The sequence below is a fragment of the Arthrobacter sp. FW306-07-I genome (assembly GCF_021800405.1).
Classification (GTDB): domain Bacteria; phylum Actinomycetota; class Actinomycetes; order Actinomycetales; family Micrococcaceae; genus Arthrobacter.
This window is the reverse complement of sequence record NZ_CP084550.1, coordinates 4153329-4210131: the sequence shown is the minus strand read 5'-3', so window position 1 is coordinate 4210131 and position 56803 is coordinate 4153329. Positions and strand designations below refer to the sequence as shown.

Here is a 56803-nt window from a genome sequence, read left to right as displayed (position 1 = left end):
CCTGGGCGGGCGTGGCGGACAATGGAATGGTGTCTTCTGCCGCAAAACCACGTTCCACCCCTCCCCAGACCGATCCCGGCAAGGGAGCTGCGGTCCGGGATGCCGGAACCCGGGGGATTACGCTGCCCTGGCAGCTTGCGGGCCTGGCGGCGCTCTTCCTTGGCCTCGCAGCAGCCCTGATCTTCTCCGGCGCCGCAGCGGCCCGCAGCGTTGCCGATCCCGGTGCACTGGTCCGGTGGGGCCTGCCGATCAGCAAGGCCATCCATAACGTTTCGTTGGCGACCGTCGTCGGGGGCCTGGTCTTCGCCGTCGGCATCCTTCCGAAGAACCTCAACGCCCGGCACCACACCCCGCGAGGCCGGGGAACGGCAGCTTCAGGAGGCAGTGAAGTACCGGAGCACCCCGCCTTCACCCGCGCGCTGGCGATAGCAGCTGTCGCCGGTGCCGTGTGGGCCTTGTCCGCCATCGCAGTCCTGGTACTCACGTACGGCGACGTAGCAGGGCAGGGGCTGTCCGGTGATCCCGCCTTCACCCAGGCGCTGGTCTACTTCATGACCGATATTGAAACCGGCCGCGCATGGCTCGCCGTCATCATCATTGCCGCAGTGGTCACCACCGCGCTGTTCGGCGTCCGGTCCCTGGGCGGCCTGGCCCTCACCCTCATTCTGGCCCTGATCGGCCTGGTACCGACAGCCCTGATCGGCCACTCGTCAAGCTCTTCCGACCACGAAGGCGCAATCAACTCGCTCGGCCTGCACCTTGTGGGCGTGACCACCTGGGTGGGCGGCATCATCACCCTGGCCCTGCTCTCCGGCATCCTGACCGACGCGAAGCCCGGCGCGGCAACTGACATCACCGAACCCACCCTCCGGCGCTTCTCCAGCCTGGCCGGGTTCGCTTTCGTACTGGTCTTCGCCTCAGGCATCATCAACGCCAGCATCCGCGTCACCAGCTGGTCCGATCTCTTCGGTTCCGCCTACGGACAGCTGATCCTGGCCAAGACCGCAGCCGCAGTGGTGTTGGGCGGCATCGGCTTCATGCACCGGCAGTGGGTCATTCCGCAGCTGGGACGCAAAGGCTCCACCCTGTCCTCCAGGCGCGTCCTGTGGCAGCTCATTGTCGCAGAATTGCTGATCATGGGCGCCACGTCCGGCATCGCCGTGGCCCTGGGCCGCTCAGCCCCGCCACAGCCCACCGAGCCGGCCCCCAACGCGTCACCCGCCTTCATCCTCAGCGGCTACGAGCTGCCGCCCGAACTCACACCGGAACGCTGGCTCACCGAGTGGCGGCTGGACTGGATCTGGGTGGGCGTTGCCCTGTTCGGGCTGGTGACCTACTTCATGGGCGTCGCCAGGATCCTCAGGCGAGGCGACTCCTGGCCCTGGTTCCGGTCGCTGAACTGGGTCATTGGCCTGGTGGTGCTGACCTACATCACGTCCGGGCCGCCGTCGGTCTATGGCCGCATCCTGTTCTCCGCGCACATGGTGGACCACATGGCGCTGACCATGGTGGCGCCGATCTTCCTGGTGCTGGGGGCTCCGGTGACCCTGGCACTGCGTGCGCTGCCTGCCCGTGGCGACGGCTCCCGCGGCATGCGGGAGTGGCTCCTGGTCTTCGTGCACTCCAAGTTCTCGCAGCTGGTCACGCACCCGCTGTTCGCGGCGGCCAACTTTGCCGGCTCCATCGTGCTGTTCTACTACTCGGACCTGTTCGGCTTCGCCATGCGGGAGCACGTGGGCCATGAACTGATGAACCTGCACTTCCTGCTGACGGGGTACATCTTCGTGCTGACCATGATCGGTACGGACCCGCTTCCCCGCCGCGCCCCGTACCCCATGCGGCTGCTCCTGCTCCTGGCCACCATGGGCTTCCACGCCTTCTTCGGGGTCTCCATCATGGGCGGGACCGGGCTCCTGGCCGCGGACTACTTCGGCAACCTGGGCCGTGCCTGGGGCCCCTCGGCACTGGCGGACCAGCAGGCCGGCGGCGCCGTGGCCTGGGGCATCGGTGAGGTGCCCACGCTGCTGGTGGCGATCGGCGTCGCCATTATGTGGTCCGGGTCGAGCCAGCGGGAGGCGACACGCGTGGACCGCGCGGCGGACAGGAATAATGACGCCGATCTAACCGCTTACAACGATATGTTTGCCAAATTGGCCGAACGCGATGCCAGGCTGGCTGAACGCAACAAGCTGGAAGGACGCTGATGAGCGAAACCGTACGCACGCATGCCCGGGTCCGGGCCTCCGAACTGGTGGGCCGCAACTGGTTGAACACCGGTGGCAAGACCCTTGACCTGGAGGCCCTGCGCGGCAAGATCGTGCTGCTCGATTTCTGGACCTTCTGCTGCATCAACTGCCTGCACGTCCTGGATGAGCTGCGCCCGCTGGAGCAGCAGTATTCCGATGTGCTGGTCACCGTGGGCGTCCACTCGCCCAAGTTCGAGCACGAGGCGGACCCGGTGGCGCTGGCCGCGGCCGTGGAGCGCTACGAGATCCACCACCCCGTGCTGGATGACCCCGAGCTGGACACCTGGAAGGCCTACACGGCCCGCGCCTGGCCCACCCTGGTGGTCATCGACCCGGAGGGCTACATCGTGGCCCACCTCTCCGGTGAGGGCCACGCGGACGGGTTGGCCGTCCTGATCCCCGAACTGATCGCCGAGCACGAAGCCAAGGGCACGCTGCACCGCGGCTCAGGCCCCTACGTGGCGCCCGAGGCGACCTCCGGCACCCTGCGCTTCCCCGGCAAGGCGCTCTTCCTGCCGCCGGGCCGCGGATCCACGGCCTTGGCTGGAACGTCCGACGACGGCACGCCAGCAGGTGCCGCAGCCGCCGTTGCTGCCGACAAGGGCTCCTGGCTGGTCACCGACACCGGGCACCACCGCCTGGTGGAACTAGGCACCGACTTCGAAACCGTCCTGGCCACCTTCGGCTCGGGCACCAAGGGCTACGCCGACGGTCCCGCCGCGGGGGACACCGCCAGCGCCCAGTTCAACGAACCCCAGGGCCTGGTCCTGCTGCCGGAAGACGTGGCAGCCAAGGCGGGCTACGACGTCGTCATTGCCGACTCGGTCAACCACCGCCTGCGCGGACTCTCGCTCACGGACGGCAAGGCCTCCACCCTGGCAGGCAACGGCATCCAGCGGCTGCTGGAAACCGGGCCTGCGCGCGTGGACGAGGAAGGCGCCGGCTTCAGCGGCTCACTGGGCAACGACCCGCTGGACGTTGCGCTGAGCTCGCCCTGGGACGTTGTGTGGTCGCGCAAGCTGAACGCGGTGGTAGTGGCTATGGCCGGCACGCACCAGATCTTCAGCTTTGACCCCGTCACCGGTGCCGTGTCGATCATCGCCGGCAATGGTCTGGAAGGCCTCCTGGACGGACCGGCGCACGAATCCTGGTTCGCCCAGTCCTCCGGCCTGGCCGAAGACGCCGACGGCAACATCTGGGTTGCGGATTCCGAAACCTCCGCCCTCCGGAAACTGGTCATCGCCGACGGCGGCACCATCACCGTGGAGACCGCTGTGGGCAAGGGCCTGTTCGATTTCGGCTTCCGCGACGGCCCCGCCTCCGAAGCCCGGCTTCAGCACCCGCTCGGCGTCACGGTCCTGCCCGACGGCTCCGTGGCGATTGCCGACACCTACAACGGAGCCGTGCGCCGCTACGACCCCGCGTCCGGCACCGTGTCCACCCTGGCCCGCGGCCTCGCCGAGCCCTCCGACGTGATCGTGGACCACACGCAGTCCGCGGGATCGGAACCCCTGCTGGTGGTGGTTGAGGCCAACAAGCACCAGCTGGTGTACGTACCGATCCCCAAGGAAGCGCAGCAGGTGGACGAGGGCGCGTCCCAGACCCAGCGGCCCAAGAGCCCCGTGGCGCCCGGCACGCTGGACCTGACCGTCCGCTTCACGGCGCCCACCGGACAGAAGCTCGATGACCGCTGGGGCGACCCCACCCAGCTGAAGATCTCCTCCACCCCGCCCGAGCTGCTGGTATCCGGCGGCGGAACCTCGGTGGGACTGCTGCGCACCCTGGAGCTGTCCGCGGACGTGCCCGAGGGCGTGCTGCACATCACCGCCCGCGCCGCCGCCTGCGACGGCCCCGAGACCGAGGACGGCGAGATCCCGGACCACGCCGCCTGCCACCTTTACCAGCAGGACTGGGGCATCCCGGTGGTCCTGCAGGCCGACGGTGATACCGAGCTGGTGCTGGACCTGCGCGGCATGGACTGACCGCGTTCTTTCCTGCTGAACTGGCCCAGTTTTCAAGCTTTGAAAGCCTGAAGACGGGCCAGTTCCGTTTCTGCGGCCCCAAAACCGGGCCAGTGCGCACAGCCCCTTGTCCACATAGCGCCCGTGACACCTGCCGACAGCCACTGGGGACAGACATTGTGGCGTCATGGACCCATCGGAAATCCTCAAATCCGCCGGAGGAGTGCTGCTGCGGCGCGACGTGGCTGCCGCCGGGGCGACGGAAACAGAGATCAGCCGCGCAGTTCGTGGCGGGCAGTTGGTGCGGTTGGAGCGCGGGCTGCTGGCCGTTCCGGGTGCTGATGCCGAGCTGGTGGGCGCAGGACTGGCCCGCAGCCTGCTGACGTGCGCATCTGCCGCCCCGCATTACGGTCTCTGGCAGCTTCAACCGGCTGCCCGGCCGCACTACTGGCAAAGCAACGGAAGACGTGCCGTCCGTTGTGTCAGCCACCGCCTTCCCCTGACGCAGAGGCCCCGTCATCGGACCCTTGCAGCACTTCCCGACGTCCTGCTTCACGCACTGCTGTGCCTGCCGGAACTCGAGTCGCTGGTCATGGTGGAATGCGCCTACAACAGAGGGGACATTGAGCCGTCCCTGCTGTTGCGCCATCTGAAGGGTAACCGGTCAGGCAAAGCACGCAATGTTGTGTCCAAGGTTGAACGCGGCGCAGACTCCCTCCTGGAAACCTTGGCCCGGGTGCTGTTCCGGGAGGCGGGCATAGCCACCGAGACCCAGGTGTGGATCGAGGGGATTGGCCGCGTGGACTTCCTGCTGGAAGGGTTCCTCGTCGTGGAAATTGACGGGCTCGCCTTCCATCTTGATGCCCGTCAATTCAAAAAGGACCGCCGCAGGGACAACATGGCTGTCCGTCACGGACTACCCGTACTCAGGTTCTTCTATGACGACGTGGTCTTCGCCCCGGGATCCGTCCTGGCGCAGGTCCGGGAGGTCCTGGCTCGCGGGTCACTGCGGTGGCCGCAGCCGAACCAGCCCGGTTTTCGGGGCGGTTGGGTCTAGGACACTGAAGAACACGGAAGTCAGGGCTTCAAAACTGGGCCAGTCTGGCGCAGCACCCTGAAGCAGGGCTAGAAGCTCAGCTGCGGAGTGACCTTGACCGTGTCACCCGTGACATCCAGGCGGGTGGTGAAGCTGAAGTCCACCTCTGCGTCCAGCGGGTACCAGGCCCCCGTGAACGAGTTCTGCTGCAGCGCTTCCACCTTGGCCTTGCCGTCCAGGGGCGCCACCACCCAGCGGCCGTCGAACGGCTCCACGGAGACGCCGGGGTATTCGGTCACGGTCCACCGGATGCTGCCGTCCTGGACCCTGTTGTTGCTGGCGTAATAGAAGGGACAGTCCGGCTGGAGTTTCTGTTCCTTGACCGCCTCCGCCGCACAGCCGTCCAGGAACTCCCGGATCTTGGCGGCAACGTCGCTTTTCAGCTTGTCCGTGGCCTGGGTCAGCAGGTTGAGCGGGGCCACGGGCGCATCCTTGGAGGTGACCGTGGCGCGGGTGGCGGCAGCGGAGAAGTACTGTCCGTCCAGGGAGGCCTCGTACTGGCCGGGGTAGAACACGGCGAAGGAGTTGCGGCCGTTGGGCATGTTCACGGGAACACCGTTGACCTGGGCCTCGTTGCCGTTGACCACGGTGATGTCCACAGTGGGCAGCCGCGACGGCACGAACGCCCACGTGTTGAAGAACAGCCACTCGGTGCCGGTCTTTTGGAGCAGGAATTCCGTGTGCAGCCGGCTGCCATCGATCGTGTAGTCCATGGGCACCATCACCTGGTTGTCCGGGCGTTCCTGGGGGTCCCCGATGCTGATGTTGGAGAGCCGGGAAGCGGACGACTGCAGCCCCGGGCCGTCCAGCATCGCGGCGTTGCTGGGTGGAACGGTGGCCTTGAGGAGCCCCAGGGCACGCCCGCCGTCACCGCTCTTCAGCGCGTCCAGGTACTCCCGGACCGGCTGCTGGGGGCTGGCCACCGTGTTGTTCACAACGTTGATGGCCACGATGGCTCCGGCGACGGCAAGCATGAGGCCCAACAGCCATCCGGCCGCGATCCTCACCAACGCTTGACTCATCTGCACGTTCTACACAGTAACGTCAGTGCGGACGCACTCTAAAGTTGGTGTCCCCCTAATCAGACAGGCAACACCTACGTAACGCCCGACGGCGGGGCGCCGGGACGGCGGCAACAGGAGCCCTGGGCATCGGCCAGGGACAGCAGTTGCCGCCTGGGAAACGCGGGTCAGCGACGGCGGCGGCGGGATGACGTGCCGAACACTCCGCGAAACAATTCGCGGCCCAGCTGCGTACCCATGGACCGTGCCATGCTCTTCAGCCCGCCGCCCAGGGCACCACCGAGGACCCCGCCCAGATCATCCATCATGCCGCCCGGCTCCGGCCGTGGGGACGACGGCTTCCTGGAGCGGGGCGCCTTGGCGCGGGGCTTGGACTCACGTGGCTCGCTGTAATCAGGGGTGCCGTACTGCACGTCGGAATCCTCTGGCGCCGGAACCGGGGCCTGCGGTGGCCTGCTGCTGGGCCGGCCCAGGATTTCCTCCTCGATCCTCCGTGCTTCAGCGTCCACGTCATAAGCGCCAGGAGCAGTTGGGGCACCGGCCGAAGCGCCGCCAGCAGGCTCAGAAGCCGCCGGACCCGTGGGCGCGGCCGCCTTGCCGTTCAGCTTCTCGTATGCGGAAGGGTTGTCCACCGCAGTTCCGTACTTGCCCAGCAGCGCCGAACCGGCCACGGTGCTGCGGACCAGGGCTTCGTCGCTGGGACCCATGACGGATTCGGGGGCGCGCAGCCGGGTGAGGGCCACCGGGGTGGGGGCGCCTTTTTCGTTCATGACGGTGATGACGGCCTCACCGATGCCGGCGGAGGTCAGGGTCTCTTCGAGGTCGTAGTCGCTCACCGGGAACGTGGACACCGTGGCCTTCAGCGCCTTGGCGTCCTCGGGGGTGAACGCGCGCAGGGCGTGCTGCACCCGGTTGGCCAGCTGGCCCAGGACGTCGGCGGGCACGTCCTTGGGCGTCTGGGTGACGAAGAAGATGCCCACGCCCTTGGACCGGATCAGCCGGACGGTGGTGGTGATGGCTTCCAGGAAAGCCTTCGTGGCGCCGTTGAAGAGCAGGTGCGCCTCGTCCAGGAAGAACACGAGCTTGGGCTTGTCCAGGTCGCCGGCCTCGGGGAGGTCCTCGAACAGGTCTGCAAGAAGCCACATCAGGAAGGTGGAGAACAGCATGGGCTTGGTCTGCAGGGTGGGAAGCTCCAGGCACGTGACCACCCCGCGGCCATCCGGGGCGGTGCGCAGCAGCTCCGCGGTGTCGAATTCCGGCTCGCCGAAGAATTTCTCCAGGCCCTGGGCCTCCAGGTTCACGAGCTCCCGCAGGATCACACCGGCCGTCGCCTTGGACAGGCCGCCGAGTTCCTCCAGCTTGTCCTTGCCCTCGTCCGAGGTGAGGAACTGGATGACGGCGCGCAGGTCCTTGAGGTCGATCAGCTCCAGGCCGTTCTTGTCCGCGAAGTAGAACACCAGCTGCAGGCTGGATTCCTGTGTGTCGTTCAGTTCCATGATCCTGGAGAGCAGGATGGGCCCGAATGAGGTCACCGTGGCGCGGACCGGGACGCCGTTGCCGTCGCCGCCCAGCGCCAGGAACTCCACCGGGAACGTCTTGCCCTCCCACGGCTGGCCGATGCTGTCCGTGCGGGCCTTGAGTTTGTCGCTCCCGACGGCGGCCGTCGCCAGGCCGGAGAGGTCACCCTTGATGTCGGCCAGGAACACGGGGACCCCGGCGGTGGAGAGCTGTTCGGCCATCATGTGCAGCGTGACGGTCTTGCCGGTTCCGGTGGCGCCGGCCACCAGCCCGTGCCGGTTCATCATGGCCAGCGGCAGCCGCACCGGCGCGTCCTTGTGCAGTTCGCCGTCGATGATGGCGGCTCCCAGTTCGATGGTGGCGCCTTCCAGGGTGTAGCCCTTCTGGAGGGTGGCAAGCTTCTCTGCTGTGGTTTTGGTGGCCATGGCGCTAGCTTAGCGGCGGCTGCCCTGCCTGCCGGGAGACACCGCCGTTCAATTCTGAGGCGCCAGGTCCTTGGTGAACGCCAGCGGCCCGATGGTCTCCGGATCAGCGTCCACGTCGAACTGCGCCCGGTAGCCGGTGTTCAGGTAGAGGTGCTTGGCCTCGGGCTGCCGCGGACCCGTGGTGAGGTACAGCCGGGTGTAGCCGCGGGCGGCGGCCAGGGCCTCGAGTTCGTCCAGCACCAGACGGCCCAAACCACGACGCCGGTGGGCTGAGTGGGTCCAGATCCGTTTCAGTTCCGCGGTGGTGTCGTCGTACCGGCGGAACGCCCCGCCGGCGATCGACTCGCCGTCCTCCTGGATCACCAGGAGCGCGCCGTTCGGCTCCTCGAATTCCTCCGCCGGGTAGCGGTTCAGTTCCTCTGCGGCAGCGCTACGCCCGAACAGGTCCCCGTAGCGGGTGTCATATTCGACGGCGAGCTCGTCCAGCAGCGGCCGGACCCGCGGGTCGTGCATGGGCAGGCTGAGGACCGTAAGGCTGGCGGGATCGAGGGACCTGGGTTTGAGGTCGGGTTCTGCGGTCACGGATTCACTTCTTTCCAACAGCGGCTGGTTCTGGAGATATTGTCCCGGACGGCGGGGCGGCGGCATCCCGGGCAACGCCGAGGATGGTCCGGGCCAGGGCGTCGTTTTCCCGGAAGGGCGCGGCGTTGGTGTTGGGCCGGGCGAAGGCGCCCGCGCCCCAGCCGGACGTTCCCGGGCCAATGCCGAAGAGGCTGGGTTGGGGTTTGCCGTCGGCTCCCATCAGTCGATGCTCAGGGGAAACCAGCAGCTTTCCGGTGGAGTGGATGCCGTCCGAAGTCAGCAGCTGCTGCTCGCTGCCCAGTCCGCTTTCATACAGCGAGGCAAGCACGGGATTAAGCGACCGGGCCACGGAGGTGGACGGAAGCCGCGCTTCGATCACCGCTTGGGCAGAAACGGAGACGCCTGAATGCGGCGAGGTGGCACGGAAAGTTCCACCCTCCTCGTCAAGAGTGACCTCCAGGCTGGGGCCTAAGAACTGCAGCAGACTGGCCCGGTGCAGCGCCAGCATCTCGCGCAGCCGGTGAGGCGGTGGCCCGGAATCAACAAAGCTGAAGAAGCCATGCCACCAGCCGTGGATGAGCTGCTGCGAGCGTGCGTTCAGCCGCTCCGCCGGAACCACCCGCCCCACCTCCATGTAGACGTGCAGCAGGGCCAGGAACAGGGCAAGGGTTTCCGGATGGTCCGGGCCGTCCCGCAGGGCCAGGTCATTTTCGATGTACTCGGCCACTGCATCCTGGACGGCCTGGTGCCCGTCGAAGCGAAGCCCGGCAAAGGGGCGGTCCAGCCCTTCCAGGTCCAGGTGCAGGCCCGCGTCCGGGACGGCGGCGGCCACCAGGTCCGCGCGCTCGCCGCTGTACCAATCGAGGCCGGCGTACCGCGCGGCGAAGGAATCCCAGCCCATGGTTGCCCGCTCGGGGCTGCCGGTCAGGAGTTCGCGGTAGTAGTAATAGCCGGCTTCCTTGGCGATCAGCGGCCAGAGGTGCTCCCGGAAGTCCAGTTCGCCGTGCTGCTCCAGCAGGGCCTCCACCGCCGCCGCCGTAAAGAACTGCAACGGCCCGGGTGCCTGTCCCCGCAGGACTGCGGAGATCTTCGAGTGGTACGGCACCCCGCGGCGGGACCCGGCCCACAGCCGTGGTTCCCTCCCGGACGGAAGGTAGCGCAGCCCGCCGTCGTCCGTTTCCTGGAACCTGCCGCCGCGGCCTTCCATCAGGAGGACCAGCAGGTCCACGAACGCCAGGCCCATCCCGGCAACGATCACGTCCTGCCCGGGGGCAATGGGTGAGTAGTCGACGTCGGTGGTGTAGGCGGGTGCCGCGTGGTAGCCGCCGTGCCGGGCGGCGAAGTCCGCGAAGCCGGCGGAGACGGCGTCCGGCTTTGAGTCGGTGTGGCCGAGGGCGGTGACCACGATGTCGGCGTGCAGGGTCCGGCCGTTGGCCAGCGCAACGTCGTGCCCGCCGCCCTCCAGCGCCGTGATGCCGACGGCGGTGGTGCGGTGGACGGACACGCTGCGGCCCAGGGACCGGGCGGCGCGGCGGAAGAACCATTCGAGGTACTGGCTCTGCAGTTGCCGCGTGGGGAAGGTGGTGCCGGTCAGGGTCCGCAGCTGCTTCCACAGCGGCTGCGGGAAGTCCGGAACGTCGATGATGGAGGCGTCCAGCACGCCGGCGGCCCACTCGGCCAACCCGGGACCGGGGGCGGCGGGGCCGGCGCAGTCCACTGACTCGTCGGTGAACATGGTGATGTCCGCCGCCATCGAGTTGAGCAGGAGGCCGGGGTCCTGGTCGTAGCGCCAGATCCGGCCCGAGCCAGGGATGTGCGGCTCCACCACGTGGATCTGCAGCGGGCCGGCGAAGACGTCCGGCCGGTTGGCTGCGATCCGTTCCAGGACGCCCGCCGTGCGCGGTCCGCCGCCGATGAAGACGATGGCCGGGATGGTGGCTGGCATGGGCGCTCCTGACGGCGGGGGTGGATTGGATGCCCATGCTAGGCAGCCGTGACGACGGCGGTCGAGGGCCTGGTCATGCCCGTTAACTCCGCGTCACAGCCGGTTAAAAGACGCAAGAAAACGACTCATGACGCCGTGCGAACCCCGGTGAAGATATGCAACCTGCCGCCTTGCTGGCCCGTTCCGCGCGGTCCTAGATTTGCAGCCAGCAGCGGGCCGCAAGGGCTCCACATCAGAGGCAACAGCCAGGGCAACCGCCCGCACAAGGAATTCACGACAAGAATCGAGGTGGCGCATGAGTTCAGCAGCAACCAAGGTGGCGCAGTCACAACAACCGCAGCCCGCGGCGGAAGCGCCGCCAACCGGGCCTGGTGCCCCCGTCCGGCAGGCCACCGACTATTCGTCCTACCGGGTGGTGGCAGCAAAGCATCCGGGGCGCTGGGTGGGGACTGCCGTCGTCGCGCTTGGCGTCCTTGCCGTGGCCTGGTCCCTGGCCACCAACCCGCGCTGGGAGTGGGGCGTGGTGGCGCAGTGGTTCACCGCGCAGTCCGTGGTCAACGGGCTGGTGGAAACCCTGAAGCTGACCGCAATCTCCGGGGTCCTGGGCTTCGTGCTGGGCTTCATCCTGGCGCTGATGCGGCTATCTGCGTCGCCGCTGCTGGTCTCGGTGTCCTGGACATTCTCCTGGATCTTCCGGTCCACGCCGCTGCTGGTTCAGATGCTGCTTTGGTACAACCTGGGCTACCTGTACGAAAAGATCAGCCTTGGCATCCCGTTCACCGATGTCCGGTTCTTCGAGGTGCAGACCACCACGCTGATCAGCCAGTTCGCGGCAGCGGTGCTGGGCCTGACCCTGAACCAGGCGGCGTACTCGGCCGAGATCATCCGCGGCGGCATCCTCTCGGTGGACCAGGGCCAGCTGGAAGCCGCGGCAGCGCTGGGCATCCCGGGCTGGCGCCGCTCCACCCGGATCGTGCTCCCGCAGGCCATGCGGGCCATCCTGCCCACGGCGTTCAACGAGATCATCGGCCTGGTCAAGGGCACCTCGATCGTCTACGTCCTGGCCTACTCGGAACTGTTCTACACGGTGCAGGTCATCTACAACCGCACCCAGCAGGTCCTGCCGCTGCTTTTGGTGGCCACGCTCTGGTACATCGTCATCACGTCCGTGCTGAGCGTCTTCCAGTACTACATCGAACGGCACTACTCCAAGGGTGCGGTGCGGAACCTGCCGCTGACGCCCCTGCAGAAGGCCCGCAAATTCTTCGCCACCCACGCGGTGCCCAACCGGAGGAACTTCTGATGACTGAGACCCTTCCCGCCCCCACCGCCACCCGCGGCCTGGTGGAGATCACCGGCGTGCGCAAATCCTTCGGGCCCACCGAAGTCCTCAAGGGCGTCAGCCTCACCGTAGAACCGGGCGGCGTGGCAGTGATCGTGGGCCCGTCCGGCTCCGGCAAGTCCACCCTGCTGCGCACCATCAACCACCTGGAGAAGGTGGACGGCGGGTACATCGCCATCGACGGGCAGCTGGTGGGCTACGAGGTCCGCGGCGACCGGCTGCACGAGCTGCGCGAGAAGGACATCCTCAAGCAGCGCACCGAAATCGGCATGGTGTTCCAGAACTTCAACCTGTTCCCGCACCTCACCGCCTTGGAGAACGTGGCGGAAGCCCCGGTCGTCGCGCAGGGACGATCCAAGGAGGAGGCCCGCCGCCGCGGCCTGGAACTGCTGGACCGGGTGGGCCTCAGGGACCGCGCCGGTGCCTACCCGCGGCAGCTTTCCGGCGGCCAGCAGCAGCGCGTGGCCATCGCCCGCGCCCTGGCCCTGGACCCCAAAATCCTGCTGTTCGACGAGCCCACCTCCGCCCTTGACCCGGAACTGGTCAACGAGGTGCTGGACGTGATCCGCGAACTGGCCAAGTCCGGCACCACCCTGATCATCGTCACCCACGAAATGGGCTTCGCCCACGACGTGGCGGACACCGTGGTGTTCATGGACGAGGGCCAGATCGTGGAACAGGGCACCCCGCAGGACATTTTCAGCAACCCCCAGGAACCGCGCACCCGGAGCTTCTTCTCCAAGGTGCTGGAACCGGCCTTCAACATCTAAAGGACTTCACCCATGGCTTTCCCAACCAGCGGCCCACGCCGCAGCCGCGCACTCGCGGTGCTTCCCGCCGTCGTCCTTCTTGGCACCGGACTCCTTGGTACTGCCGCGCTCGCCGGCTGCGCCGACCCGGGCGCATCGGCCGCCGGCAATGCCAGCGGTGCAGCACAGACGACGGCGGCGCGCAACGGCGTGGTCTACAACACTTCGCCGGACCAGCAGCGGATCCGGGCAGAAAAGGACGCCGCGCTCGCCGCCAAGGTCCCCGGGCTGATCAGCAAGGACGGCAAGCTCACCATTGCCACCACGGCCGGCTCCATCCCGCTGTCCTTCCACGCCACGGACGACAAGACGCCCATCGGCTCGGAGCTGGATATCGCCCAGCTGGTGGCGGACAAACTTGGACTGGAGCTGGACGTCCAGGTCACGTCGTGGGAGAACTGGCCGCTGAAGACCCAGTCCGGCGATTTTGAGGCCGTGTTCTCCAACGTGGGCGTGAACAAGGACCGGGTGAAGCTGTTCGACTTCGCCAGCTACCGGGCCGCGTACATGGGCTTCGAGGCCAAGAAGTCCTCCACCTACGACATCAAGGGCGCGGACGACATCTCCGGCCTGAAGATCTCCGTGGGGTCCGGCACCAACCAGGAGAAGATCCTGCTGGCCTGGAACAAGGAACTTGAGGGCAAGGGCAAGGCGCCGGCTGTGCTGCAGTACTACTCGTCCGACGCCGACACCATCCTGGCGCTGTCCTCCGGCCGGACCGACCTGAACATCGCACCCTACCCGTCCACGGTGTACCGGGAGAACACCCGCGACGACCTGAAGGTGGTGGGCAAGATGAACGCCGGCTGGCCGTCCGAAACCCCGGTGGCCGCCACCACCCTGCGCGGCAACGGGCTGGCTCCGGTGATTTCCGAGGCACTGAATTCGGTGATCAAGGACGGCTCCTACGGCAAGGTGCTGGAGCGCTGGGGCCTGTCCGAGGAAGCGCTGCCCGAATCCAAGACCATTACGGCGGAAAACTTCGCGGCAACGCAGCCCGCTGCAACTCCCTCAGGGAAGGCATCATGACCGCATCATCCACTGGCACCGCCCTTGAGTCCTTCGACGCCGACTGGCAGGAATGGCATGCAGCTCACGAGCAGCACCGGGCTCACCCGCACGGTTTCCTGGCCGTGACCCACCTGCATTGGCTGGGCGACGAACCCACGCCGCTGGAAGGTGCCCCCGGCACCTGGAGCGTGGAGGCCAACGTCGTCCGCGTGGTTTTGGCGCCGGGTGACATTTTGCAGCAGGACGGCAGGGAGCTGAACACGCCGTCCGGCGCGACCCTGGAGTTCGGGCCGATCGAGGAGCGCGGCGGCATCAACCTGGTTTCCGGCGATTCAGTCATCGAGCTGGCCAAGCGCGGCGGTGAGTACATCGTGCGGCCGCGTCATCCGGAAAACCCGCGCCTGCAGGAGTACCAAGGAACGCCCGCCTACTCGCCCGATGCGGCGTACGCGGTCCGCGGAACGTTCGTGCCGTTCGAGGCGCCGCGGCCCACCACCGTGGGTGCCGCCGTCGAAGGCATCCAGCATGTGTACGAGGCCCCGGGCGAGATCCGCTTCAAGCTGGCCGGCCAGGAGCTGGTGCTCACCGCGTTCAACGGCCATGCCCCGGGCTCCCTGTCCGTCCTGTTCACGGACCAGACCTCCGGCAAGACCACCTATGCGGCGAACCGCTCGCTTTCGGTGGTGCCCGGCGCGGACGGCTCCGTGCTGCTGGACTTCAACCGGGCCGTGAACCTGCCCTGCGCCTACACGGACCTGGCCACCTGCCCGCTGCCGCCGGCCGAAAACCGGCTGCCCGTGGCCATCGAGGCCGGCGAGAAGATTCCCTACGAACGTCAGGACCAGCAGTGAGTACTTTTCCCAGGCCGGGTTTCCTGGCCATCGAGCTCGACGGCGCCGGCCGGGACGGTGCGGACCTCACCCGGGCGGTTCTGGCGGCCGAGTCGGCGGGCTTCCACGTCGCCACGTTCAGCGATGCGCCTGCTCCGGGCCGGACGAACGCTTTGCAGCGCGCCGCGTTCGCCGGGCCCGTGACACGGACCATCGCACTGGTTCCCGAGGTGGACACTGTCTACACCGAGCCGTTCCACGTCTCCACCCAGCTGGCCAGCCTGGACTATGTCTCCCTGGGCCGGGCCGGGTGGATCGTGGCTGCGGCCGAATCGCCCGAGGCGGCTGCCGCCGTCGGACGCTCCTCCGTAACCGGTGCCGCGCTGGGACAGGAAGCCGCTGCCTCCATCGAGGTGTCCCGGCGGCTGTGGGACTCGTGGGAGGACGACGCCGTGATCCGCGACGTCCCCACCGGCCGGTACATCGACGTGGACAAGCTCCACTATGCCGACTTCGAAACGCCTGCCGGTTTTGCCGGAGCCGGGTACTCCGTGAAAGGGCCGTCCATCATCCCGCGCCCGCTCCAGGGGCAGCTGCCGGTGCTGGTGCCGGCGTCCCTGCTGGGGGAAGTTTCAGCTGAAGCCGTGGATGCGGTGCTGGTCTCCGCGCCCAGTGCTGAACTTCTGGCGGCCGAGGTCCGGGATGTGCGGGCGCGGGTAGGTGCAGGCGTCGCCACTATTGCCGAGCTCGACGTCGTCCTGGACGCGCGTGGGCAGGCTGCGGGTTCACGGGTCGCAACGTTCGACGGCGGCCGGGCGGCTTTTGCGGGTTCCGCGGCGGGACTCGCGGACTTCCTGGCGTCCCTGCTGGCGGAGGCCGACGGCGTTCGGCTCCACCCGGCGTCGCTCTTTATCGACTTGGAGGAACTCAGCCGGCTGGTACTGCCGGAGCTGCGCCGCCGCGGGTTGCTCCGTCCGGTGGTCCAGGACGGGACCTTCCGCGACGTGCTGGGCCTGGAGCGCCCGGCCAGCCGTTACGCATCTGCCACCGCTGCGCCTTATGGCGCGGGAAAGTAAGGGGAAAACACCATGACGCAGCACAACCGTGCTAAATCCGATGTTTTTGTGCCGAGCGGCCAGATCCAGTTCGGCGTCTTCTTCCAGGGCGTCAACTCCGGCACCATCTGGAAGGCGCCGGAATCCGGATCACAGACAGACTTCGAGTCCTTCCGCCGCATCGCACAGACCGCCGAGCGGGGGCTGTTCGCCGCGTTCTTCCTGGGGGAGGGGCTGCGCCTGCGCGAGCACCTGGGCCGCCCGCACGCCCTGGACGTGGTGGGCCGGCCGGACGCGCAGACCATGCTTGCCGCCCTTGCGTCCGTCACGGAGAACATCGGCCTGGTGGCCACGCAGAACACCACCTACAACGATCCCGCGGACCTGGCGCACCGGCTCGCGTCGCTGGACCTGATCTCCGGCGGCCGCGCGGCGTGGAACATCGTGACCACGGACAACGCGTGGACCGGCGCGAACTTCCGCCGCGGCGGCTACCTGGACCACGCCGACCGGTACAAGCACGCCGAAGCGTTCGTGGAGACCGCCAAACGGATCTGGGACTCGTGGGAGACTCCGGACGGTCCTGCCCGGCGTGTGCTGCACGAGGGCCAGCACTACACGGTGGACGTGACGCCGCTGCTGCCGCGCAGCGCCCAGTACCGGCCGGTGCTCTTCCAGGCCGGCGATTCGCCCGAGGGACGCAACTTCGCCGCCCGGCAGGCGGACGTGATCTTCTCTGCCCACCCCAAGTTCGACGCCGCCGTGGAGTTCCGGAAGGACCTCGTGGAGCGGTCCATCGGCGCCGGCCGTGGGGCGAACGCGGTGCAGATCATGCCCGCGAGTGAATTCATCCTCGCCGCCACTGCCGAGGAAGCGTTGGAGAAGAAGGACTGGGTGCGCAACCTGCAGATCGGACCGCAGCAGGCCGTCGCCTACCTTGAGCAGTTCTGGGGACGCGAGCTGTCCGTATACGATCCGGACGGGCCGCTGCCGGAGATCGATCCCGTGGTGGAGGAAACCTCGGAGACCCGTGGCAGCGGTTTCCACGGCGCCAAGGCCCGGCAGTTGGCGGACCAGTGGCGGGCCGAGGCCAAGGACAAGGGGCTGTCCATCCGCCGGTTTGTCACCTCGAAGACGGCGCGGATTGATTCCACCTTCACCGGTTCCTACACCGCGGTGGCGGACCAGCTGGCCGAGTATGCCCGCGTTGGCGCGGTGGACGGGTTCAACATCTCCCCGTGGCTGATTCCCACCGGCCTGGATGACATCGTGAACCACCTGGTGCCGGAACTGCAGGAACGCGGCGTGTACCCCACCGAATACCGCGGCAGCACGCTCCGCGAGCACCTCGGGCTGGAGACGCCGGAGCGTACGGCGGCTGAGGCTGCCGAGGCGGTTCGCGCCTGATGCACTGGGCTGGGTTCGCTGCCTGTGCCGGGTTTGCTGGAAGGGACGACGACGGCGCTAAAGTGGGCGCCGCCGTCGACCCTTCCGTGGGTGCGTCCTCCCACACCGTCAGGCTGCAGCTGACGGTGTGGGAGCAGTGGCTGTAGGGCTCTGGGTAGTCAGGGGTGTGGCCGGCTACAGGATGCCTGTGGGCACAAGGAGCGCCCATGCCATGGCCGGGGCAGCCAGGACAACCGCCCCGGCATAGAACATGAGCTGGCGGTAGACCCGCTGCCGGTCGTCCTCCCGGGCGTTGGCCACCACCAGGGCGCCATCGGTGGAGAAGGGCGAAACGTCCACAACCGTCGCCGCGACGGCCAGGGACGCGACGGTTCCGGAGGCGCTGAGGCTGCTGGCGGCCAGGAGCGGGCCCGCCATCGGGATGAACGCGGTGAGCAGCGCGGTGGACGACGCGAAAGCCGAGCCGACGCCGATGACGTAGCACAGGACAAGTGCGATGAGCAGGGGTGCGCCGAGTGCCAGCGCCTGCTGGGCCAGCGTGTCGATGACGCCGACGCGCTGGAGCAGCGAGACGTAGGTGATCATCCCTGCCACCAGCAGGACCGTGGACCAGGAAATGCCGCCAATAAACGTGCGGTGCTCCTTGATGTTGACCAGCGCCAGCAGGAGGCCGGCGGAGAGGGCCACGAACCCAATCGGCAGGTGAAAACCCAATGTGCACACCAGCAGCCCCAATATCAGTACCAGGGTGAGGACCTGCTGGCCGTGGGGCCGGATGGCTGTGGCGGGGCCTTGCAGCATGGCGGCGCCGCTGCGGGAATCATGCAGCCGCCGCATGAGGACGAACGCGATGATGGTCAGCACGGACAGGATGAGGTTGAGCGCGAAGCTGGCGGCGAACAGCGCCATCGGGGAAACGGGGAAGCCGTTTTTCACCGAAATGTTGTGGACCAGCACGCCGGCCACGGACAGCGGGGAAAAGCCGCCTGCGTGCGCGCCATTGATGATGAACGCCCCCATGAGCACGGGGTGGAGGCGCGACTCGTAGGCGAAGCCCATGGCCGCCGGGGCGAGGAGCGCGACGGCGGCGGGAGAGAACGTGCCAAGGGACGTCAACACAGCGGCCACGAGGAAGAAGACCCACGGCAACAGCATCGTCCGCCCCCTGACCAGCCGCACGCATGCCTGGACAATGATGTCGATGGTGCCGTTCCGTTGGGCCATGCTGAAGAAGTAGGTGACGCCGATGATCGTCAGGACGATGGCGGCCGGAAACTCGGCAAGGATCTCAACGTCGGTCATGCCAAGCATGAAGTAGCCGACGCCGAACGAGGCCACCAGTCCCATCACGCCAATGTTCAGCGGCCACTTGGTGGCAACGATGAACATCACCACCAGGATGACGAGCGGGATGATTTGGGTGGCTGTCATGGCCTGCTCCGATGTCGTGGTGACCGCTGGTTTGGCGACGACGTTACCCCACAACGGCGGTTCGCCCGGGGCGTGGCGCCCCGGGCGAACCGCGGTGGTATTCATTTTGCGCAGGCGGTCAGTGTGCCAGGGCAGGCTCGGCGAGCTGCACCTTTTCTGCTTCGGTGGGCACGAAGCCGGCCTGGAGTTCGGAACGGAGCTTGGCCATGTCCAGCTCGCCCTGCCATTTGGCGATTGCCACGCAGGAGACGATGTTGCAGACCGTGCTGGTGAGGGCTCGGGCCTCGCTCATGAAGCGGTCGATGCCAACGATGAGGGCGACGCCGGCCACGGGGAGGGTGGGCATGACGGTCAGGGTCGCCACCAGGGCCACGAATCCGCTGCCGGTGACACCGGCCGCACCCTTGGAGGTCAGCAGCATCATGCCGAGCATCAGCAGGATCTGGCCCCAGTTGAGGTGGATGTCGCAGGCCTGGGCGATGAACATGGAGGCGAGGGTGAGGTAGATGGCCGTTCCGGTGAGGTTGAAGGAGTAACCGGTGGGAACCACCAGTCCCACAACGCTGCGGTCGCAGCCGATCCGTTCGAGCTTGGAGAGCAGGCGCGGCAGGACGGGTTCGCTGGAGGACGTGGCAAGGACGATCAGGAACTCGTCCTTGAAGTAGCGCAGGATCTGCCACAGGCTGAAACCGGTCATCTTGGCCAGGACGCCCAGGCCCACCACCACGAAGACGATGCAGGCGGCGTAGAAGGAAAGGATCAGCATGCCGAGGTTGCCGATGGAGTGCGCGCCGTACTTGCCAACCGTGAATGCCATGGCCCCGAAGGCTCCCAGCGGGGCCACCTTCATGATGTAGCCGAACATGATGAAGAGCAGCTTGTTGAAGCTGTTGACCACGTTCAGGGCCATCTTCCCGGGCTCGCCGAGCCTGCTGAAGGCGAAGCCGCACAGCAGCGCGATGACCAGCACGGGCAGGACTTCACCGTCGGCGAAGGCGCCAACGAAGGTGGTGGGGATGATGCTCAGGATGAAGTCCACCGGGTTGCTGCTGGGCAGCTGCGTGGTGTATTTCTGTGCCACCGAAGAGTCCAGGTGCGTGGGATCAATATGCGGGCCGGCGCCGGGCTGGAACAGCGTCACCGCGGCCAGGCCCAGGGCCAGGGCGAGTGCCGTCAGTGCGTAGAAGAGGCCCAGCGAACGGACCAGGGTGGGGCCCACCTTCTTGGTGTCCCGCAGTGAGGTGATGCCTCCCACGATGGTGCAGAACACGATAGGGGCGATCATGAACTTCACGAGTTTCACGAAGCCGTCGCCGATGGGCTTAAGGGATGCGCCGAGGTCCGGCCAGAATGCGCCCACAACAACGCCGAGGGCGACTCCGATGAGTACCTGGACATACAGATGTCCGAGGATGGATTTGATCTTCATTGAACAACTTCCTGGTTGTTGCGGCCCATTGATAATGGGGCAAGGAGATAAGGGTTTTAGGCGGACAGCTCGACGGGCTGGGCCACGTCGATGTCTGCGATGGCGATGTGCCGGGCCGCCCGGTGGAGGGCCACTTCGGTGACGGTGCCTGTGTCGTCGGAAATGATGTCGGCGGTGATCACGCCGGCAGGCGTCCCTATCCGCAGCACGCGAAGGCTTCCGGTGCTGGTGGAGGGTGATAGTCCCGCTGCATCGGCCACCACCGATGACTCCAGCGAGGCTGCAAGGGCAACTGCCACGGCTGACGTCAGGCCGATCGCCGGGTGCGGTGCGAGCATGGAGAGCATCCGCACCCGCACGTCGTGGCTGTCGGCAGTGATCGTTGTTCCGTCGGCTGCGACGTAGTCGCCGGCCGGCGCTACAACACCCACTTTCGGTACAGCGTTCTGCGGCGGATCCTCCGGCTTCCGCAGCCCCATGATGAGGCCTGCCGACGCGCGGGCTGCCATGAGCGTGGGCAGCTGCGCGCTGAGGTTGTCCGTCATCGAGGACAGATCGACGCCGGCCTCCTCGGCTGCGAGGAGCACAGCCGGGGCACCTGCGTCCACCATGGTGGCACTGTGCGTCCTGCCCTCCATCTGGAGCTGGTCCACCGTGTTGCCGGTAGGCAGCACAGACCCCGTGCTCTTGCCCCAGGGGCTGTGGAAGGAGAGATTGACGGGGACACCCGCTGCGCTGCTGCCGGGAACCCGCGCCAAACCTGACTTGGGGATGCGCCCTCCCGGGGTGGGTACGCTTCCGGTGAGCACCGCCCCGGAGGACAGGTGGCGCATGCGGACCTTGGTCATGCCGTCCTGGGCCGCAACGATGCCCGACTGGACTGCGAACAGCGCAATGGCCGTGGCGCAGTTGCCGCAGTTGGAACCCAGCTCAACGGTAGGGTCACCGATCCCCACCTGGGCAAAAAGGTAGTCAAGGTCTGCCTCGGTGCCAGGAGTTGCCCAGATGACTGCAGCCTTTGACGTGGTGGACGTGCCGCCCCCAACGCCGTCCAGCTGCCGCGCATCCGCTGCGCCGAAAGCTGCTGACAGCAGTGCGGGGATTTCCTCGCGGGTGGGGGCATGGAGGGCCACGTCCCTGGCATCGAAGAGCCAGCACTTGCTGGTGCCGCCCCGGTACCAATGTCCTTTGAGTCCCACTGTATTTCTCCCTCGTAACTTGCAGGGTGCTCCACTTCACAGCACCTCGTACTTCTACGATCGGGGATTGTTGAGTTCAGCACAATCACAAGAAAGTCGACAAGTATCTAGTTTTGCTAAACTCAGTCCATGGCAATCTTCGATCTCCACCGACTGCATGTGCTCCGGGAAGTGGGACGTACCGGGTCGCTGACCTCCGCGGCCGCTTCCCTTTCCTTCACCACCTCGGCGGTCTCGCAGCAGGTGGCAAAACTCGAGCAGGAGATGGGCGTGGTCCTCATCGAACGCCACCCCCGGGGAGTGGTCCTGACGGAAGCCGGCCACGCCCTCCTGCAGTACGCCGAGGACATCGACAGGACTGTCGAAGCTGCGCGCGCCGAAATGGGGGAGTTTGCGGGACTTCGCCGGGGTCAGTTGCGCCTGGGGACCTTTCCCACTGTTGGAGCATCACTGATGCCGGACGTCGTGCTCGCGTTCCGGGCCCGGCACCCTGAGGTGGCGGTAACGGTTGTCAGTGCCCGGCGGGACGGCCTGCTGGAGCGGCTTCGGCGACGGGAAATCGAACTCACGCTGCTGTGGGACTATCCGTGGCAGCAGATCGACGATCCCGACCTGACTCTGGTCCGGCTGATGAGCGATCCAACGGTGCTGCTGGTACCGCGCGACCACCCAGCTGCGGAACTCCGTTCGGTGAGTATCGACTCGTTGAGGGACCAGGAATGGGTGGTCCGCGACGAGCACCCCGTAGCCGACGTCCTCAGCCGGGTATGCCGCGACGCAGGCTTTGAGCCGCAGATCGCCTTCGCAGCCAACGATTACCAGGAGACGCAGGGCATGGTGGCGGCGGGCATCGGTATCGCGCTGGCGCCGAAGCTCGCATTGACCGCCCTGCGGCCCGACGTCGTGGCGGTGCCGCTCGCCAAATCCCCGAAACGGCGGATCCTCCTTGCCCACTTGGCAAACCGGAGGCTCAGCCCCGCCGCGCAGCAGGCCACGAAGGTGTTCCAGTCCATCGCGAAGGGGCAGTCCTCCTGACCGAGAGCGGCCGCGGTTCGGAGAAGAGTTAGGCCCCTGCCGTGCAGGAGCCCGGTGTTTGTGCACGACTGTATACAATGGTGTGCGTACTCCAACGTAGAAGAGGAAGCATTGGCCACCCCCATCCACCAGCGGCTCCGCGAAGACGTCCTGGCAAGTGTCTTCGCCCCGGACGAGCCCCTCACCGAGGCCAAACTCACGGAACGTTACGGTGCTTCGAGAACTCCTGTCCGCGAAGCCCTTCAGCGGCTGGAGCAGGACGGGCTGGTCGAACGGCGCGGCAAGGCGGTAGTGGTTCGCACGCATTCGGCCGAGGAAATCATCGACATCTACGAATCGAGGATTGTCCTGGAGCAGGCTGCCGCTGCCAAGGCTGCCGTCAGGGCATCGGCCCTGGATAAGCAATCCCTCAACGCACTGCTGCTGAAGATGCGCGATCTGGATATCAGTGACGGGCGAATACTCGCGGAAACGAACCGGGCCTTCCACAGGCAGCTCTGGCAAGCCACCCACAGCCCGTCGCTCATCAGCCTGCTGGAGCGCCTGGACCAGCAGGTACGCCGGTATTCGCTCACCACGCTGACCTACCCCGGCAGATGGCCGGCGGTGCTGGCGCATTACACGGAACTGCTGGCTGCCATTGAGGAGAGCAATCCCGAGTTGGCGGGCCAAGTTGCAGCGCGTCATATGTCCGAGGCCCTGGCCATCAGGTTGAAGATGTACGCGGAAGATCCCAGGACGCTCTAGGCCGCACCCGCGGCCTGGCAGTGTCCCCTACAAGACCCGCCGGCCGATGTTCCTGCATACTCCATCGCAACAGGAAACCCGAAAGTCGGGCGCAGGACGTCAGCCGGCGCAAGAGGTGGGGCAGGCTCCAATGAGCCTGCCCCACCTTGCTTTTCAGCTGCCTGCTGCACGTGGCCACCCTGCTGGAACGTACGACGGCGGCGGCCAGGCGAGTGCCGCCGTCGAACTTCCAGGGGTGCTTCCCCTTGGAAGCGTCCGGCTGTGGGCTCTGGCGGGGCAAAGCCGGGCGGATTAAGCTCTCCCGCATCAACCCGCGCATTGTGAAGGGACCAAGGATGAAACTGAGCCACATTCCCCTCCGCCTGGCCACCGGAGCGTTCATCTTCAACGCCGGCTACAGCAAGCGGAACCTGGACAAGGACAGCGCCGCCCGACTGCAGGGCATGGGCGCCAAGGTGTATCCGCAGCTGAACCGGATGGAGCCGGAAAACTTTGGGAAGCTGCTCAGCTATGCCGAGATGACCCTGGGCGCAACACTCCTGGCACCGTTCGTGCCGAGCCGGCTGGCGGGGCTGGGCCTTGGCCTCTTCTCCGGCTCCCTCCTCACCATGTACCGACGAATCCCGGAAATGACCCTGGAGGACGGGATCCGGCCAAGCCAGCAAGGCACTGCGCTGGCAAAGGACGTGTGGATGTTCGGAATTGCCCTGGCGCTGATCCTGGACCGGAAAGGTTCTCCGACGCGAGGTGGCAACCGGCCCCTGGCTCGCATGGCCTCCTAGGCCAGCCGCGTGACCTGAAGGCTATTGATCGTGGCTGTACCGCCCACGGCGAAGACCGCGAGGTCGGTGCTTTCCTCGGCCGGGAAAATCAGCTCGGTCATGGTGACCTGCCCGCCTTGGGCGAAAACTTCAACGGAGCAGCGGTCAGCGACGATGCTGAGGTCGTAGGAACCGGACGTTGTCCGTACGGGCGCGGTGTCGAGGGAGGGGAAGGATTCGTGGAAATCAGTCTGTCCGGACTCCCGCCGGTCGACGAACAGTTGGCCTTCGTCCGGGCGGATGCCCACGCGGGTCCCTTTGGCACCGTCGCCACGCAGGACAAGTCCGAATTCCTTCGCGCTTCCGGGAGCAAGGCTGACATCAATGCGCTGAACCGTGCCTGCCGCACCCGGCAGCACCGTCACGCCGTCGTCAATGGTGATGTCCGCAAGTGAGAACGGCTCCTGGGCGGCCACCGCGGTCCAGTCGCCTGCTGGTTGCTGAACCAGTGACAGATCTCCGGCGATGGTTTGGAGGGAGACTTCGCGGGCGAGGCTCATGGGGCTGCGCCAGGGTGTGGTGGGGATGTGGTTGGCGTATTCCCAGTTGTTCATCCACCCGATCATGAGGCGGCGGTTGTCCGGGGCGTCGTTGAAGGAGACAGCTGCGTAGTAGTCCCGGCCCCAGTCCAGCCATTGGTAGTCGCCCCGTAGGTCACCCCCGTTGAGGCCTGAGGTCACCGTACTCGTGGAAATGAAGGAGGTTCCGTCGAAGTCGCCAACGAAGTATTGGCCGGCCGAGCCGCGGTTAGGGCCGCCAGGGTTGAGGTTGACGGTCAGCACCCATTTGAGGTTTTCCGGGTCGCCATCAACTGGCAGCGGGAAAAGATCCGGGCATTCCCAGATACCCCCGGTGGCGTTCGCGGGACCGAAGGTACTCAGGGGTTCCCAGTTTTTCAGGTCTTCGGACTTGTAGAAGACCACCTTGAAGTCTTGGGCTTCGACGGCGACCATCACCCAGTAACTGCCCTCGCCGCCGTCGTACCGTATGACTTTTGGGTCGCGAAAGTTGGCTGACCGGCGGTCCAGTACAGGGTTGTCGGCGTGCTTTGTCCAGGTGTAGCCCCCGTCGAGGCTGTAGGCCAAGGACTGGGCCTGGATTCCCTCGTGCTGGGAGCCTGGTTTGTAGGCGCTGGTGTAGATGGCCACGAGCGGGGCAACGGAACCGGCGCCGAAGCCGCTGGTGTTGTCCCGGTCATAGACCATGCTGCCGGAGAAGATCTCTTCGTTTTCGTCGCAGGGAATGGCGACAGGGTGTTCTGTCCAGGTCAACAGGTCTGTGGACGTGGCGTGTCCCCAGGACATGTTTCCCCAGACGTTGCCCAGCGGGTTGTTCTGGTAGTACAGGTGGTAGACGCCCTCATGGAAAATCAGGCCGTTGGGGTCATTGAGCCAAGTATTTCGTGCTGCGTAATGCAGGGCAGGCCTGTAAACGTCGGCGGTGGCTGCTGCATTGTTCGTCGTGAGGGTTTCCATGGGTTCCTTTTGGAAGTCTGGGTTATTTGCTGGCGCCGGCCGTCAGGCCTTCTCGCAGGGTTCGTTGGCCGAAGATGAAGACGACCAGTGCCGGCAGCATGGACAGGATCACGCCGGCGAGGACCACGGAGATGCTGCCGGTTCCGAGGTTGCCTTGGAGCGTGACCAGGCCAAGGGGAAGGGTGAAGTTCTGTTCGCTGATGGTGAGGATCAGTGGCCGGAAGAACTCGTTCCAGTGGAAGTTGAAGGCAAGGATCCCGACGATGGCCATGCCGGGGACCGCCAGGGGAACGTAGACCGAACGGAAAATCCGCCACGGCCCGGCTCCATCCAGGGCGGCTGCTTCGGCGAAGTCGTTCGGCAGGCCAAGGAAGTACTGGCGCATCAGGAAGGTTCCGAATGCTGTGGGAATGGCAGGCAGGATCAGGGCCAGCAGGGTGTCGGAAAGACCCATTCCCCGGATCAGCATGAACACCGGGACGATGGTGACCTGCACCGGGACCATCATGGTGGCCAGCACCAGCGAGAAGATGGCGTTTTTGCCGCGGAAGTCCAGGCGGGCGAAGGCATAGCCGGCCAGGGTCGCCGACGCCATCTGCCCAAGTGCGATCAGCCCGGTCACCAGGGCGCTGTTCAGGACCAGGAGGCCGACATTGATCTGCTTGAACACTTCCTGGTAGGCGGTGAAGTCAGGGTTGATGGGAAGGAAGGACGGCGGCAGGTTGAAGGATTCCGACGGCGTCCGCAGCGAGGTGGACAAGGTCCACAGGACAGGGCCGAGGGTCAGCGCCGCTGCCACGGCCAACGCCGCGTATCTGCCGACGGTGCCCGCTGCGGGCAGGCGGCGGCTGCGGGAGGGCTTAGGGGTGATCGGCGTTTCGGCGATGGAACCGGAGTGCTTGCCGGTCCCGGTCTGCAGAGTCTGGCTGGACATGGGGGACCTCACTGGTAGAAGACGAAGCGGCGGCTAAGGCGGAATTGCAGGGCTGTGACGGCAAGGATCAGCACGGTGAGTACCAGGCCGATGGCAGAGGCTTTGCCGAACTCCAGCTGCTGGAAAGCGGATTCAAAAATCACCATGACGGCGGTCCGGGTGGAATCGCCGGGACCGCCGTTGGTCAGGACATACGGCTGGTCGAAGACCTGCAGGGCACTGATGATGGCCATGACAGAGGCCACGAGCACAGTGGGGCTGATCAATGGAAGAGTCACATTGCTGAACTGTTTCCAGCCCGTGGCGCCATCCAGGTTCGCTGCTTCATGCAGTTCTTTCGGGATGTTGGTGAGGGCGCCGAGGAAGAGCAGGAAGGAGAACCCGAAGTTCTGCCACACGTAGACCAGGACCACGACGGCGGCAGACGCCGCGGGACTTGTCAGCCACGGCACAGCGGGAATCCCGACGAGCGACAGGAGCCAGTTCACCACGCCGAACTGTTCGTTGAACATGTACCGCATGAAGATGGACACCGATGCGGCGGACAGGACCAGCGGGAAGAAGAAGGTGGAACGGAGGAACACCCTCAGCCAGGAAGGCATCCTGGCCTGCAGCATGGAAGCCAGGCCAAGGGCGATGCCCAGTTGAAGGATTACTGCAACAACTACGAACCCGATGGTGTTCAGGAAGGACACCCGCACGGTGGGGTCCTGTGCCAGTGAGGCGAAGTTGGCGAAACCGACGAACTGCGGCGCGGAGATGATGTCCCAGCGGAAGAAGGCCAGGACCAGCGAAGCGATGATCGGCAGGAACGTGAAAAGGGCCATCCCGAGCACTGTGGGAGCAAGGAAGATCCTCGCCAGCCATCGCTCGACAAAGGAGCGGCGCACGGCCGGTGGTTTCACGGTTTGCCGTGGGGCGGCGGAAGTGGTGGTCATGAGTTCCTCCTCAGAGCCAGTTCAAGGTCGCGCTGCAGGTTGCCCATCGCTGCCCGGACATCGGCGGAGCTGCCGCTGACCGCGGTGGAGACGTTCTTCATCAGGGCAGTCTCGACGGCGGCCTGCTGCGGCGGGGCGGGGATCGGGCCGGAGGTGGGGAACCTGTCCAGGGTGTCGTAGAAGACTTTCCAGTGCCGGGGCCCAGTGGCGGCGTAGAAGGACTCGTTGACCATCGAACGGCGGGTGGGTGTGGTGTTCGGTTTCGGAATCGCCAGCTGCATCGCTTCGCGGCTGGAGCAGAACTTCACCCATTCCCACGCAGCGTCCTTGTCTTTGGCCGTGCGCATGATCGCGTAGCCGGCAGCACCGAACTGGTGCCGCTGGGTCCGCCAGCGCGGGAAGAACTGCACATCGAACTGGTCGGCGGTCATCCCCGCCTCATGCAGGCCCTGCGCCCAGTAGCCACCTGCCGGCGTGGTGCCGATGCGGTTGTTGCCGAACAGGCCCACCAGGGCGTTGCCGCCCCCGGATTCGGGACGCACGCCGAGTCCCTCGGCTACCAGTTCGCGCAGGTAGTCGAAGGTTTCGACAACCCGCCCGTCCTCGGCGTTGGGAGCCAGCCACTGATACCCGCCGCCGCGGGTGCCACGGGCAGGGTCGTTGGGGTAAAAGCGGTCCCAAAGCCAGTCCCCGCCGGGAGCCTTCGTTTCGGACAGGAAGCTGGTGTCGTTGGCGTAAAGCCACGGCACAACCCCGCCGAAAAGCCGGTTGGTCCAGTAATAGGGGGTGAAATCAGCCGGGCGGGCCTTGCGCAGGGCCCGCAGGGTGGCGCTGAAGTCGTCCTTCGTCCAATCGTCTTTTGGCCGCTCAAGCCCGGCCTGGGCGAAGGTAGTGGTATTCAGGTACATGTTCGCCGCGTTCCAGTCCAATGGAAGCTGGTACAGGCTTCCCTGGTACATGAAGGCTTCCAGCAGGCTGGGATGAACGTCGTCAAAGTAATCGCTCATCGCCGCGGCGTCCCGGCGGACATAACTGTCCAAAGGCTCGGCGAGCTTGTCGGCGAAAAGTTGGGCACCTTCGGTGGCGACATAGACGACATCCGGCGGTGTTCCCGCAGCAACCATGGTCAGGATCTTGGAAAAGAAGTCCTTCCAGTCCGCACCCTGGATAGCCTGCAGCTGCACTGGAATGTCCGGATGCGCGGCGGTAAAGGCCTGGATCAGGCCCTGGCGTCCCGCGGCATCCGCGGCCGTTCCAAGGATGGCGATGTTCAGGGCCTTGCTGCCCCGGCCCGGGATGTCAGCGCCGGTCAGTCGGGGCCAGGCCCCCACGGTGGCACCCGCCAGGGCGAGTCCGCTCAGGCCCAGCATGGAACGGCGGGTGAGTTGTGAGAATTTGCTGCTGGACAGCAGCGAATGCGAAGGGGCTTGCTGCCCCGGTGTCTTTTCAGACGTCATTGTCGGCTCCTCCTAACACGTGTTAAGTAGGTTAGGAGCGGTACCTAACACGTGTCAAGAACTTTTTCGTCCATTACTTTGTAAGGGTCGCGCGCGGGAATCCCCGGGGAACGGCTTTACCCGTAGGCAGGGGAAAACAAGCTCAATGCCGCCGGGGCGGCCGGATTGGGGAACCCGCCCAGAATTCTGAAGAGTGTCAGCTGAAGCGGGGGCGCGGGGGTACTGCCCTATCAGGAAGCAGGGGGAGCGCCAGTAGATGCCCGGGTAATGATCCGGCAAGGCACCAGGATCGTTTCGCCCTCATGAGTCTCTACCGCGGGCGCCTTTCCTTCGACCTCATCCAAGAGCATCGACATGGCCGTTGCTCCGATTTCGGCATGCGGAAGTGCCACGGTGGTGAGGGCGGGAACAAGGTTGGCGGCCACATGCTGCTGATCGTCGTATCCAACAACGGACAGATCCTGGGGAACACGCAGTCCCGCGGCCGCCGCATACAACAACACACCGGTGGCTACCCTGTCGTTGGAGCAGATGATCGCCGTCGGCCGGTCTCCGCCGCTCAGCACAGCGGACGCAGCCCGGTAGCCGTCATCGATGTCCCAGCCGGTCAGGTGGACGCGTTGTTGTTCGCGGCCTAGTCCGGCTTCTTCCATCGCTTCGCGGTAACCCTGTTCCCGCTGCGGGGCGGCAGGTGAGCTGAGGGTACCGGTCAACAGGGTGATGCGGCGGTGGCCCAGGTCGATCAACAGCTGTGCGGCTGCACGTCCACCGTCGACCTCTGCAGGGATGACCGAGCGGAACGGGGAGGCGGCGTCAGTGCAGTTGGCAAGTATCGCCGGCAAGGTACGCATCGTTGCCGGGGTGGTCACTTCGCGCAGGCTGCCTGTCGCATACATGATGCCGTCCACCTGCCGGTGCGCGAGTTGCTGTGCCGCGGTGCTTTCGCGGGACACGTCGTGCTCTGAATCAATAACAAGGACCATGTATCCCCGGGCAAGGGCCGTGCGGGAGGCGCCACTGATCAACCGGCCTGCGAAGGGGCTGGTGACGATGTCATCCGTGATGACCCCGATAGTTGACGTTTGTTGGTTGCGCAGGCTTACGGCAACGGAATTGGGTGTGTAATCCAGCTCCGCCGCAGCACGGAGGACGCGCTCTTGCCGTTCCGCCGTGACGTTGCCCTGGGCCCTGCCATTAAGCACAAGCGACACAGCGCTGCGGGACACTCCTGCCCGCTTTGCCACATCCAGTGCGGTCGCCTTACGTTTGGCCATGCTCATCCCCTTGCCTCTCGGACCAGCTTAGCTAACTCGTGTGAGGGACTCTTATCGAGATGCGGCGCTTCGGAACCAGAAGAGCGGCCAATCGACTCACAGCACGGGCACAGCAATAACCAGTGCGTGGCATATCTGCGCGGGGTCTCCTTGGATCATGAACACTTCACGCACACCCCGCCAGTCCGACTCTGACCAGCCGCATCCCGATCACGACCGGGGCCTGGAATTCGACCTGAACACCCTGGTGAGCCGCAGGTCCCTGGGACTATTCCTGGGGGCAAGCGGTGCGGCTGCCGCGCTCGCCGCCTGCATCCCGGCCGGAAACGTTGGGTCCACCTCGTCAGCCACCTCCACGGCTACGGCCGCAGCGTCGTCCTCCGCTGCTGGCTCTGCCACGGACGCCGCCACCGCCACGCCAACCCTGACGCGCGCCATCGCCGAGTGCGGCGTGGAAATCCCCCAGGAAACCGCAGGCCCCTACCCCGGCGACGGCTCCAACGGACCGAACGTCCTGGAAGCGTCCGGCGTGGTGCGCCGGGACATCACTTCAAGCTTCGGAACCGCGTCCGCCAAGGCAGAGGGCATTCCGCTGACGTTCACGCTGACCCTCCTGGACAACGCCACCGGCTGCGCCCCGATGGCCGGTGCCGCGGTGTACGCGTGGCACTGCGACCGGGACGGGAAATATTCGATGTATGACTCCAGCCTGAAAAACGAAAACTACCTCCGCGGTGTGCAGGAAGCCGACGCCAACGGGCAGGTCACGTTTACGTCCATCTTCCCCGGCGCCTACTCCGGGCGCTGGCCGCACATCCACTTCGAGGTGTTCGAATCGATGAACAATGCAACGGCTGCCGGGCAGGTACTGGCCGTCTCCCAGATCGCCCTGCCGCAGGCAGCCTGCGACGACGTGTACGCCACCCCCGGGTACGAGCGCAGCATCACGAACATGACCCGCACAACGCTGAAGTCGGACAACGTGTTCGGCGACGACGGCGGCATCTACCAGTTGGCAACGATGACCGGTTCAGCCGCGGCCGGATATACAGCCGGGCTCAACCTGACAATCTGATGCCGCGCTTTGCCTAGCCGAGGTGCACGGCGTTCCATTCCAGGAGCCGTGGCTCGGCCAGCCCTTCCGTCACGAAAGGGTCCCCGGCGACGAAACGTTCGGCTTCCTGACGCGACGTAAAGATCCCCATCGAGCTGGCAGCCGGATCCGGAGTCCCGAATGCGCCCAGAGCCACCAGGCCGCCGCCGTCAGCGTGGAACGCCTCGTAGTAGGCCTTGTGGCGGGGGAAGGTCTCCATGATCCGGGAGCGATCGATGCCCTCCCGCACTGTGTACAGCACCACACATTCCATGCGGCAGAACTTACCACCTGGGCTCATGCAAGAATGACCGCATGACCCATCCAACTGAGCCGTCCGCCGTGGAATCAGAAGCGCAGCCAACCTCCGACCCCGCCTTCGAAGCCGCTTACCAGGCTGCCCAAAAGAGCCTCCAAGAGGGCGGTATTCCGATCGGGGCGGCCCTGGCCCGCGACGGTGTGGTCATCGCGAGCGGGCACAACGAACGCGTCCAGAGCGGCGACCCCATAGCGCACGGGGAGATGTCCGCCCTGCGTGCGGCCGGCCGGCAGAAGAGCTACCGGGACACCACGCTGTACACCACCCTGGCCCCCTGTGCGATGTGCACGGGAACCATCATCCAGTTCAAGATCCCGCGCGTGGTGGTGGGTGAGGCGAGAACGTTCGACGGCGAGTTCGACCTTCTGCGCTCACGTGGTGTTGAGGTGGTGGTCCTGGACGATCCACGCTGTGTGGACATGATGCGGACATTCCAGAAGGACAACCCGGATTTGTGGGCGGAGGACATCGCCGAGGAGCCCGCCGGCTAGGTGTATTGACCTGAGAGGTTGGTGACGCGGCTGGCCGGTGGCTGACCGTTGAGTGAGGTGTGGCCTCGATGATGATTGTAATGATGGAGCCAGTCGGCGAAAGCGGCAACACGCTCGGCCTCGGAGGCGTAGGGACGGGCGTAGGCCCATTCGTCGAGCATGGTGCGGTTGTAGCGCTCGACTTTGCCGTTTGTCTGAGGCCTGTAGGGGCGGGTGCGTTTGTGCTTGATGTCCGGGCCCAGAGCGTCTTTGAATGCGTAGGAGCGGTAGCAGGATCCGTTATCGGTCAGGACCCGTTTGACAGTGATCCCGTGGGACTCGAAGTAGGCATTGGCGCGTTCCCAGAATCCGGCCGCAGTGTCCTTTTTCTCATCGGTCAGGATCTCCGTGTAGGCGAGCCTGGAGTGATCATCGACGGCGTTGTGCAAGAAGGCGTGACCCGGTCTCCGGTTCGCCGCGGTACCGGTCTTGTTCCGGTTTCCGGCGGCCCTGCCGACACTGCGGTGTCCGCCGCCGTCAGGGATCCGTCCAAGTTTCTTGATGTCGACGTGGACCAGGTCCCCGGGGCTGTGGTGCTCGTACCGGCGAATCACCCGGCCCGTGGCCCGGTCCATCCACGCCAGCCTCGCCAGCCCAAACCGGGACAGCACCCGGTGCACCGTGGAGGGGTGAATGCCCAGCAGATAGCCGATCCGTGCCGGGCCCCAGCGCCGGTTGACTCTGATCGCGACGATCCGCCGCTCCCGCCGCGTGGAGGTCCGACGCGGGGAGTTGATGGGCCGGCTGGAACGATCACCCGTCCCGTGCTCCCCGTGCTCCCGGTAACGGGCCGCCCACCGCGCTGCGGTCGTCACCGACACCTGGAACCGCTCAGCAGCACGGCGCAGCGGCCACCCGTCATCGACGATGCACCGGGCCAGCCGGAGCCGTCCTTTCGGCGTCAGAAGCGCGTTAGCATGGGACATTGAAGACCTCCTTGTGGATCGGACTCTTAGACAAGCCCCACTCCACTTGGAGGTCTTCTTTTTGTCACCTAACCACGCCGCATGTTCCTAACCTCCGTGGTCAATACAGCTAGGGCTGTTGCTTGCCGGCGCCGTCCCACCGGGCTCCAGGGCATCAGCGGTTCCACTCCAAGGAATCGAATTCATCCACTGGACTGGGCGTTAGAGTGTGCAGCAGGCAACCCGTTCCAACCGCGTTATGCCGGCAGTTCCCATCCCGTTGTCAGGAGAGGTAATCAAGAGATGTCCCACGATCCGTATGCCGCACTTCCCCAGCTTCCTGAATTCTCGTTGTCCAGCCCAGAGATCCAGGACGGGCAGGCGCTCCCTGCGGCCCAAGCGAGCGGGAAGATGGGAGTCGACGGCGGAGAAGACCGGTCTCCGGCACTTGCCTGGGAGGGGTTCCCGCCGGAGACCAAGAGCTTTGCCGTGACGGTCCTGGATCCGGACGCTCCCACCGGCAGCGGGTTCTGGCACTGGGCAGCCTTCAACCTGCCGGCGTCCACTACCTCCCTTCCGTCGGGTGCTGCCGAGGCGGGCCTGCCCGGGCCTGCGGTGCAACTGATGAACGACGCCGGCTTCCGGGGCTTCGTGGGCGCGGCTCCTCCCGAAGGACACGGTCCCCACCACTACCACTTCGTGGTTCACGCAGTGGATGTCGAGTTACTCGACATCCCTGCCGATGCAAGCCCCGCCTACCTCGGCTTCCAGCTCTTCAGCCAGGCCATTGGACGGGCCCGGCTCACCGCCACATTCGAAGTCCAATAACGGAACAGCCGGCCACATTCTGCAGGCGCAGCAGGAGAATGTGGCCGGCCCCGAAGGGCGTCCCGAACACAACGTACCGGTCAGAATCCGACGTTGTCCCTGCCCTTGAGGCCCAGCATCTGGCGGGCTTCATCAGGCGTTGCAATTTCAAAGTTGAGCGCTTCGAGAATGGTGCGGATGCGGGTGACCTGCTCGGCATTTGAGCGAGCCAGCTGGCCCGGGCCGATCCACAGCGAGTCCTCCAGCCCCACCCGGACGTGGGAGCCCATGGCTGCGCCGATCGTGGCAAGCGGCATCTGGTTCTTGCCGGCGCCAAGAATGGACCACTGGTAGTCGTCGCCCAGGAGCCGGTCCGCGGTGCGCCGCATGTGCATCAGGTCCTCGGGGTGTGCCCCGATGCCGCCGAGCAGGCCGAAGACGGACTGGACGAACAGCGGTCCCTTGGCCAGGCCACGGGCATGGAAGTGGGCCAGGTTGTTCAAATGGGAAATGTCGTAGCACTCGAACTCAAAGCGCGTCCCGTTGGCATTCCCGATCTCCAAGATGGTCTCGATGTCCTGGAAGGTGTTCTTGAAAACCAGGTCGCGGCTCTTCACCAGCCCTTCGCGTTCCCACTCGTGGGTGAAGTCCTTGAACCGGTCCAGCATCGGGTAGAGCCCGAAGTTCATGGACCCCATGTTCAGCGAGGCAAGCTCGGGCTTGAACAGGGCCGCCGGCTGCATGCGCTCTTCGACGGTCATGTGCGGTGACCCGCCGGTGGTGATATTGATGACGGCGTCGGTGTTCCGCTTGAGCTTGTCCAGGATGGGCTCGAAGTGCTCGGGATTCTGCGATGGGCGCCCGTCCCGCGGATCGCGGGCGTGCATGTGCACGATGGCCGCTCCTGCTTCAGCGGCGCCAATGGCCGCATCAGCGATTTCCTGGGGCGTGACGGGCAGGTGTTCCGACATGGAGGGGGTGTGGATGGCGCCGGTAACGGCGCTGGTGATGATGACCTTGCGTGTTGCTGCCATGGGACGTTTCCTTTCGGGGTCTTAGTAGAGCTTTTCGGTGTTTCCGTCAACGGCCAGGGCCTGGCCGTTGACGTTGCGCGCCATGTCGCTGGCGGCGAAGAGGGCCATGTTTGCGATGTCCTCGGCTTCAATGAGCCGGCCCAGCGACGACTGGCTGCGGTACAGGGAAGAGACGGTGTCCACGGGCTCGCCCAGCATGCCCGCCTTGGCCGCGATGACCGCATCGATGCGCGGACCGTTGACGGCGCCGGGGCAGATGGCGTTGACCCGGATTCCCTCTGCCCCGAGCTCGATCGCTAGGGTCTTGGTCAACCCGATCACCGCCCACTTGGAGGCCGAGTACGCGCTCCGGCCGGCCATGCCCAGGCGGCCGGCCGCCGACGACAGGTTGATAATTGATGCCTCTTGTGCGGAGCGCAGGAGTGGAACGGCGTGCTTGATGCAGTAGAACTGTCCATGGATGTTGACGTCGAACGTCGCCTTCCAGTCCGCGCTGTCGAGGGATTGGATTGGACCGGTTGGTCCGGCAATCCCAGCATTGTTGACCAGGACATCAAGCCCGCCGGATTCGCCCTGGATCATCGCCATGAGGTCCTGGACCTGCGATTCATCCGATACGTCACTGACGGCGGCGTGGAAGCCCTCGGCACGCGCTTTCTCGACGGCGTCGGGGTCAATGTCCGTCACGAACACGCTGGCCCCGTGGGCCTTGAATTTGGTGGCAATGACCAGGCCGATGCCGTTTGCGCCGGCGGTAACCAGGACGCGTTTTGAGCTGAAATCCATGATGTTTCCTTGTGTATCGGGCCCGCCCGGGTGGGCGAGGACCACTTTGGGCGTGCGGGATCACGGCGCCGGCAATGGATGCCGGTGCTCTGGCTGGTGAAGTGGACGGGCGGTTAGGCGGGCGGTGCGTTACACCCGCACGTTCTCCCGATGTGGATGCGGTGCGGACAAATCAAAGAGCTGTAGGTGTTGGACGGGGCTTCGATCCTGCGGAGCAGCATGGCGAATGCCTCCTGGGCCATCTCCTGCTGCGGCTGGACGATGCTCGTCAGGTTGATCAACCCGGAACGGCTGTGGGCCAGCCCGTCGCACCCCGCGACCGCCACATCCTCGGGGATGCGCAGGTCGCGGTCGAGCGCGTATTCCATGACGCCGATGGCGAGCTCGTCGCTGCCGCATACCACGGCGCGGGGCGCCCTGGCTTGGGAAAACAGCCGTTCCGCTGCCAGCCGGCCACCTTCGTTGTTGACGCGGGTGCTGATTTTCCACTCGCCGCTGATAGTGACGCCCGCAGCAGCCGCGGTGCGGACGAAGGCCTGCTCACGGGTGAGGGACGCCGTGGAGAAGCGCGGTCCCACTACGGTGGCAATGTCCGTGTAACCGTGGCCGAGCATGTGTTCCATCAGCATGCTTGCCGCGGCATCGTCATCAATGCCCACGAAGTCGCCTTGCAGGAAGTCGGCCCTTCGGGACAGGCAGACGTAGGGGATCCGGGCAGTCCGCAGGGTGCGTAAGGCGGTGGCGTCCTCCCGCAGGGCGGCGGCGAGGATGACGCCGTCCACGTTGCGGTTCGCGAGCGTGGCGGTGACCTGTGCGAGCGTGGCCGCGTCGTCCTGCGTGGTTGCCACGAACACTTCGTATCCGGATTCGGCGGCTGCGGAGATGATGCCCTGGGCCCACCGGGGATACATGGGATTGATGATGTTGGGCAGGATCAGCCCCACGACACGGGTCCGCAGCGGATCAGAAGATGAAGACGACTTACGGGGCCTGAACCCCAGTTCATTCGCCACGCCGATGATGCGCCGCCGGGTTTCGACCGACACACCACCCTTGCCGTTCAGCGCGTAGGAGACTGTGGCTGGGGAAACGCCTGCTGCGCGCGCAACAGCGGCGGCGGAAACCGGCGCGGGGCGGGGCCCGGAGGTTCTGCTGACTTTATGGCCGCTCACCCCACCGCCCCCTCTCCATTGACGTGCATCCGCGGTGTCCTTGTGACGTCAATTACAGTAGGAGCGCGCTTCACCGTTAAGCAACGTTAAGTAGTTTGAGGTGCTACTGCTGGAAGGCACGACGACGGCGGCACGGTGAGTGCCGCCGTCGTACCTTCCGTGGGAGGTGCTTGTGGGACCGTCAGCTGCCCGCTACCCGCTGGATGAACTCGACCGTCTCGCGCTCCGTCTCGGCGCGGGTGGTGGGTTCGTTGTGGACCTCGTGGCGGACGCCGGGGAAGACGCGGGTGCGGACGTCGGCGTGGCCCGTGTCCGCCAGGCGGTTGGCCACGTGGTAGGCGCCTTCGCCGTAGTTGGTGACGGGGTCCTGGTCGCCGGCGAGGATCAGGACGGGGAGTTCCGCGGGGTGCTGTTTGTACCAGTCGTCGGAGGTTACCTGGTCGTAGAGGTCTACGAAGCCCTGCAGGAAGCGGGCGCTGAGCGGTGCGCCGAAGTTGTTGAAGGGGTCCCTGCCGTGGTCGGTCACGACGTCTGCGTCCAGGGCCACCCAGGCGGTGGGGCCGGCACCCTCGCCGAAGCGGCCCAGGAAGCCGTCGAACAGCTGGGCCACCAGTTCCTGGGGCGCGGGCTCGGCGGCGCGCTCGCCGGAGGCAAGCCGCGCCAGTTCCGGCCGGTCAACCATCTTCTCGATGCCGCGCATCTGGGCGGCGATGCCGCAGAGGATCAGGCCGGAGAGCTGCGCCTGCGGGTCGGTGGCCAGGGCGCGGGCGATCATGGATCCCCAGCTGTGTCCGAACACCACGTACGGGAGCTGGGGGAGTGCTTCCCGGGCCTTGGCCTGCAGGGTGACCTCGTCCGCAACCACCACGCTGGCGGCGTCCTCGCCGGCATCGCCCCAGGTGCCCTGCTGCATGGCTGTGCGCCCGTGCCCGGAGTGGTCGCCTGCCACCACGATGAATCCCGCATCCACCAGGGTGGAGATGAGGTGGAGATAGCGGCGGGAGTGCTCGCCGAGCCCGTGGATCAGCTGCACGATGGCCTTGGGCTGCCCGATGGGTTCGTAGACCCACGCCTGGATGGTGTCGCGGCCGTTGGCGGACGTGAACTCGATTTCCTGCAGTGACATATCTTCCTCCCATGCCGGCGCCGTCGCTGGCTTGAGGTGAGCCTAATCACAATGCCGTCATGTGCGTCAATGATTGCTGGTTCATTTACGGGGCTTCCGCCTAGTCTGAACTCAGCCACGTCCCCCGCTTGAAGGAAGCCGATGCCGCACCCCGACCGTCCCCTGCGCAAGCTTGGGTTCCTCACCATTGGGCTGTTTGACCCTGCTGATCCGGCCGCGGGCCATGAGTCCACGCTGCGGATCATTGAGCTGGGGGAGCGGCTGGGGTTCGACAGTGCCTGGTTGCGCCACCGGCACCTGCAGTTCGGAATCTCATCTCCGGTGGCGGTGATGGCGGCGGCGAGCCAGCGCACGTCCCGGATTGAGCTGGGTACCGCCGTGACGCCGCTGGGCTGGGAGAATCCGCTGCGCCTGGCCGAGGATCTGGCCACGGTGGATCTGCTCGCCGGAGGACGCATCAATCCGGGCGTGAGCGTAGGGGAGCCGATGCAGTACGACACGGTGAAGCATGAGCTGTACCCGGATACCGCGGACGTGGAGGACTTCAGCTACGCCCGGGTGGAGCGGTTCGCACGTTTGGTTGCCGGGGAGCCGGTGCGGGAGTTTTCCGGCAAGCAGGGCGTGGTGGAGGAGTTCTCCAACCGCGTGGAGCCGCACTCGCCCGGGCTGCGGGAGCGCCTTTGGTACGGGGCCGGCAGCATGAAGTCAGCCGTGTGGGCAGGTTCAAGTGGCTTCAACCTGCTGTCCAGCAGCGTGATCTTCCCGGACAAGGACCAGGAGCCGGGCTTTGCCCTCGTTCAGCAGTCGCAGATCCGGGCGTTCCGGGAGGCGGCTGCTGCCGCCGGGCATGCTGGGGCGCGGGTGTCCCAGGGCCTGGTGGTGATCCCCACCGACTCGGCGACTCCTGCCCAGCGGGAGAAGTACCAGCGGTATGTCGACGAACGCACTCCCCGCACTGCTGCTCCGCAGGGGCCGAGGGGCATAATGTTCGCGGCTGACCTAATCGGCACCAGTGAGGAGATCGCTGAACAGCTCTACGCGCACGCAGGCTTCCAGGAGGTGGACGAGGTGGCGTTCGCCCTGCCATTCAGCTTCGACCACGAGGACTATGTGCAGATCCTTACCGACATTGCCGGAAAGCTGGGGCCAGCCTTGGGCTGGACTCCGGGGAGCGATCACTCGGCGTCGTAGGCGGCGGTCTTGCCCTGTCCATCACCACGTGAAACGCGCAGGTGCACGCCCGGAACCGGACGTGCACCTGCACCGCGCGGAATGGGGTCAGGGCTGCTCGTAAGTACCGACCAGCCGTGCGCGGCCAATGCCGCGCGAAAAGACGTTGAACCCCAGGTAGGCGGGGCTGGCTTCAGCGGGGACGTCGAGCTTCTCCACATCCAGCGCGTGTACAACCACGTGGTAGTGGTGCACGCGGTGGCCTGAGGGCGGCGCTGCGCCCACGAAGCCGGGGAAGCCTGCGTCGTTCGCCAACTGCACAGCACCCTCGGGAAGCCCGGTCTCCGCTGCACCGGAAGACAGGGAGGTGGTGGACGCCGGCAGGTTAAAGGCAGCCCAGTGCCAGAAACCGCTTCCGGTGGGCGCGTCGGGGTCCAGGACGGTGACCGCAAAGCTCTTGGTCTCGGCAGGAAAGCCTGACCACGACAGCTGCGGGGACCGGTCCTGGCCGCCTTCAATGCCCATCTTGCCGCTGCGCTGTGCCGGGGAAAGCGTCTGACCGTCCTCGATGTCGGCGCTGGTCACCTGAAATTCCGGAAGCTGGGGAAGTTCCTTGTAAGGGTCACGGGATGTCTTTACGTGTTGTGCTCCTCGTTAATTGGTTGACGGTCCGTGTATTCCCCAAAGGGTGGGTTGATGGGCTCCGGTGATGGTGTCTGGGCGGTGGTCTCTGCCGTCACGCGGAGGCGCCGCTATAGGCCTGGTCCACCATGGCAGGACCGGCCGGAAGGCTACCGGAGGGGACAACGCGGCCGGCCTTTATGACGGTGCGGTTCCGGCTTCCGTCCCAGAGCACACAGGGCTCCTCGAAGGGATCGCCGTCCAATATCACCAAGTCCGCGCACGCCCCCTCCGCGATCCGGCCCAGGTCGTCGCGCCGGAGCAGTGCCGCGTTCGTTGAGGTCGCAGAGCGGAGCGCGTCGTAGACACCCAGCACTTCGCACTGCAGGCGAAGCCCGGCCAGCTGTTCATCCTCAAGCTCCCCCATGAGGTCGGTGCCAAAGCCAATCCGGACCCCGGCGTCGCGCGCCAGAGTGACGGCCTTCTTGCCGGCAGCCAGGACCTCCTGGTTCTTGGCGGCGCCCACCTCGGTAAGGCCGATTTCGGCTCCGCGGCGGCCCATGGCGTCATACGTCACCAACGTGGGCACGAGGTAGACGTCGTGCTCCGCCATGAGCCGGGCGGTTTCAACATCCAGGAGGTTGCCGTGTTCGATGCAGCGGACCCCGTTCAGCACAGAATGGCGGATGGCTTCCGGCGAGTAGGCGTGCGCCGTGGCGTAACTGCCACGCCGGGATGCCTCTTCTGTGACCACTTGGATCTCGGCCGCACTGTACTGCGGCACACGGATCGGATCCACCGGGGAGATCACCCCTCCGGAGGTCATCAGTTTGATGGCGGTGGCGCCGGTCCGGAATCGGTGGCGCACCGCCAGCAGCAAGTCCTCAACGCCGTCCACCACCTCGCACATGTGGCCGCCATGGAAGCAGCTTCCGTCGTTCGCAGCGCGGATGTCCCCGTGACCTCCGGTCTGGCTCAGCGCGGGACCGGTAAAGAAGTAGCGCGGACCGGGATACAGCCCTTCCTCGATAGCGGTTGCAAGGCCTATGTCACCCCCCGCCACGTCCCGGACTGAGGTGAAGCCCCTGACGAGCGCGGCCTCAAGTCTGCGGGCACCTGCCAGCGCGGAGTAGCTCAAGGGGCCGGTTTCGTTGACGGCAGAAGTCAGGCTGAGCGCATAGGCATGGAAGTGGGCATCGATGAGGCCGGGAATCACCACCCGGCCGCCCGCGTCGACGACGGTTTCTACGGCGGACCCGGCGCCGCCGCCTGCTTCGGCGTCGCCTATGGCGGTGATCCTGCCATCCCGGACGATGATGGAGCCTTCAACGAGTACGGCTGATTCGCCGTCGAAGATCCTGGCGTTCCGTATGGTCAGGTTTCCCTCAGAGTTGGGGATCATGTGCAGTGTTTCCTTCCTGTTTCAGGACGCAGGCTAGCTGGTGGCTGCCAGAGCATCTTCGAGGAGCCGGACAGAGCGTGACGCCACCTCTACGGCGGCGTCCACGGAAGACTGGTCATAGCTGCCTTCAGGGGCCAGGAAGTTCATGGAGCCGATGGTGCGGCCGCCGCTCACCACCGGAACATTGACAATCGCGCCGCACCCCAGCGATTCGATGGTTCCGGAGTCGAAGAAGAAAGCCTTGACCGCTTCCCGGTCAGCGCCCAGGAACGGCTGCTGGCCGATCAGGACCTGCTCCAGCCAGACCGGATTGGTGTCTCCCGCGAGGGTCTTCTTTCCGCCAACCGGGTAGACCTCGGGGTGCGTGGTGTAGATGCGCGCCATGCTGGTGCCTTCGTCGGCGATGACGGAGGCGGTGAAGAGACGGACGCCCACAGTGTCCCGGGCGGAAGCGTAGACGTCGTCGAAGGATTCAAACTGGGAACTCATGGGAGTCCTTTCTGGTTTCGTGAGGATCTTTGAAAGTCTGTTTCTCGTGTGCCGCGGCCCGCAGTACGTTGAGGATCAGGTGGACGGACAGCAACTCGGACGGATTGTCCAAGGGGACGCCCAGCTCCCGGGCACGGCCCAGCCGGGCCTGGAGGGTGTTGCGGTGCACATCGAGCGCCGCCGCAGCGAGGCTGACCGAGCTGCGGTGGTCAAGGAACGCCGCTGCCGCAGCCACTATCGCGTCCCTGTCAGGACTGGTCATTAGCCGCGGCAGGGTCAGTTCAGCCACCAGTGCCACGGCGTCCTGATCCACGAATGCGGTTGCGGCCGCTACGCCCAGGCCGGCGAAGCCCAGGACTGTGCCCTGTCCAGCAGACTGGGCGGAGACTGCTGCCAGCCGCGCCTCCTGAATGACGGACGGAAGCGGCGGAGCCTCCTCCACCCAGCGGGACAACCCGGCCACCAGGCCCAGCTCGGCCAGGGCAGGCCGGAGCCGTGTCTTGAGCCGTAGTTCGAGCTGTGCAACAACTGACTCGTGGGCGGCCGGAACAAGCGCTAGCCAGCCGCCGTCGACCTTGGCCAAGGGGCTGCGTGCAGCTACCTTTCGCCAGAGCAGCCTCAGCACAGCTGTCAGGTCGGGACCAGATGTGTTGGAGTCACCATGGCAGATCCATACGGCCACGTATCGTTCGTGCCGGCGCCAGCCCAGCTGTGAGAGGAGGTGCCGGTGGTCTTCCTCGAAGGTTGCGCCGGAAGAACCGCGGCTTTGGTTCAGCCCGGCCAGTGCCGCGGTGGGGACGGCACGGGCCGCGTCCCGGGAGTCGCCCATCAACCATGCGGCCTTGACGGAAGGGGCAGCGACTTCCAGGATTGAACGGACCAGCCGCAGGTTATGGACACCGGAGGCGGGTACGCGCGCGGTGAGGGCGGAAGGGACGGCGGCGTTGGCAGCCCCCACGTCAACCGTGATGACCTCGGCCTGGTCCCGCGGGTCCATACCGGCTGAGGCGAGGACCACGCCATCGTATTCCAGCGAGACGCCCACCCCGTCCAGTTCCCCGGAGATGGTACTGAGCACGTCAGTCAGCGTGCTGTCCTTGGCCACCGCCCGGGCGAACCGGGCGAGCTCCGCATCCACCACGGACAGGGCGGCGCCGATCTCGGCGGCCAAGGCCAACGCGACTCCGGCAGGGTTTCCTTCCGACGCCAGCAGGGTGATGCCCAGCCGTTCAGCCAGGCCGATCACGGCGCTGGAATATGTGCTTCCGGCCACGACGACGGCGCTGGCCCGCCGTTCCCAGGCATGCCTGAGGGCGGCGGATACGAGCCATCCACCAGAGCCCATTTCTGCAGACAGGACCACAACCGTATTCGGCCGCACCCGCTGGATCGCCTCAAGCTGGGAGACCAGAACGACGCTTTCGATCACTGCGCTGGCGGGGGTGAGGTACAGCGCCGTGGTGCCTCGCAGCGACCCGTGCGCCAGCAGCCCCGCAACGTCGAGCCGGGTGTCCTTCATCGGCCTAACCATGACGCCGCCTCGGATGCTTGAGCGGGATGCCGAACGCCGCCGGTTCGGCCAGGTCCAGCCCCGCCTCCGAATACCATTGCGGGGCGGCATTGAGTTTGAGCACATCCACCACGTTGCCCACCCGAAGGTCTTCCAGGCTGGCCACAGAGCCGTGCTCGGAGTTGAGCAGGGTCACCATGTCGGGGACAGCTGCCGCTACGGCACCGTCCACGAGCACCAGCAAAATCTCATTCTGGATCTCCAGCCGGATGATCTGCCCGGTGGTTTCATCCACGAGCGTCACGCTCGAGGGTTGGGCCGGAAGGCCCAGGTCGGTTGGGCGTGAAAGGCCTTCGATGTGGCTCACCCGCGCCCGTGCAATCCGGGTCACGCCCAGGAAGTCGGAAAGTGACAGGAATTTGCTCTCAGCCGACGTGTCGGCGTCGAGGATCTGACCTATGCGGATCATGCGGCTGACGGATCCGTGGACCCCGTGCTCTGCCAGCTGCCGCGCGGAGCATGGATACATCACGGTGGCGGCCCAACCACCCAGCTCGGTGACAAGTGCGCGGACCAGCGTCTCGGCGCGCTGCGGATCAGCTGCCTCCACCACGGCGCGCTCGCCGGTTACTCCCATAAGCGCTATGGGGCCGATAGCCACCCCGCCGATGTTCAACGTGGTCTGGCTGATGAGCGGAAAGACGCGCCCCATGGGATCGGAGTCGATCACAGGAAGGGAGGACTGCAGCCCCACCATCAGCGGAAGGATTCCGTTGATGTTGGCAGCGGCGAGTGAATAAATTGCCCCCACTTTGCGCCCGAGCCTGGTTTCGATCGCCTCGATACAGCCGGTGAATTCGTCTCCTACGGGTGGCATATCAGCAATGAACAAGCCTTGGGTCACCATGCCGACAGCCACCACCAGGTCATCCGGGGCGAGCTCGTCCACGGTGATGAGCTCCACGGACCTGTCTTGCATCGCCTCCTGGATCATGCCGGCGTAGACGTGGATGGCGGTGGGATCGATGGCGCAGGCCAGGAAATGGGCGCCGGTACTCAGGTGCCCCACGTCTTCGGGGCTGAGGATGGTGCTCATGCCGTGACCCCCAGGGCCTGGCCGGCAAACGGGTTCTCCTCGGAGCTGGACGTTCCGCCAGCAGCCCGGACCCGGATCCGAACGATTCCGGGGTTCCCGTAAGGCATGGCGAAGACGTTCGATTCGATGATGCGGGTGTCTGTAGGGCCGGCACCCAACTGCACTACAGCCGAGCCGGCTTCCTCCTCAGCCCGGTGCTGAACCCGCTGCAGTTCGGCCTGTCCGCTGACCCTCTCGAGCCTGTCGATCCACGCTGTCAGCGGTGTAGCGGCGCAGCCTATGAGGCTCAGGTCCGGGACACCCGGAAGTGTTGGCAGCAGGCCGTGTTCAGGCGGCGTGTCCTGGCTGGTGCGGATGTCGACGACCACTGAGGGGATGTCGGGCCGGACCGGATGGTTGGCCGTGTACGGTTCCGCGATCGCCGCGTTGGTGGCGAGGCTTGCTTCATAGCCTTGCCGGATAAGGCTGTGGGCAACGGGCAGGCCGCTGCGGATGGTGCCCACACTGACACCCTCGTCGGTGCAGACAACCACTTCGCCGTCGCACAGCCCGCCCAGCGTTGCCGCGCCGAGGATCGCCATGGCAGGTTCCGGGCGGAGCGCATGCACGGGGGCTACCGCCAGCCGTGCCAGGGGCGCCCGGCCGCCGTCGTTCCTTGCATAGGACAGTGCGGCGGCGGGGAAGTGGCGCCTCCCGGCCTCTTCCAGCATTGCCGCCAGCTCTTCGCCTGATTCCATCAGGGCGCTGTTAAGGACGGCTGTGTAGTCACGGTCGCGGAACACGCTCGAGTAGAAATCACTGGAGATGCTGATCCGCATGTCGCTGTTGTTGGACAGGATGGCATCCGCGATGCGGGTTTCGTGCTCGGCGGAGGCAGTGGAGCCGACGGCGGTGATGGCTACGTTCCGCATGCCCCCGGACAGGATGGAGGGCAGTTCCAGCAGGAACTGGTTAAGGCCCAGCGGTGCCAGCGGCCGTCCCCGCAGGTCGTGGCCGCCGCGGACATGCACGGTCCTGGTGACTGCAGGCTCAATGCTCGCCGGCAACCTCGTGTTGTGGAACTGGTCCGCCGGAGGACGGGGAGAGATGTGGACAGCCATGACGTCTCCCGGCTGGGCCGCGGCGAGGACGCGTCCGACGTCGGCCGTTACGTCTGTGATCAGGCTTCCGAACTGCAGGCGCAAGGAGGACAGGACGCTGTCCAGTGCGTCAGCCAGGCTGCCGGCCTGCCGCTGTTCCGCCACCGAGACGACGGAGCGTCCCTCCAGGACGAGCGCCCGGCAACTGCTGCCCTGGAGCATCAGTCCTACCCGCATTGCCGGGCCTCCTGTTCAAGTTCCTGCCGGGCCCCAGCCCCGCGATACATCCATGTCATATCTCTAGGGTCCACCCTGGACGGTCATCTGGTGGATTTGCGGAAGAACAGTCCATCGGCTGCTACGGCCAGCAGGATGAGGACGCCCGTGACCACTTGCTGGTAGGTGGTATCCCAGTGCAGCAGGTTGAAGCCGTTGCTGATGACGGTGAGGATCATGACTCCCACGAAGGCCCTCCACATGGCGCCCTGCCCGCCCAGGATGCTGGTGCCGCCGATGACCACAGCGGCGATGGCGGTGAGTTCGATGCCGATGGCCATGGCCGGCTGCGCCGAGCCCGCACGCGAGGCCAGGATCATTCCGGCCATTGCCGAGCACAGGCCGCTGATGGCGAAGACCGCAACGTGGATGGAGCCGGTCCGGATGCCGCTGAGGCGGGCGGCTTCCTGGTTCCCGCCTACTGCGTAGATCCTGCGTCCGAATGTGGTGCGCCACAGAACGATGCCCAGCACGGTGGTCATCGCCAGCATCAAGACTGAACCGGCGGTGAGGCCGAAGAGGCTGGGCCAGGTCCAGGTCTGGAAGGAAGCGAGCTGCTCAGGCAGCGGTGCAACAATCGCGCCGCCGGTGATCACGATCGCCAGGCCCCGGTAAATGATGCTCACCGCCAGTGTCCCGATGAACGAATTGACCCTTGTGCTGACCACGATCAGCCCGGTGATCGTCCCCAGCAGGGCACCCACCAGCAACGCCCCGAAGAAACCGGCCGCAACGCCGAATTGCTGGGTGATCATCACGCCCGAGATGGCGGAGACCGCGAGGGTGGCGGTGGAGGAGAGGTCAAAGACCCCGCTGATGATGCACAGCGTGGCTGCCGCGGCGAGCAGGCCCACCACGGCGGCCTGGTCAAACAGGTTGATGAAGTTGCGGCCCGTAAGGAACGTTCCGGTGTTCAGGGCCAGGAACAGCATGATGGCGGCCAGGCCAAAAACGATCCCGAAGTCTTTGAAGTTCAGATTGAATTTTTTCTCTGCCGTCGAGGGCACGGCAACTGACGTTGTGGTCATGTGGATTCACCTATTTCAGAAAAGCGGAAGTCATGACTTCGTCGCGGGAGGCGTTTCGGTCGAACTCGGCAACGATGCGCCCGTGCCTCATGACATGGATACGGTGGGACAGGCCGAGCACTTCCTCGAGCTCGGAGCTGACCACGATGACTGCTGTGCCCTTCGCGGCCAGTTCGACGATGATGCTGTGGATCCGGGCCTTGGCGGCGATGTCCACTCCCCGGGTGGGTTCATCCACCAGGAGCACCGCCGGAGGGTTCAACAGCCATTTGGCGAAAAGTGCCTTCTGCTGGTTCCCGCCGGAAAGGTTGGCTACCGGCTGACCGGGGCGGGCGCCGCGCAGGTCAACGGACTTGCTGACGTCCTTGACGGCCGTCCTTTCCCGCTGGGCCTTGACGAAGCCGGCCCAGGAGCGTGCGGGCAGAGTGGAGAGGGCGATGTTCTCGGCCACCGGGCGGGACATGACCAGACCCTGTTCTTTCCGCGACTCGGGAATGAGGGCGATACCGGCTTTGATGGCGTCCCTGATGGAGCTGGGGCGGATGCGGCGGCCGTTGATTTCGACGTGGCCGCCGGTGGTCCGGTCTGCACCGAAAACTGCGAGGAGGGTTTCGCTGCGGCCGCTGCCCACCAGCCCGGCGATGCCCAGGATCTCCCCGCGGCGGACCTCAAAAGATATGTCCTTGACCTTGGCACTGGTCAATCCGGCTACCCGGACAACCGTCTCGGCTTCGGACGGAACCTGCGGAATGTCCGGGATGAGGAAGTCGACCTCCCGGCCGACCATGAGCCGCACCAGCGACTCCGGCGTATGGCCGGCGGCCTCTTCGGTGACGATGTGCTGTCCGTCGCGCAGAATGGTCAACCGGTCCACCAGTCCCAGGACTTCCTCCAGGTAATGGGAGACGATCAGGACGGTGGTTCCGGCGCGGGCCAGCCGTTTGACGACCTGCAGGAGTTTTTCCTTCTCCGCCTCGTTAAGGACTGCTGTGGGTTCGTCCATGCACAGCACCTTTGCCCCGCGGGCAAGGGCTTTCAGGATTTCCACCTGTTGCTGTTGTCCGATGGGCAGGTTCCCCACCGTCGCCCTCGGGTCCAGCTCAAAACCGGTCTCTTCCAGCAGCCGGGCAAAGTGCTCGCTGTCCCTGTTGGGGGAGAGGAGGCTTCCCCTGTTCGACCAGCGGCCCAGGAAGACATTCTCCAGCACTGACAGATTGGGGATCAGCGCCAGCTCCTGCGAGATAAGGGAAATCCCGTGTGAGATGGCGTCCCGGGGTGTCGTGATCCTGACCGGATGTCCGTCCAATTCCATGGTGCCGGAGTCCGCTGTGATGGCACCGCCCAGGATTTTGAGCAGCGTGCTCTTTCCTGCGCCGTTTTCCCCCATGATGCCGTGGATCTCCCCGGGGATTACCGACAGTGTGACGTCCTTCAGCACCTGCGTTGCACCATAGCGCTTGCCGATCCCGGAGACGGTGATTTCGGGGGCGGTCCTCCGGCTGGCATGCCCGGGTTTTTCCAACTGTTCTATAGCCATGTTGACCTCTGGAAATGGAAGGGAACTTAGGGCCAGGGTCCCCGGGGCCGAAGCGGTGAGGCTGCGGCCCCGGGGTGCCCCCGGAAAGGGGGCTGGGCTAGTCCGAGTACTTCGAGACGTAGTTCAGGGAATCCAGTGCTTCCTTGGTGCCCTTGCCGTTGTTGGGGGAGAGGCTTGCTTCGTCGATGGCGGTTTCCACCTGCTTGCCCCGCGCCTTGGCGAGCCCCAGTTCGGTGGCCTTGGCGCCGTTGGCCACGACGTCGCTGACATAGATGGAGAACCATTTACCGGACCGGACCGCTTCCACGTTGGATACGGACGCGCCGTTGCCGATGAACTTGATGTCACTCTTCCCGGCGGCCGCTGCGGCTCCTGTGATGGCCTGGGATGCGCCGATCACCACGTTGACGTCAGGGGTCGCCTGGGAGACGTTCTGGAACGCCTGCCGGCCGCTGTCCTGCGTGTAGCCGCCTTCCACGCTGGCCACGAGTTTGATCTTCGGATCGGTGGCCAGTTCCGCCTTCACGGCCTCGGTCCGGGCGTTGTCCAAGGGCAGGGACTTGAAGCCTTCAAGGTAGGCCACCTTGCAGGTGTCGCCCGGCACCTGGGCGCAGGCTTCCTTGCCCATTTCGCCGAGCATCTTGCCGTTGCGGGTGGGGAGGTCCACGATGCTGATGGCCCCGGGGATCTGCGGCTGGATGGTGTCGAACTTGGGCCCGATGACCGAGAATTCGACCACCACCGTGATGCCCGCCTGCACGGCCTGGGTCAACGGTGCAATGAGGGCCTGGTTGTCATTGGCCTGGACCACGATCACCTCGAATTGCTTGGAGGTGACGGCGTCCTGGATCTGCTGGACCTGGGTCTGGGCGTTGAAGTTGGAGTCCACGAAGGTAGCGCTGGCGTTGTTGGCTTTGGCCGCCTGTTCCACGCCGAGGTACGTGCCCTGGGCAAAGCCGTTGGATTTGGCGAAACCGAAGAATCCAACGTTGAGCTTCTGGTCTGCCTTCGCAGCCACTGCTTCTGCGGTGCTGCTCTGGGCAGGTGGGGTGCAGGCGGAGGTCAGCAGGGCAAGGCTCATAAGGGCCATCGCTGCGGCTGGACGTTTGGTGATTTTCACGGTCAATCCTTTCAATGCGGCGTTTAGTAGCCGTAGTGGGTCTTGGCGAATTCCTCGGTAATAAAGCCGTTGATGATGTCGTACTCAATGACCTCGCGGGAGCGCTTGGCGACATCGCCGAAACCGCCGCCGCCGCCGACAGCCAGGCGAACCACGTCGCCGGCCTTGATTTTCCGAGCGTTGGCCTTCAGCGTCCGGACCTCATCCTGGCGGCCTGGGTTGATCACCACTTCCGGGCCCTGGGCGTCGGAGCCGCCGAAGAGGCCCCAGGCCGGTGTCTTGGACCTTTCGAACCAGAGACCCACCACGCAGTCGGCCAGGAACTCGTATTCACGGACCACTCCGTTGCCGCCGCGCCACTGCCCGGGGCCGCCGGAGTTGGGGCGGATGGAGTACTCGTTGATCCGCAGCGGGTAACGGGTTTCCATCATTTCGATGGGCAGGTCCTTGAGGGAACCGTTGACGTTGTTGATCATGGCGGATTCGCCGTCGGTACCCTGCCAGGCGCCCCAGCCGCCCAGGGTGGCTTCCATGCTCACGAAGTTCCGGCCGAAGCGGGGATCGAAGCCGGCGGCGGTGATGATCATCGAGTCGCCGTGGCTCGCGCTGGCCACGCGGTCGGGCATGGCGGGTGCCATGGCCTTGGAGACCAGGTCGATCAGCAGCCCCAGGTGGGAGAAGTACCACTGGCAGGGTGCAGGTGCCACGGCGCCGAGCACGGAGCCGGAGCGGACCTGGGTGGTCAGCGGGCGGAAGGATCCACCGTTGGAGTTGGAGTCCGGGCTGACCAGGAGCTTGTATCCGACGCGCAGGGCCGAGACGGCCTGGGCTGCGCCGCAGTTGACCGGGCCCATGGTCTGGTCGGCGGAGCCGGTGACGTCGAAGTCCACGGTGTCACCTGCAACGGTGATTTTCAGCCTGATGGGGATGGGGCTGTCCAGGTTGATGCCATCGTTGTCCAGCACGCCTTCGGCTTCGTAGACGCCGTCCGGGATGTTGCGGACGGTTTCGCGCTCGATCTCCTCGGTCTGCCGGAAGATTTCGTCGCGGGCGGCATCGAGTTGGTCCATGCCGTACCGGCCCACCAGTTCCTTCATCCGGGTGGTTCCCATCCGGAGTGCGGCGATCATCGCGTGCATATCGCCGATGGTCTGGTAGGGGAAGCGCACGTTGGTGCGGATCAGGTCCACCACGGAGGTTTCGATGCCGGCCTCCATGAGCTTGACCGGCCCCATGCGGAAGCCCTCCTGGAAGATGTCTGTGGCATCCATGGAGCCACCCACATCCTTGGATCCCATGTCCATCCAGTGCGCGCGGGTGGCGGCGAAGCCCACAACCGAGCCGTCGTTGAAAATGGGCGCGAAGATGGTGACGTCGTTCAGGTGCGTGCCGCCAAGGTACGAGTCGTTGAGGATCCACACGTCCCCTTCCTGCCAGACTTCGCGGCCGTACAGCTCTTCCACGGCAATGGAGCAGGTTTCGAGGTTGCCGAGGAACAGGGGGAGGCCGGCGGACTGTCCGAGGACGCGGTGTTCGGTGTCCAGCAGCGCCACCACGCAGTCCCCGCCCTCGTAGAGGATGGGTGAGTAGGCGGAGCGGATCAGGGTGGCGTTCATGTCATCCGCGGCGCTGGTGAGCGCGTTGCGGATGATTTCCACGGTTACGGGATCCAGGGTTTTGACTGCGGCGATTGTCATTGGTGGTACCTCAATTTCCTTCTGCGTCTTCAGTGCGGATGACCAGCGAGCCGAACTCGTCGACCTTGACGTTGAACCCTGGCGGCACCACGGTGGTGGCGGTCTGCTCCACGATGATGGCGGGACCTTCAAAGGCGTGCCCGGCGGCCAGGTCGTCGCGGCGCACCACGGTGGTCGCGTGTTCTTCGTGGTCAAAGACCACCCGGCGCACTTCGTGCTTGAACTCTGGGCTCTGTGCCTTTGCGAAGAGCGGTGCCTCCAACCGGCCCAGGTCGCCCACGGCCTGTGTCCTGAGTGCCACGATTTCGATGGGGGCGCCAGGGTTGGAGTGACCGTAGCGCTCGTGGTACATCGCGGAGAAGCGGGTGGCCAGGTTGGCGACGAAGCCTTCCGACTCGGGTTCGTCGGCAGAGGTCAGGGGAACGTTCAGCGAGAATTCCTGCGACTGGTAGCGCACGTCCACCGAGGCGCTGGTCCCGCGGCTTTCCTCGGGGACGCCCTCGGAGACAAGGGACTTCAGGCCCTCCGCTTCCATCCGGTGCAGGACACCGGCCATGTCGGCGACGTTGATGTCTTCATCGAGGAAGAAGTACGGCTCGGAAAAGTCCTTGCGGATGTTGGTCTGCAGCATTCCCCATGCCGAGAACGCGCCGGGGAACCGGGGAACCACCGTTTCGGGGATCCCCAGCTCCTTGGCGAGGAAGACTGCGTGCATCGGTCCTGCGCCGCCGAAGGCGACGAGGGCAAAGTCGCGCGGTTCGATGCCGCGGGAGATGGTGATGGTCCTGATGGCCTGGGCCATCTGGGAGTTGGCGACGTCGCAGATGCCTTCGGCCATGGCGATCGGGTCCAGGCCGAGCTGGTCTCCCACGGTTTTGAGGGCGGTGATGGCTGCTTCCCGGTCCAGGGCGACCTGGCCGCCGGCGAACCAGTCGGGGTCCACACGGCCGAGTACCAGGTTGGCGTCGGTGACGGTTGGTTCGGTGCCGCCGCGGCCGTAGCAGGCCGGGCCCGGGTTGGCGCCGGCGGACCGTGGGCCTACCCGGAGGCCGCCGGCTTCGAGCCATGCCACCGAGCCGCCACCGGCTCCCACGGTGTGGATGTTGACGACGCTCATGAGCATCGGAAGGCCTTCGAGGTGGGCTTCGGTGGACACGTCGGGTTTGCCGTCGACCACCAGGGAGACGTCGAAGGAGGTGCCGCCCATGTCGACGCCGATCAGGTTGCGGTTGCCGGACACGCCGGCCAGTTCGACGTCGCCCATGGCGCCGCCCACCGGACCGGACAGCAGCGTCTGCAGGGGACGCTTGCGGGCGGACTCGGCCGTGAGTACGCCGCCGGAGGACTGCATGATGTGCAGCGGGGCCTCCACGCCGCGGTCGGCAAGTTTCTCTTCCAGGTCTAGGAGGTAGTTGCGGACCACGGGGCCCGTGTAGGCCTCGACGACGGCGGAGGAGGTGCGCTCGTATTCGCGCCATTCTTTGGCTGCCTCGTGCGACAGGGAGATGGTGAAGTCTTCGCCCAGTTCTTCGAGCAGGATTTCGCGGGCACGAAGTTCGTGGGCCGGGTTCTTGTAGCTGAAGAGGAAGGCAACGGCCACGGCGCCGTATCCTTCGTCCAGTGCCCGGCGGGCTGCCTGACGGACGGCCACTTCGTCGAGCGGCCGGATCTCGTGGCCCTGACCGTCGAGGCGGCCGCCGACGCCGATGACGTCCTTCCGCTCGAGGAGGGGAGCGGGCTTGCGGTACTGGGCGTTGTAGAGCTCCAGGCGGGGGCCGCGGGCGATGTGGTAGGAGTCCTCGACGCCGGCGGTGGCCAGCAGCAGCACGGGAACACCGCGGCGCTCCAGGAAGGCGTTCAGGCCCTGGGTGGTGCCGTGCACCAGGAATTCGATGTCGGAAAGGTCGGTGACAATCGATTGGAGGCCCGCGATGACGCCCGCGCTCAGGTTGCCCGGTGTGGTGGATGCTTTGGTTGCCTCATAGGTTCCTGCGGCCTGGTCGTACGCCACGATGTCCGTAAACGTTCCGCCGATATCCATCGACACCCTGTAGTTCGGCATGTGTATCTCCTCATGGTTCTGGGGTGGAACTTGGTGTGTGGGAAATCACGTTAGAGAGCAGGGGCTTCGGGTAGGGGTGCGTCGTGCACAATCCAGGAGGAAGTAAAAGGGCTTGCTGCCCAAGAGGCCGTCCGGATAGCCGGTTTTCCAAGGGTTTCAACTAACCGAGAAAATGATGGATGGAATTTGCGCGTGGTGCTTGACCCGCTCGGTGAGCCACTCTTCGTCCTTCACGGCGGACCGGTGCTGGGCACGCAAACGTGCGCCCGGGCGGCCATGCCCACCAGTACGGCCACGCCTCCCAGGCGGCGCGGCGAGCCGGAAATGGTCGACGCCGGTGACCATTCCGCTGACGCTGTGGATTGCTGCTGATTGCCAAGCGTCTCGCGGCAGTTCATGCAGCCGCTGGCGCAGTTGGGGTCCATGGCGAACCTGCTGCAGTCTGGGGTTGCGTCTGCGGAGCGGGTGTTTGAGCTGCTCGATGAGGACGAGGAGTCCGTTGAGCCGGCGCCGTCTGCCGGGCCCCTGTTTGGGCGGGGCGGCTGCTGTTCGAGGACGTGTGGTTCTCGTACTCGCCGGGGAAAACCACGCTGGTGAACCTGATGATGCGGTTCCACGAGCTGGATGCGGGGCGGATAACGTTCGACGGCGTGGACGTCACCTCGGTGCCGCGGCGCGAGCTGCGCTCGCGGATGGGGATGGTGCTGCCGGATGGGTGGTTGTTCGGCAGGCCCATCCGGGACAACATTGCGCTCGGGCGGCCAGGGGCTACTTCGGAGGAGGTTCTGGAGGCGGCGCGGGCGACGTATGTGGACCGGGTCGTGAAGTCCCTGCCCGAGGGGTACGACGCGGTGCTGGAGGACGAGGGTGGGAACGTGTCCGCGGGGGAGAGGCAGCTGCTGACGATTGCGCGTGCCTTCCTTGCGCGGACGTCGATGCTGATCTTGGATGAGGTGACCTTTTCGGTGGACACCCGGACCGAAGTGCTGGTGCCGAAGGCAATGAGCGCGCTGCCGTCCGACCGGACTTCCTTTGTGATCGCGCACCGCCTGTCCACGATCCGCGACGCCGACCTCATCCTGGTGATGGAGGCCGGGCAGATCGTGGAGCAGGGGACGCATGCTTCACTGCTGGCTGCGGGTGGGGCATACGCGCGGTTGTACGAGGCGCAGTTCGCGGCACCCGCGGCGGAGGTCTGAAATTCGTGCGACGACGGGGTTCCCAAGAGCGGGCATCCTTTGGACAAGAATGTCCGGCAGCATGACCGTCCGGTTGGTATCTAAGACCCCTTCATCGGAGTGTGCAGAAAAGCTCATTGGGGGCCTATTCTGACGCTCTTATCCTTGCTGTCTGACGTCGGGATTGGGTGTACGTCAGCCTTACATTTCGCTGTCGGTCGGGGGACCGAGAGCGAGAGCACAGCGCTTGATGGGTCTGAACGTACTTTGTTTATTGTGCCTCGAGTCCGCTGGGTTATCAGGCAAAGCCAAGGGCCCACCCCTTGTCCAGGAGGAAAGGGGTGGGCCGACCGCTGCTACAGGAAGCTAGGCGTTTGCCTGATTCGCTACGGCGATTTCAACGTCGTCGGGGTTTTCGTTGACGAAGTACATGATGATCATGCCGAGGAAGGGGCCGGCGGCGAGTGTGGTCAGGGCGGCCATGAAGGAATTATTGGTGGCGGTGAAGGCGGCACCAACAGCCAGGGGGACCAGGACGCTTCCGATTTGCCATACGGCGTTTGTTATTCCTGCAGCGCCACCGAGAACTCGGCTACTCACGAGGCGGGGTACTAGGGCGACGATGAGCGGGAGGTAGCAGTATGCCCCGAGTCCGAGCAGGGGGGCCGCGATGAAGAAGGCCAGGGCGTTGTCCAGCGTGCCGAAGACGACGAGCATCACAGCGAAGCAGCCGAGGACGACCATTGCAGGTATTCTGCGGGCGCCGTTGAACTTATCGGCGATCCAGCCGATGAGGGGCTTGCCGAAGACGCCGAGGGCTCCGTAGACAGCTACGATGCCGCCAGCGACAGTCGGGTCGATGCCGTGTCCTTTAATCATGAGGGCATTGGACCATGTGATAAAGCCATAGGTACCCCAGAAGCCGCCGAATCCTGCCAGCGCGAGGAGAAGCAGGTTCTTGTTGCGTCCGAGTTCGATGAGGACCGACCGGCCCTCGGAGCGGTTGGCTCTTTTGGCCACGACCGGGCCGGGCCGGAGCATGAGGTAGCAGGCGATGCCGGCCACGATGGAAATGCCGCCGAAAAGCAGGTAGGAAGCGTGCCAGGAGTAGTGCTGGATGAGATATGGGACGGCGGTGTTGGCCACAACGACTCCCAGCGACGTTGCGGAGGTGTAGATTCCCATGGCCTTGCCGAGTTCTTCGGGGCGGAACCAGCTGGAGATCAGCTTGATGCCGGCGGCATATTCGGCTCCGGCGAAGAAACCGATGACCGCCTGGACGGCGATCCCAATCCAGGCGGACGTCGTGGACCCGAACAGCATCATCGATGCTCCGGCGCCCACAAGGGATACGGAAATCAGTAGGCGTCCACCGACCTTGTCGGTTAGAAATCCGGTGCCCGCGTTTGAGACGACGTAGCCGATGTAGTAGAAGGTGGCGAACAGCCCAAGGCTCGCCAGGGGCACCCTGAGGTCGTCTCCAATGAAGGTCGAGGCCGGACCCCACGTCGAACGGTCAACTGAGGTCATGGTGAAGGCCAGCCAGCAAAGGACTAGGACCAACCAGCGGTAGGGGCGCCTCGATGGATCGAGATCGGTGGAGACGCGGGCACGGTCAAGGGTAGTCATGTTTATCCCATTCTGAAGAGGCGTCGTTGCCGCGGGACATCGCGAAAACAAGATTTGAGTGTGATGAATATAACCGTCCCATGGCACGAAAAGCAACGCTTTTTGTCCGCATGGTGTGAAGGTGCGCGTAAAGCGGATGTCCTAGATGTTGAGGCCGTCCCTCAAATCCGTGACGAACTCGTTGGCCGCGTTCCTCAGGGCCGGTAGGAAGTTGTTGGCCATGTCTTGGTCGCGGGTGCTGGCTTCATGGACTGAGGCGCTCATGGCGGCGACAACCTCGCCTCGGCGGTTTCGAAGCGGGACTGCAACAGCGCGTATTCCGGCTTCGAGCAGTTGGTCAACGTAGCTCCAGCCTTGCTCTCGGACGGCCGCCAGTGTGACGTCTAGGTCTGACAGGCTGTTGGCCATGTCTCTGCCTGCCCTGTGACTTGCGTCTTCAATTGCGGCGGGGGGCAGAAGGGACAGGAGGACCTGGCCCATGGCCGTGCGTTCTGCTGGGACTCTGGTGCCTGGGCGGATATTGACGGTCAGTGGGCTTGGTGCACTGGCCCTGGCGACGTAACGCACGTCCACGCCGTCCAGAACGCCGATGGAAACCGACGCCCCGAGTCTGCGCGCTAACGCTTCGAGGCGGGGTCTGGCCACGTCTGCGAGCGAAAGCCGGGGCAGGAGAGAGTACCCCAGTTCCAGGACCAGGGGAGTCGGGGCGTAGGTGCGCCCTTGCTGTTCAAGGTAGCCAAGGGAGATCAGGGTTAGGACGAAGCGACGCGCCGCCGAGCGCGGGAGCTGGCACACTTCGGAGATCTGTGCCAGGTTCATCGTTCTATGGTCCTCATCGAATGCGGTGAGGATGCACAGGCCTCTTTCCACCGATTGAATTACATCGGATGGACGCGTCCGCGCGTGAGCGCGGGCGCGGGCAGGCGCTGGCGCGGACCTGGCCGGCGCTGTCCCGGAAGCCGGCCAAAGGGTGGCCGCCGTTCGCTGGGCGGCAGACTGGAGCAGTGGAACGAAGTCGTTTTTCAGCACTGCGGCGTCGACGCGGGTGGCATGGGCTGCAATGTTCAGGGCAGCGACGATCCGTCCCTTGGGGTCGTGCAGGGGAACGGCCACCGATCGGATTCCCGGGGTCAGCTCCTGATCAGCTA

General features: G+C 65.5%; 49 protein-coding genes and 1 pseudogene (1 of these 50 running past the window's edge). 18 read left to right on the top strand and 32 right to left on the bottom strand.

Annotation, left to right across the window (positions count from 1 at the left end):
• The first annotated feature begins 26 nt into the window (after positions 1-26).
• From LFT46_RS19545 to LFT46_RS19535, 3 genes are all read left to right on the top strand, one after another.
• Positions 27-2204 carry a cytochrome c oxidase assembly protein gene (locus tag LFT46_RS19545; RefSeq protein WP_236820775.1) on the top strand — a complete coding sequence of 726 codons (2178 nt, stop codon included), beginning with the start codon at positions 27-29 and terminating at the stop codon, positions 2202-2204.
• Entirely contained in the window at positions 2204-4228 is a 2025-nt protein-coding gene (locus LFT46_RS19540; RefSeq protein ID WP_236820774.1) for an NHL domain-containing thioredoxin family protein, read from the top strand. The genes LFT46_RS19545 and LFT46_RS19540 overlap by 1 nt, the downstream gene beginning before the upstream one ends.
• A gap of 166 nt (positions 4229-4394) precedes the next feature.
• Positions 4395-5264 (top strand): type IV toxin-antitoxin system AbiEi family antitoxin domain-containing protein, encoded by an 870-nt coding sequence (locus tag LFT46_RS19535; protein ID WP_236820773.1) that lies wholly within the window; start codon positions 4395-4397, stop codon positions 5262-5264.
• A gap of 68 nt (positions 5265-5332) precedes the next feature.
• Here LFT46_RS19535 and LFT46_RS19530 read toward each other — a convergent pair whose 3' ends face one another.
• The 4 genes from LFT46_RS19530 to LFT46_RS19515 all read right to left on the bottom strand — a co-directional run bounded on the left by LFT46_RS19530 (position 5333) and on the right by LFT46_RS19515 (position 10795).
• Positions 5333-6325, bottom strand: coding sequence for a hypothetical protein (locus LFT46_RS19530; protein ID WP_236820772.1), 993 nt, complete (start codon positions 6323-6325; stop codon positions 5333-5335).
• 167 nt (positions 6326-6492) lie between these two features.
• Entirely contained in the window at positions 6493-8268 is a 1776-nt protein-coding gene (locus tag LFT46_RS19525; protein ID WP_236820771.1) for a helicase HerA-like domain-containing protein, read from the bottom strand.
• A gap of 48 nt (positions 8269-8316) precedes the next feature.
• On the bottom strand, positions 8317-8850 hold the full coding sequence (locus LFT46_RS19520; protein WP_236820770.1) for a GNAT family N-acetyltransferase: 534 nt from the start codon (positions 8848-8850) through the stop codon (positions 8317-8319).
• Positions 8851-8854: 4 nt separating this feature from the next.
• Complete coding sequence (locus LFT46_RS19515; RefSeq protein WP_236820769.1) at positions 8855-10795, bottom strand: FAD/NAD(P)-binding protein; 1941 nt, start codon at positions 10793-10795, stop codon at positions 8855-8857.
• Positions 10796-11090: 295 nt separating this feature from the next.
• On the opposite strand from LFT46_RS19515, the gene LFT46_RS19510 reads away from it, so the two are divergent.
• The 7 genes from LFT46_RS19510 to LFT46_RS19480 are packed head-to-tail and all read left to right on the top strand — an operon-like array spanning position 11091 to position 17395.
• Positions 11091-12098 carry an amino acid ABC transporter permease gene (locus LFT46_RS19510; protein WP_236820768.1) on the top strand — a complete coding sequence of 336 codons (1008 nt, stop codon included), beginning with the start codon at positions 11091-11093 and terminating at the stop codon, positions 12096-12098.
• Positions 12098-12907 carry an amino acid ABC transporter ATP-binding protein gene (locus LFT46_RS19505; protein WP_272910814.1) on the top strand — a complete coding sequence of 270 codons (810 nt, stop codon included), beginning with the start codon at positions 12098-12100 and terminating at the stop codon, positions 12905-12907. Before LFT46_RS19510 ends, LFT46_RS19505 begins: the two co-directional genes overlap by 1 nt.
• Positions 12908-12919: 12 nt before the next feature.
• The gene (locus LFT46_RS19500; protein ID WP_236820767.1) at positions 12920-13975 is read left to right on the top strand and encodes a transporter substrate-binding domain-containing protein; all 1056 of its coding nucleotides are present in this window, start codon (positions 12920-12922) and stop codon (positions 13973-13975) included.
• The gene (locus LFT46_RS19495; protein ID WP_236820766.1) at positions 13972-14808 is read left to right on the top strand and encodes a DUF1684 domain-containing protein; all 837 of its coding nucleotides are present in this window, start codon (positions 13972-13974) and stop codon (positions 14806-14808) included. The genes LFT46_RS19500 and LFT46_RS19495 overlap by 4 nt, the downstream gene beginning before the upstream one ends.
• The gene (locus LFT46_RS19490; RefSeq protein WP_236820765.1) at positions 14805-15863 is read left to right on the top strand and encodes an LLM class flavin-dependent oxidoreductase; all 1059 of its coding nucleotides are present in this window, start codon (positions 14805-14807) and stop codon (positions 15861-15863) included. Before LFT46_RS19495 ends, LFT46_RS19490 begins: the two co-directional genes overlap by 4 nt.
• 12 nt (positions 15864-15875) lie before the next feature.
• Positions 15876-17249, top strand: coding sequence for an NtaA/DmoA family FMN-dependent monooxygenase (locus LFT46_RS19485; RefSeq protein ID WP_236820764.1), 1374 nt, complete (start codon positions 15876-15878; stop codon positions 17247-17249).
• On the top strand, positions 17249-17395 hold the full coding sequence (locus LFT46_RS19480; RefSeq protein WP_236820763.1) for a hypothetical protein: 147 nt from the start codon (positions 17249-17251) through the stop codon (positions 17393-17395). The genes LFT46_RS19485 and LFT46_RS19480 overlap by 1 nt, the downstream gene beginning before the upstream one ends.
• A 28-nt stretch (positions 17396-17423) precedes the next feature.
• On the opposite strand, the gene LFT46_RS19475 is transcribed toward LFT46_RS19480, so the two are convergent.
• The 3 genes from LFT46_RS19475 to LFT46_RS19465 all read right to left on the bottom strand — a co-directional run bounded on the left by LFT46_RS19475 (position 17424) and on the right by LFT46_RS19465 (position 21308).
• Complete coding sequence (locus tag LFT46_RS19475) at positions 17424-18680, bottom strand: SLC13 family permease (RefSeq protein WP_236800175.1); 1257 nt, start codon at positions 18678-18680, stop codon at positions 17424-17426.
• A 118-nt stretch (positions 18681-18798) separates the two neighbouring features.
• The gene (gene dctA / locus LFT46_RS19470) at positions 18799-20109 is read right to left on the bottom strand and encodes a C4-dicarboxylate transporter DctA (RefSeq protein WP_236820762.1); all 1311 of its coding nucleotides are present in this window, start codon (positions 20107-20109) and stop codon (positions 18799-18801) included.
• Positions 20110-20165: 56 nt separating this feature from the next.
• Positions 20166-21308, bottom strand: a complete 1143-nt coding sequence (locus LFT46_RS19465; protein WP_236820761.1) for a PrpF domain-containing protein — start codon at positions 21306-21308, stop codon at positions 20166-20168.
• A 129-nt stretch (positions 21309-21437) separates the two neighbouring features.
• Here LFT46_RS19465 and LFT46_RS19460 point away from each other — a divergent pair, with 129 nt between their 5' ends.
• The 3 genes from LFT46_RS19460 (at position 21438) to LFT46_RS19450 (ending at position 23872) form a co-directional block, all read left to right on the top strand.
• On the top strand, positions 21438-22343 hold the full coding sequence (locus LFT46_RS19460) for a LysR family transcriptional regulator (RefSeq protein ID WP_236820760.1): 906 nt from the start codon (positions 21438-21440) through the stop codon (positions 22341-22343).
• Between the two features lie 111 nt (positions 22344-22454).
• Complete coding sequence (locus tag LFT46_RS19455) at positions 22455-23090, top strand: GntR family transcriptional regulator (protein WP_236800171.1); 636 nt, start codon at positions 22455-22457, stop codon at positions 23088-23090.
• A 335-nt stretch (positions 23091-23425) separates the two neighbouring features.
• Positions 23426-23872, top strand: a complete 447-nt coding sequence (locus LFT46_RS19450) for a hypothetical protein (RefSeq protein ID WP_236802959.1) — start codon at positions 23426-23428, stop codon at positions 23870-23872.
• Here LFT46_RS19450 and LFT46_RS19445 read toward each other — a convergent pair.
• The 5 genes from LFT46_RS19445 to LFT46_RS19425 form a co-directional block, all read right to left on the bottom strand.
• Positions 23869-25386 carry a glycoside hydrolase family 32 protein gene (locus LFT46_RS19445; RefSeq protein ID WP_236800170.1) on the bottom strand — a complete coding sequence of 506 codons (1518 nt, stop codon included), beginning with the start codon at positions 25384-25386 and terminating at the stop codon, positions 23869-23871. The genes LFT46_RS19450 and LFT46_RS19445 overlap by 4 nt on opposite strands.
• Before the next feature lie 22 nt (positions 25387-25408).
• Positions 25409-26320, bottom strand: a complete 912-nt coding sequence (locus LFT46_RS19440) for a carbohydrate ABC transporter permease (protein ID WP_236820759.1) — start codon at positions 26318-26320, stop codon at positions 25409-25411.
• A gap of 8 nt (positions 26321-26328) precedes the next feature.
• Entirely contained in the window at positions 26329-27258 is a 930-nt protein-coding gene (locus LFT46_RS19435) for a carbohydrate ABC transporter permease (protein WP_236800168.1), read from the bottom strand.
• Positions 27255-28715, bottom strand: coding sequence for an extracellular solute-binding protein (locus LFT46_RS19430; protein ID WP_236820758.1), 1461 nt, complete (start codon positions 28713-28715; stop codon positions 27255-27257). Before LFT46_RS19430 ends, LFT46_RS19435 begins: the two co-directional genes overlap by 4 nt.
• Positions 28716-28945: 230 nt before the next feature.
• On the bottom strand, positions 28946-29989 hold the full coding sequence (locus LFT46_RS19425; RefSeq protein WP_236820757.1) for a LacI family DNA-binding transcriptional regulator: 1044 nt from the start codon (positions 29987-29989) through the stop codon (positions 28946-28948).
• A 157-nt stretch (positions 29990-30146) separates the two neighbouring features.
• Here LFT46_RS19425 and LFT46_RS19420 point away from each other — a divergent pair, with 157 nt between their 5' ends.
• Positions 30147-31064 carry an intradiol ring-cleavage dioxygenase gene (locus LFT46_RS19420; RefSeq protein WP_236820756.1) on the top strand — a complete coding sequence of 306 codons (918 nt, stop codon included), beginning with the start codon at positions 30147-30149 and terminating at the stop codon, positions 31062-31064.
• Between the two features lie 13 nt (positions 31065-31077).
• On the opposite strand, the gene LFT46_RS19415 is transcribed toward LFT46_RS19420, so the two are convergent.
• Positions 31078-31344, bottom strand: a complete 267-nt coding sequence (locus LFT46_RS19415) for a YciI family protein (protein WP_236820755.1) — start codon at positions 31342-31344, stop codon at positions 31078-31080.
• 53 nt (positions 31345-31397) lie between these two features.
• On the opposite strand from LFT46_RS19415, the gene LFT46_RS19410 reads away from it, so the two are divergent.
• On the top strand, positions 31398-31892 hold the full coding sequence (locus LFT46_RS19410; protein ID WP_236820754.1) for a nucleoside deaminase: 495 nt from the start codon (positions 31398-31400) through the stop codon (positions 31890-31892).
• On the opposite strand, the gene LFT46_RS19405 is transcribed toward LFT46_RS19410, so the two are convergent.
• A complete protein-coding gene (locus LFT46_RS19405; protein ID WP_236799412.1) occupies positions 31889-32857 on the bottom strand; it encodes an IS481 family transposase in 969 nt (322 codons plus the stop codon). The two genes, LFT46_RS19410 and LFT46_RS19405, sit on opposite strands and share 4 nt — an antisense overlap.
• Before the next feature lie 282 nt (positions 32858-33139).
• On the opposite strand from LFT46_RS19405, the gene LFT46_RS19400 reads away from it, so the two are divergent.
• Complete coding sequence (locus tag LFT46_RS19400) at positions 33140-33664, top strand: YbhB/YbcL family Raf kinase inhibitor-like protein (RefSeq protein ID WP_236820753.1); 525 nt, start codon at positions 33140-33142, stop codon at positions 33662-33664.
• A gap of 80 nt (positions 33665-33744) precedes the next feature.
• Here LFT46_RS19400 and LFT46_RS19395 read toward each other — a convergent pair whose 3' ends face one another.
• The 4 genes from LFT46_RS19395 to LFT46_RS19380 all read right to left on the bottom strand — a co-directional run bounded on the left by LFT46_RS19395 (position 33745) and on the right by LFT46_RS19380 (position 37761).
• Positions 33745-34677 (bottom strand): 3-keto-5-aminohexanoate cleavage protein, encoded by a 933-nt coding sequence (locus LFT46_RS19395; RefSeq protein ID WP_142132304.1) that lies wholly within the window; start codon positions 34675-34677, stop codon positions 33745-33747.
• Positions 34678-34698: 21 nt separating this feature from the next.
• Positions 34699-35463: an SDR family oxidoreductase gene (locus LFT46_RS19390; RefSeq protein WP_236820752.1), complete on the bottom strand. Its 765-nt coding sequence runs from the start codon at positions 35461-35463 to the stop codon at positions 34699-34701.
• A gap of 113 nt (positions 35464-35576) precedes the next feature.
• Complete coding sequence (locus LFT46_RS19385) at positions 35577-36635, bottom strand: LacI family DNA-binding transcriptional regulator (protein ID WP_236820751.1); 1059 nt, start codon at positions 36633-36635, stop codon at positions 35577-35579.
• A gap of 181 nt (positions 36636-36816) precedes the next feature.
• On the bottom strand, positions 36817-37761 hold the full coding sequence (locus LFT46_RS19380; RefSeq protein WP_236820750.1) for an alpha/beta fold hydrolase: 945 nt from the start codon (positions 37759-37761) through the stop codon (positions 36817-36819).
• Between the two features lie 141 nt (positions 37762-37902).
• Between LFT46_RS19380 and LFT46_RS19375 the strand changes: the two genes are divergently transcribed.
• Complete coding sequence (locus tag LFT46_RS19375) at positions 37903-38952, top strand: LLM class flavin-dependent oxidoreductase (protein ID WP_236820749.1); 1050 nt, start codon at positions 37903-37905, stop codon at positions 38950-38952.
• An 87-nt stretch (positions 38953-39039) separates the two neighbouring features.
• On the opposite strand, the gene LFT46_RS19370 is transcribed toward LFT46_RS19375, so the two are convergent.
• The 12 genes from LFT46_RS19370 to LFT46_RS19315 form a co-directional block, all read right to left on the bottom strand.
• The gene (locus tag LFT46_RS19370) at positions 39040-39516 is read right to left on the bottom strand and encodes a YbhB/YbcL family Raf kinase inhibitor-like protein (protein ID WP_236820748.1); all 477 of its coding nucleotides are present in this window, start codon (positions 39514-39516) and stop codon (positions 39040-39042) included.
• Between the two features lie 151 nt (positions 39517-39667).
• A complete protein-coding gene (locus LFT46_RS19365) occupies positions 39668-40954 on the bottom strand; it encodes a metal-dependent hydrolase family protein (RefSeq protein ID WP_236820747.1) in 1287 nt (428 codons plus the stop codon).
• A 33-nt stretch (positions 40955-40987) separates the two neighbouring features.
• Positions 40988-41443 carry a GAF domain-containing protein gene (locus LFT46_RS19360; RefSeq protein ID WP_175316924.1) on the bottom strand — a complete coding sequence of 152 codons (456 nt, stop codon included), beginning with the start codon at positions 41441-41443 and terminating at the stop codon, positions 40988-40990.
• The gene (locus LFT46_RS19355) at positions 41427-42974 is read right to left on the bottom strand and encodes a helix-turn-helix domain-containing protein (RefSeq protein ID WP_236820746.1); all 1548 of its coding nucleotides are present in this window, start codon (positions 42972-42974) and stop codon (positions 41427-41429) included. Before LFT46_RS19355 ends, LFT46_RS19360 begins: the two co-directional genes overlap by 17 nt.
• Positions 42967-44049, bottom strand: coding sequence for a DUF917 domain-containing protein (locus tag LFT46_RS19350; RefSeq protein ID WP_236820745.1), 1083 nt, complete (start codon positions 44047-44049; stop codon positions 42967-42969). The genes LFT46_RS19355 and LFT46_RS19350 overlap by 8 nt, the downstream gene beginning before the upstream one ends.
• Positions 44046-45365: a methylhydantoinase gene (locus tag LFT46_RS19345; protein WP_236820744.1), complete on the bottom strand. Its 1320-nt coding sequence runs from the start codon at positions 45363-45365 to the stop codon at positions 44046-44048. The genes LFT46_RS19350 and LFT46_RS19345 overlap by 4 nt, the downstream gene beginning before the upstream one ends.
• 83 nt (positions 45366-45448) lie before the next feature.
• Entirely contained in the window at positions 45449-46432 is a 984-nt protein-coding gene (locus tag LFT46_RS19340) for an ABC transporter permease (protein ID WP_236820743.1), read from the bottom strand.
• A gap of 10 nt (positions 46433-46442) precedes the next feature.
• Entirely contained in the window at positions 46443-47969 is a 1527-nt protein-coding gene (locus LFT46_RS19335) for a sugar ABC transporter ATP-binding protein (RefSeq protein WP_236820742.1), read from the bottom strand.
• Between the two features lie 97 nt (positions 47970-48066).
• Positions 48067-49089, bottom strand: coding sequence for a sugar ABC transporter substrate-binding protein (locus tag LFT46_RS19330; RefSeq protein WP_175316919.1), 1023 nt, complete (start codon positions 49087-49089; stop codon positions 48067-48069).
• Between the two features lie 23 nt (positions 49090-49112).
• The gene (locus LFT46_RS19325) at positions 49113-50786 is read right to left on the bottom strand and encodes a hydantoinase B/oxoprolinase family protein (protein WP_236820741.1); all 1674 of its coding nucleotides are present in this window, start codon (positions 50784-50786) and stop codon (positions 49113-49115) included.
• A gap of 10 nt (positions 50787-50796) precedes the next feature.
• Positions 50797-52848, bottom strand: a complete 2052-nt coding sequence (locus tag LFT46_RS19320; RefSeq protein ID WP_236820740.1) for a hydantoinase/oxoprolinase family protein — start codon at positions 52846-52848, stop codon at positions 50797-50799.
• 230 nt (positions 52849-53078) lie between these two features.
• Entirely contained in the window at positions 53079-53273 is a 195-nt protein-coding gene (locus LFT46_RS19315; protein WP_236822111.1) for a hypothetical protein, read from the bottom strand.
• Between LFT46_RS19315 and LFT46_RS19310 the strand changes: the two are divergent.
• A pseudogene (locus LFT46_RS19310) lies at positions 53233-54047 on the top strand (ABC transporter ATP-binding protein); the annotation flags it as partial. The gene LFT46_RS19315 and the pseudogene LFT46_RS19310 overlap by 41 nt on opposite strands.
• A 345-nt stretch (positions 54048-54392) precedes the next feature.
• Here LFT46_RS19310 and LFT46_RS19305 read toward each other — a convergent pair.
• Both LFT46_RS19305 and LFT46_RS19300 read right to left on the bottom strand, forming a co-directional pair.
• Positions 54393-55655, bottom strand: coding sequence for an MFS transporter (locus tag LFT46_RS19305; RefSeq protein WP_236820739.1), 1263 nt, complete (start codon positions 55653-55655; stop codon positions 54393-54395).
• Between the two features lie 141 nt (positions 55656-55796).
• A protein-coding gene (locus LFT46_RS19300; RefSeq protein ID WP_236820738.1) for an IclR family transcriptional regulator domain-containing protein crosses the window boundary here: on the bottom strand, positions 55797-56803 show its 3' portion. The gene runs 589 nt beyond the window's last position; the window shows 1007 of its 1596 coding nt (coding positions 590-1596); the start codon falls outside the window, past its right edge; it ends in the stop codon at positions 55797-55799.

Excerpts from the sequence above, each read along its gene's own strand:
- LFT46_RS19545 (WP_236820775.1), top strand. The coding sequence starts at position 27 with ATGGTGTCTTCTGCCGCAAAACCACGTTCCACCCCTCCCCAGACCGAT.
- LFT46_RS19540 (WP_236820774.1), top strand. The coding sequence starts at position 2,204 with ATGAGCGAAACCGTACGCACGCATGCCCGGGTCCGGGCCTCCGAACTG.
- LFT46_RS19535 (WP_236820773.1), top strand. The coding sequence starts at position 4,395 with ATGGACCCATCGGAAATCCTCAAATCCGCCGGAGGAGTGCTGCTGCGG.
- LFT46_RS19530 (WP_236820772.1), bottom strand. The coding sequence starts at position 6,325 with ATGAGTCAAGCGTTGGTGAGGATCGCGGCCGGATGGCTGTTGGGCCTC.
- LFT46_RS19525 (WP_236820771.1), bottom strand. The coding sequence starts at position 8,268 with ATGGCCACCAAAACCACAGCAGAGAAGCTTGCCACCCTCCAGAAGGGC.
- LFT46_RS19515 (WP_236820769.1), bottom strand. The coding sequence starts at position 10,795 with ATGCCAGCCACCATCCCGGCCATCGTCTTCATCGGCGGCGGACCGCGC.
- LFT46_RS19510 (WP_236820768.1), top strand. The coding sequence starts at position 11,091 with ATGAGTTCAGCAGCAACCAAGGTGGCGCAGTCACAACAACCGCAGCCC.
- LFT46_RS19505 (WP_272910814.1), top strand. The coding sequence starts at position 12,098 with ATGACTGAGACCCTTCCCGCCCCCACCGCCACCCGCGGCCTGGTGGAG.
- LFT46_RS19500 (WP_236820767.1), top strand. The coding sequence starts at position 12,920 with ATGGCTTTCCCAACCAGCGGCCCACGCCGCAGCCGCGCACTCGCGGTG.
- LFT46_RS19495 (WP_236820766.1), top strand. The coding sequence starts at position 13,972 with ATGACCGCATCATCCACTGGCACCGCCCTTGAGTCCTTCGACGCCGAC.
- LFT46_RS19485 (WP_236820764.1), top strand. The coding sequence starts at position 15,876 with ATGACGCAGCACAACCGTGCTAAATCCGATGTTTTTGTGCCGAGCGGC.
- LFT46_RS19480 (WP_236820763.1), top strand. The coding sequence starts at position 17,249 with ATGCACTGGGCTGGGTTCGCTGCCTGTGCCGGGTTTGCTGGAAGGGAC.
- LFT46_RS19475 (WP_236800175.1), bottom strand. The coding sequence starts at position 18,680 with ATGACAGCCACCCAAATCATCCCGCTCGTCATCCTGGTGGTGATGTTC.
- dctA (WP_236820762.1), bottom strand. The coding sequence starts at position 20,109 with ATGAAGATCAAATCCATCCTCGGACATCTGTATGTCCAGGTACTCATC.
- LFT46_RS19460 (WP_236820760.1), top strand. The coding sequence starts at position 21,438 with ATGGCAATCTTCGATCTCCACCGACTGCATGTGCTCCGGGAAGTGGGA.
- LFT46_RS19450 (WP_236802959.1), top strand. The coding sequence starts at position 23,426 with ATGAAACTGAGCCACATTCCCCTCCGCCTGGCCACCGGAGCGTTCATC.
- LFT46_RS19445 (WP_236800170.1), bottom strand. The coding sequence starts at position 25,386 with ATGGAAACCCTCACGACGAACAATGCAGCAGCCACCGCCGACGTTTAC.
- LFT46_RS19440 (WP_236820759.1), bottom strand. The coding sequence starts at position 26,320 with ATGTCCAGCCAGACTCTGCAGACCGGGACCGGCAAGCACTCCGGTTCC.
- LFT46_RS19435 (WP_236800168.1), bottom strand. The coding sequence starts at position 27,258 with ATGACCACCACTTCCGCCGCCCCACGGCAAACCGTGAAACCACCGGCC.
- LFT46_RS19430 (WP_236820758.1), bottom strand. The coding sequence starts at position 28,715 with ATGACGTCTGAAAAGACACCGGGGCAGCAAGCCCCTTCGCATTCGCTG.
- LFT46_RS19425 (WP_236820757.1), bottom strand. The coding sequence starts at position 29,989 with ATGGCCAAACGTAAGGCGACCGCACTGGATGTGGCAAAGCGGGCAGGA.
- LFT46_RS19420 (WP_236820756.1), top strand. The coding sequence starts at position 30,147 with ATGAACACTTCACGCACACCCCGCCAGTCCGACTCTGACCAGCCGCAT.
- LFT46_RS19410 (WP_236820754.1), top strand. The coding sequence starts at position 31,398 with ATGACCCATCCAACTGAGCCGTCCGCCGTGGAATCAGAAGCGCAGCCA.
- LFT46_RS19405 (WP_236799412.1), bottom strand. The coding sequence starts at position 32,857 with ATGTCCCATGCTAACGCGCTTCTGACGCCGAAAGGACGGCTCCGGCTG.
- LFT46_RS19400 (WP_236820753.1), top strand. The coding sequence starts at position 33,140 with ATGTCCCACGATCCGTATGCCGCACTTCCCCAGCTTCCTGAATTCTCG.
- LFT46_RS19395 (WP_142132304.1), bottom strand. The coding sequence starts at position 34,677 with ATGGCAGCAACACGCAAGGTCATCATCACCAGCGCCGTTACCGGCGCC.
- LFT46_RS19390 (WP_236820752.1), bottom strand. The coding sequence starts at position 35,463 with ATGGATTTCAGCTCAAAACGCGTCCTGGTTACCGCCGGCGCAAACGGC.
- LFT46_RS19380 (WP_236820750.1), bottom strand. The coding sequence starts at position 37,761 with ATGTCACTGCAGGAAATCGAGTTCACGTCCGCCAACGGCCGCGACACC.
- LFT46_RS19375 (WP_236820749.1), top strand. The coding sequence starts at position 37,903 with ATGCCGCACCCCGACCGTCCCCTGCGCAAGCTTGGGTTCCTCACCATT.
- LFT46_RS19365 (WP_236820747.1), bottom strand. The coding sequence starts at position 40,954 with ATGATCCCCAACTCTGAGGGAAACCTGACCATACGGAACGCCAGGATC.
- LFT46_RS19360 (WP_175316924.1), bottom strand. The coding sequence starts at position 41,443 with ATGAGTTCCCAGTTTGAATCCTTCGACGACGTCTACGCTTCCGCCCGG.
- LFT46_RS19355 (WP_236820746.1), bottom strand. The coding sequence starts at position 42,974 with ATGGTTAGGCCGATGAAGGACACCCGGCTCGACGTTGCGGGGCTGCTG.
- LFT46_RS19350 (WP_236820745.1), bottom strand. The coding sequence starts at position 44,049 with ATGAGCACCATCCTCAGCCCCGAAGACGTGGGGCACCTGAGTACCGGC.
- LFT46_RS19345 (WP_236820744.1), bottom strand. The coding sequence starts at position 45,365 with ATGCGGGTAGGACTGATGCTCCAGGGCAGCAGTTGCCGGGCGCTCGTC.
- LFT46_RS19340 (WP_236820743.1), bottom strand. The coding sequence starts at position 46,432 with ATGACCACAACGTCAGTTGCCGTGCCCTCGACGGCAGAGAAAAAATTC.
- LFT46_RS19335 (WP_236820742.1), bottom strand. The coding sequence starts at position 47,969 with ATGGCTATAGAACAGTTGGAAAAACCCGGGCATGCCAGCCGGAGGACC.
- LFT46_RS19325 (WP_236820741.1), bottom strand. The coding sequence starts at position 50,786 with ATGACAATCGCCGCAGTCAAAACCCTGGATCCCGTAACCGTGGAAATC.
- LFT46_RS19320 (WP_236820740.1), bottom strand. The coding sequence starts at position 52,848 with ATGCCGAACTACAGGGTGTCGATGGATATCGGCGGAACGTTTACGGAC.
- LFT46_RS19315 (WP_236822111.1), bottom strand. The coding sequence starts at position 53,273 with ATGGACCCCAACTGCGCCAGCGGCTGCATGAACTGCCGCGAGACGCTT.
- LFT46_RS19305 (WP_236820739.1), bottom strand. The coding sequence starts at position 55,655 with ATGACTACCCTTGACCGTGCCCGCGTCTCCACCGATCTCGATCCATCG.